This is a genomic window from Sphingopyxis sp. LC363, assembly GCF_000756385.1.
Lineage (GTDB): Bacteria > Pseudomonadota > Alphaproteobacteria > Sphingomonadales > Sphingomonadaceae > Sphingopyxis.
In genome coordinates this window covers 1-50,768 of the sequence record NZ_JNFC01000027.1, presented here as the reverse complement: position 1 = coordinate 50,768, position 50,768 = coordinate 1, and the positions used below count along the sequence as shown (strand labels likewise).

Sequence of the window (50,768 nt, the reverse complement as noted above, 5' to 3'; positions counted from 1 at the left end):
TCCCCCTCCCCATCGCTGCGCGACACTCCTCGTCATCCCGGCGAAGGCCGGGATCTCGTCCTATCGGTTTACCGCACCGGCGAGATCCCGGCCTTCGCCGGGATGACGGTCAAACTGATGACAGCTCACCACCCCGAAACCGCCCTTCTACTCCCCCTCCCCATCCATCCGCGCGCACAGCGCATCGATCTTCGCCGCCAGTTCGGCGATCCGCATCTGGTCCAGCTTTTCGTGCAGCCGCATGATCTCCAGCTCGGCGCGCAGGTTGATCTCGTAATCGACGCTCGCGGTCAGCCGGTCCTTCGCCGCCTGCCGGTTCTGGCTCATCATGATGATCGGCGCCTGCACCGCGGCGAGCGTCGAGAGCATCAGGTTCAGGAAAATGAACGGATAGGGATCGAACGCCAGCCCGAAATGTTCGAGCACTTCCGAGTTGAGCAGCATCCAGCCGAGCAGCACCAGCGAAAAAACGATGATGAAGCCCCACGAGCCGCCCACGGCAGCGACCTTGTCGGCGAGCCGATCGCCCATGCTCGCCTGCGCATCCCCGATATCGGCGGCGTCGCGGCTGCTCGGCGCGCGCTTCGCGATCGCCTGCACGACGCGGTTTTCCTCGGAATCGAGTTCGTCGAAGGCGCGGCCGAGCAATCGCAGCGACAGATCGTTGAGATGCGTGTCCGCGTTCACATCGCTCCTATCCGACCCAGCGCCACATCCCGGCGACCATATAGCCGAGCGCACCATGCGCCCATGTCGCGACGATCCAAAGCACTATTCCGCCCAGCAGCGCGTGCGGCCGCGGAACCGCTTCGCCCCATGAGGCCTTGCCCGCAAACTGTCCCGCATAAGGCACAAAGCTCGTCCGCGCCGCCCAGCCGCGCCACGCATCGCCCATCAGCCGCGCCTTCTTCGCATCCTGCCCCGCCGACCCGACGAGCGCGAGAAAGGCGATCGTCGCGGAGAGTATGATCTGCCCCGGCGTCGGCATAACCATGATATGCGCGGCCGCCCATAGCGCGAACCCCCACATCATCGGGTGCCGCGTGATCGCGAACACCCCGCGCGGGGCGGCGGCCGCGTCCCTGGCGGCGTGCGGCGCGGGCAGCGCCGGATTGCCGATCAGCGACCCCATGAAGAGGATGCTGGCGAACAGCACGATCAGCGAGGCTGCCGCCCACAGCGCATCGCCGACCGCCCACAGCGGCGGCTCGGGCGGCATCCCGCGCCAGGCCTGCACGACCATGATCAGCGTCGCGATCGCGACGATCGAATAGACGATCTGGAACCCCCGCTCGCCGAGCCGCCCCGCGAGCCCATCCCGAAGCGGATGCGACAGAACAAGATGCGATCCGACGAACAAAATGCAGGTGACGATCAAAAGCGAGATGGGTTGCATGGCCAAATCCTCATCGAGCAATGCCGCTGCTCCGACGTCCCCCTCGTCGGGCGACTCGGAACATTGTCATCGCCACCATCCGCGACAAAGATAACAGTGTCAACATAGAGGATGGGAAAGCGGTGCGAAGGTTCGACCTCCGCGCCGCATCCCTACCAGTCGTATGCGTTGGGCAGCGCCCCTTCCTGCGGCGTCGCATAGCGCTCGCGCAGGCGGTCCTGCCGCGTCGTCAGCGACTGCGCCTTGCCGTCGATCCACACCATCGTCGGACGACTGCCCAGCTCGAGCGGGTCATTGTCCCAGATCACGACGTCGCCGGCGCGCCCCGGGCGCAGCGACCCGATGCTGCCTTCCATGCCGACCGCGCGCGCGGGCACGCTGCTGATCGACGCGAAAGCCTGGTCCCAGCTCAGCCCGCTCGCACCCGGCACGCGCGTCAGACCGACAAGGTTGCCGGCATATTGCGTCGCATAGCCCATCTTGTGCGCGTCATCGTCGTCGAACACCCCGACCGACACGTCGACGCCGGCAGCCTTGAGCCGTCCCGCGTTCGACTGCGTCGCCCCGAGTTGTTCGAAGCTCGACGGCAGGTCGGTGAGCGGCGAGACGAGCACCGGCACCTTCGCCGCGGCGATCTCGCGCGCGACGATCCAACCCTCGGTGGCGCCGACGAGCACCAGCTTCAGCGCGGGAAATTCGCCCTTCAGCTTCAGCACATTGACGATGTCGACCGCACGGTCGACGCGCACGAACAGCGGCGTCGTGCCGTCGATCACGCGCACGAGCGCGTCGGCGTCGGCGCGCTGGATCATCGCGTCATTGCCCCACTCGGCAAGCGCCGCGGGGTTGCGCGCATAGCTGCGCGCCGCGAGCAATTGTTCGCGGAACAGGAGGAAGGTCGCCGCACGGCTGCCGCCGGCCTTCGACGCGCCATCCTCGCCGAACGCGACATATTGGAGGGCGCGTGGGCGCGTCACCATGTCCATGTCGTCGGCCAGGTCGACCACCGCGCCCTGCCCGGCGAACAAATTGCTGCTGCCGCCCGGTGCGACGATCGCGCGCGTGACGCCCGACGCACGATTGACCGCGACGGGCGACCCCATCGGGTTCAATGCGGGCGCGATGTCGAGCCCCGCCGAAAAGCGCGTGCGCGGCGCCGAGCGGTCGTTGGTGCCGCTGACCGCATCGACCTCGACCAGCCCGACGCGGCTGAACGCCGCGACGATGCCAGGCGTCACATAACGGCCCTCGGCATCGACGCGCTCGATGCCGGCGGGGACCGCGACGCCCGCGCCTGCCGCGACGACCTTGCCGCCGCGCACGACGACGGTGCCGCGCTCGATCGGCGCACTGCCGTCACCGATGACGAGCTTTGCGTTGGTGATGGCGACGTCCTGCGCTGCGGCGGGAAGCGCGACCAGCGCAGCGGCAGACAGAAGGAGCGAACGGATCATTTCACATCTCCTTCACCCGGCTGGCCGAGCTCGAAATCGCTCACCGGCCGCCGCTTGGGGTCCATCGCGTCGAACATCAACGCGCCGTCGATCCACACTTTTTCGGGGCGCGTATAGGCGCTGAATGGATTGCCGTTCCACAGCACGACGTCGGCCATCTTGCCGGGCTTCAGGCTGCCCGTGCGGTCGGCGATCCCGAGCGCCTTCGCCGGATTATACGACAGCCAGGTCCAAGCCACCTCGTCGCTGACGTCGATGCCGATGCGGCGCCCGGCGGCGCGTGCCTTCGCGGCTTCCTGGTTCAGCCGCTGGATCTGGTTCGCGTCGTCCGAGTGGACGATCGTGCACGCACCGGCCTTGTAGACGAGCGGGATATTCTCCGGCACCGAGTCATAGGCTTCCATCTTGAAGCCCCACCAGTCGGCCCACATCGCCGAACAAATGCCTTCCTTCGCGAGGATGTCGGCGATCTTATAGCTTTCGACCGCGTGGTGAAAGGTCGACACCTTGTAGCCGAACTCCTTCGACATATCGATGACGAGCGCCATCTCGTCGGCGCGGTAGCAATGATTGTGGACGAGAATCTCGCCCGCGAGCACGCCCGCGAGCGTTTCCATCGCGAGATCGCGGTCGACCGCCTTGCCGTCGTCCATCTTCTTCTTGTACGCGGCCGCCTTGGCCCAGGTCGCGCGGTTCACCGCGAAATTGCCCATCCGCGTCGAGGGGGCACGCCCCTTGCCACCGTAAACGCGCTTCGGATTTTCGCCGCACGCCATTTTCAGGCCATAGGGCGCGCCGGGGAATTTCATCCCCTGTACCGTGCGCGAGGGCACATTCTTGAGCGTGATGGAGCGCCCGCCCATCAAATTCGCGCTGCCCGGCAGGATTTGCAGGCTCGTCACGCCGCCGTTGGCGAGCGCGCGGCTGAACCCCGGATCCTGCGGCCAGACGCTATGTTCGGACCAGACTTCGGGCGTCGTCGGCGACGTCGCCTCATTGCCGTCCGAATGCGCATCGACACTCGGGCTTGGATAGTCGCCAAGATGGCTGTGGATGTCGATAACGCCCGGGGTCAGGAACTTGCCGGTTCCGTCAAAGACCGCGATGTCGGCGGGAATCGGCGTATCGGGACCGCCGATCGCCTCGACCTTGCCTTCCGCCAGCAGCACGGTGCCATTTTCGATCCGCCCGCCCTCGCCGTCGAAGATGGTGACGTTGCGCACGGCGGTGACCTGCCCCGGATAAGGTTTATAGGTCGACGGGTAAGGATCCTTGTTGAACTTCGCCGGCTTTTCGGCGGGCTTGTCGCTCGCCGAGGCCGTGTCCTTTCCGGTCGCCGCACAACCAACGAGCGCCAGCGACACCGCAGCCAGCAGGCTGCCCTTCACACCCTTGATCATCGATTACGCCCCTTTGGGATGGGTACCGGCCGCCTGCGGCTCGCCCAGTTCGCCGCTGCCCGGAACGGCCGGTTCGCGGTCGGCGAGCGTGTCGAGGTGCATCCACTTCTTCACGATCGGCGACAGCGCCAGCACGACGATGCTGACCCCGATGGTGATCAGGCCGATTTCCCAATAGATGCCGAGCGTGGCGTCCTTGGTCATCGCGCCGTCATGCCCGCCGGTCGCCTCGCCGATCTTGCCGGCAACGAAATTTCCGACCGCGGTCATGTAGAACCAGGCGCCCATGATGAGCGAGGCGAGGAAGCTCGGCGCGAGGCGGTTCATCGCGCTCAGCCCGACCGGCGACAGGCAAAGCTCGCCGGTCGTATGGAGGAGATAGAGCAGGAAGACGAAGAGCACCGGCGTCGCGACCTCGGGCCCGACGCTGCTCGCGCCCCACACGAAGACGAGGAAGCCGAGACCGACTTGCGCCAGCGCCAGCGCGAATTTCGCGGGCGCCGACGGCTCGAGGCCCTTTTTGCCCAGCCATTGCCACAGCGCGGCGAAGACCGGCGCGAACAGGATGATATAGATGGGGTTGATCGACTGGAACACCGACGCCGGCACGCCGCCCTTGTCGACATATCGGTCGGTGTAGAGGTTGAAGCTGCCGCCGGCCTGTTCGAACAGGCCCCAGAACAGCGGGTTCAATGCGATCAGGAACAGGATCGCGAACATGCGCTCGCGCGGCTCCTTGTCGAGCTTGAACGATTCGTAAAGCACATAGCCGAGCAGCGCGAGGCCCGAGATGATCAGCAGGTTCTGGATGATGTCCTGATACTGGACCAGCGCCCACATCACCGCGACGGCGCCGAGGCCGACGGCATAGATGGTCATTTCCTTGTTGCGCGGGAGCGGCGCCGGCGCTTCGCCCGCGCCGAGCAGCACATTCTTGCCGAGAACGAAGACGATCAGGCCGGCGACCATGCCGATGCCCGCAAGGCCGAAGCCATAGGCCCAGCCGATCTTCTGCCCCAGATATCCGACGAGGATCGTGCCGAGCGCGGCACCGACGTTAATCCCCATGTAGAAGATGGTATAGGCGGCGTCGCGGCGCATGTCGGTCAGGCGGTAAAGCTGGCCGACCATCACCGAGATATTGGCCTTGAGGAAACCCGAACCGACAATGATCAGCGCGAGCGCGAGCCAGAAGACGTTGATCGTCGGGTCTTCCTGCCCGCCGACGCCCTCGAACGCCATGAACAGATGCCCGAGCGCGAGCAGAACGCCGCCGAACAGCACCGCCTTGCGCTGCCCCAGATAGCGGTCGGCCAGATAACCGCCGAGCACCGGGGTAATATAGACGAGGCTGGTGTAGGCGCCGTAGATCAGGTTCGATTTGCCGTCCGAAAACAGCCAGTGCTGCGTCAGGTAGAAGATCAGCAGCGCGCGCATGCCGTAATAGGAGAAACGCTCCCACATCTCGGCGAAGAAGAGCATATAGAGGCCCTTGGGATGGCCGGCGAATTCGGGCTTCTTGCTGCCGGCGATCAATCCGCCGACGGTCAGGAATACCCCGAGAACGACCAGCGCGATTACCGCGATCCAGTCGCCTTCGTCCCAAAGGCCTATATCTTTCATCAAAACGTCCCTTTTATCGATTATCTTGGACGCGGCCTCCCGCCGCGCGAATGGGGCAACCTAGCGCGAAAATTGCGTATGGGAAGAATCTAATTGCGCCTGAAACCGGTTCAGCCGGGCCAAAATCCGTTGCGAATCATTCGCAACACTTGCGCGGCGGCGCGGAAAAGCCCACATGGCGCCCCATGTTCAACGACACCTCCTCGCTCCTCGCCCACCTTGCCACCCGCCGCTCGGGCAAGGCGCGCGACATGGTCGCCCCCGGCCCCGACGCCGCGGCCTTGCGCGACATCGTCGCGCTCGCGCTGCGCACCCCCGACCATGGCAAGCTCGCACCCTGGCGCGTCGTTACGATCGCCGACGACCAGCGCGACGCCTTCGCGGCGCTGCTCAAAAAGGCGTGGGTGGCCGAAAATCCCGGCGCGGCGGGGCTGGACCTCTCGGCGCTCGACCAGTTCGCGCATCAGGCTCCGTCGCTGCTCGTGCTGATTTCCACCCCCGCCCCCGGCGCCAAGATTCCCGTGTGGGAGCAACAGATGTCGGCCGGCGCGGTCGGCATGAACCTCCTCCACGCCGCGCATGCGCACGGCTTCGTCGGCAGCTGGCTCACCGGCTGGGCGGCCTATAGCGCAGAGGTCGCGGCGGCATTCGGCGCCGGCGAAGACGACAAAATTGTCGGCTATTTCTTCATCGGCACCGCTTCGCGCGATCTCGACGAACGCCCGCGCCCCGAATATGACGACGTCGTTCGCGCCTGGGAAATTTAGTTTCAAATGCCGGACTGAATTTGTAATTAGCCGAATTTGACTGTGCTGCTGTCTTATGGCATTAAGGCGGCATGCTCGATCAGTCCAAACCCGTGTATCAGCGTCTGCGCGACGTCATCGCCAACGCCATCCTCGACGGCAGCTATCGTGACGGCGACATGCTTCCCTCGGTGCGTTCGCTCGCCGCGGAGGAAGGCGCAAACCCGCTGACGGTCGCCAAGGCCTATCAGACGTTCCAGGACGAAGGGCTGGTCACGGTCAAGCGCGGGGTCGGCATGTTCGTCGCCGAGGGCGCCACCGAACGCCTCCGCGACCTGATGCGCGCCGATTTCCTCGCCAACGTCTGGCCTCCGGTCGCGCAGCAGATGCGCCGCATCGGCCTCGACGCGCGGACCTTGCTCGATCTGACCGAGGCCTGACGGCTACCGCCCGATCTGCGCCGCCTTGTCGCGCAAATCCGCCGCCGCCTGCGCCTTCCCGCGCTTTTCCAGCAGCCCGGCGTAAAATTCCATGATCCCCGCATTGAGCGGCTGCAACCGATAGGCGCGGTCGATCAGCACCAGCGCGCGCGCATCATCGCCCTTCGCCGCCCAGGCGCGCGCCAGTTCGCGCAGGATCACCACGTCGCGATCGCCGATCCGCCGCCGCACCCGCTCGAAATGCCCGATCGCCTGGTCCCAATGTTCGAGGTCCATCGCGAGGTGCCCGGCGAGCCGGTCGGCGGCGATGCTCGACGGCTGCCCGTCGCGCAGCGCGAGGATCGCCGCGCCCGATCCGGCGGCATCGCCCGCGCGGTAAAGTGCGTTGGCGAGGCGCAGCGTGGTGCGCTCGCCCGCGTCGATCGCGCGCGCGGCGCGATAGGCTTCGACCGCAAGGGCGAACCGCCCGCCCGCGAGCGCGGCGTCACCGAGCAGGATATGCGCATCGGCGACGCCGCGGTTCGCGTCGCGCAGCCGCACGGCGCGGTCGATCGCGCGCGCGCCGTTGCCGCTCGCAAGGTCGGCGGCGATCGCCGGGATCGCCTTGGCCGGGTCGAGCGGCGCGGCGTCGGCCGCCATCGCCACCAGCCCGTAATCATCGTCGATCGCGAACGGCACGGCTTCGCCCGGGCTGAGCGCCGTCGCGCGCCCCATATAATCCGCCGATTCCATGTCGCGTCCCAGCTCGGCGGCCGTACGCGCCGCAAGGATCAGCGACCAGCTGTCGGCGTCGGGGCGGCGGACGAGCGGCAGCAGCGCCTCGCGCGCGGCGTCGGGATCGCCATCGGCCCATTCGGCGGCAGCAAGAATACGCCGCGCGGTGAAATTATGCGGCTGTTCGGCAAGCAGCCGGTCCGCCCACGTCGCCGCGACCGCCTCGCCGCCGAGCTCGAGCTCGACGACCGCGCTCAGCAGCATGAACGACGGCTGTTCGTCGAGTTCGCCCCGCGTGCGCTGGAGCAGGCTGCGCGCCAGCGCATATCGGCCCGCGCGCGCTGCGAGCACCGCCTGCAGATAATAGAGGCGCGGGTCGCGCGGCACGATCGTCGCCGCATGGCGAAGCGCCGCCAGCATGTCGCGATACCGCCCGAGGTCGCCGAGCGTCGCGGCCTGGTCGATCAGCGCGTCGGCATTGTCGGGGTCGGCTTTGAGCGCATCGGCATACCAGCTTAGCGACGCCTCCAGCCCCTCCCCGCTCCGCACGAGATTGGCCTTGAACGCCAGCGCCGCGCTGTTCGCCTTGTCGAGTTCGATCGCATAATCGACCGCGTCGCGCGCGCCGAGCGCGTCGGCATTGGCCTCACGAAAGCGCGCAACATCGACCCATAGCGCCGAATTGCGCGGCAGTTCGTGCACCGCGCGGTCATAGGCTTCGCGCGCGGCGAAGAGATCGCCGTTCGCCAGATGGACGTCGCCCGCGACCCATGCCGCCTCACCCATCATCTCGGGGATGACCGGCCCACCCTCCAGCGTCTCGAGCGCGCGCGCGCCTTCGCCTTGCATCGCATAAGCCCGGGCGAGCAGCGGCCGCAGCGCCGCATCCTTGGCGCCGGCGCCGAGCGCGCCCTTGACCGCCGCCTCGGCGCCGACTCCGTCGCCGAGGCGGATCGCGACGCGCGCCAGCATGACGCGCCTTGCGATGTCGCCCGGATCGTCGGCGATCGCCGCCTGCAACGCCGCGCGCTGTTGCTCATAAGCCCGGCGCGGCGTGTCCGGTCCGCCGCCGCCGCACGCCGCGAGCAGCAGCGCCGCCACCAGCGGCGCGGCGGTCCAGACGCGGCGCAAGGTCATTCAGCCCTGCATCCGATATTGTTTGAGCAGGTCGTAGAGCGTCGGCCGGCTGATCCCGAGCAATTTCGCCGCGAGCGAGATATTGCCCTCGCTCTGCGTCATCGCGCGGCGGATCGCGACGCGGTCGGCGGCCTCGCGCGCGCTGCGCAGGTTGAGCCACGCCTCTTCGCCCTCTTCGCCGCCGCCCGCCATATCGAGATCCTCGCGCATCACCAGCTTGCCGTCGGCCATGATAACGGCGCGCTTGATGCGGTTTTCAAGTTCGCGGACATTGCCCGGCCAGCGCGCCTCGTCGATCGCCTGCAGCGCGTCGGGCGCAAAGCCGCGCACCCCGGGATTCATCTCGGGCGCATATTGGTGGAGGAAATGGCGCGCGAGCAGCACCGCATCGCCCGGCCGCTCGGCGAGCGACGGGATCTTCACCACCATCTCGGCGAGCCGGTAATAAAGATCGTCGCGAAAGCTCTGCTCGGCGATCATCGCATCGAGGTCGCGGTGCGTCGCGCAGACGATCCGCGTATCGACCGGAATCGCCTTGCGCCCGCCGATCCGCTCGATCGTGCGTTCCTGCAAAAATCGCAGCAGCTTGACCTGCAACGGCAACGGGATGTCGCCGACCTCGTCGAGGAAGAGCGTCCCGCCGTGCGCCAGCTCGATCTTGCCCTCGGTCGTCTTCACCGCGCCCGTAAAGGCGCCCTTTTCATGCCCGAACAGCTCGCTTTCGAGCAGATTCTCGGGGATCGCGGCGCAGTTGATCGCGACGAACGCGCCGTCGCGCCGCCCGCTCGCCTCGTGCAGCCCGCGCGCGAGCAATTCCTTGCCGGTGCCACTCGCGCCGAGCAGCATCACCGACACGTCGAGGTTCGCGACGCGCTCGATCGTGCGCGCGACCTTCAGCATCTCGGGCGCGCCGGTAATCATCCCGCCGAGCACGCGATTATCGCCCGCACCCTGGCTCGCCAGCCGCGCATTTTCGACTTCGAGTCCGCGAACGTGAAACGCACGCGCGACGATCAGCCCCAGTTCGTCGATGTCGATCGGCTTCTGATAGAAATCCCACGCCCCGCTCGCGATCGCGGTCAGCGCGCTCGCGCGTTCGCCATGCCCCGACACGACGATCACCTTGGTATCGGGCTTGGCCTCGAGGATCGCCTTCAGCGTCCGGAACCCCTCGCGCGTTCCGTCGGGATCGGGCGGCAGGCCGAGGTCGAGCGTCACCACCTCGGGTTCCTCGGCGCGCAGCAGTTCGATCGCGGCGTCATGGTCGCCCGCGACAAACACGCGATAATCGTCATAGGCCCATTTGAGCTGCGTCTGCAGCCCGGCGTCGTCTTCGACCACCAGCAATTTAGGCAATCCGGTCCCGCCCTCGCTCATTTCATTCCCGCCTTCATCACCCGCGCATCGCCCCCGGCGGCGGCGCGCGCGTCGGCTAGCGGCAACCACAGGGTGAAATTGCTTCCCTTGCCCGGTTCGCTCGTCACCTCGATCGCCCCGCCCATCCCTTGCGCGAGCTGCAGCGCCTCGAACGCGCCGAGCCCGAAGCCCGATTCCTTCGTCGACACGAACGGCTTGAACAACTCGTCGCGGATGAACTCGCGCGTCATGCCGCATCCCTGGTCGATCACGTCGATGCGCGCGCGCCCCTGTTCGGCGACCGCGACGACCTGAACCGGCGTGTCCGGCGCCGACGCGTCGATCGCGTTGGCGACCAGATGCTGGACGATCTGGCGGACCGCGCCCGCCTCGGCCCACGCCGACAGGCCGGCCTGGCAGCCGACGAACAGCGCGCGGCGCGGCCGCATTTCCGCGGCAACCTCGTTCAGCAGCGGCTCGACCAGCGTGCGGCCGGGCTCGGCCGCCGGCCCGCGCTCGCGCGGCGACAGGCGGACGAGCAGGTCGCTGAGCCGCCCCGCCGAAATCTTCAGCGTCTGCGTCATGTCGGCGCGGAATTCGGGCTTGTCGGCGTGGCGCTCGGCATTGCGCGCGAGCAGCGACAATTGGCTCGCCAGATTCTTGATGTCGTGCATGATGAAGGCAAAGCGGCGGTTGAATTCATCGAAGCGCCGCGCCTCCGACAGCGCCTGCTGGCTCTGCGATTCGGCGAGATAGCTCGCCGCCTGCTGCCCCGCGATGCGCAGCACGTCGAGATCTTCCCAGTCGAGCGCGCGCGAGACCGCCGGGCGGTGCAGCACCGCGATCGCGATCATCCGCTGGAAATGGAGGACCGGCACGACCACCCACGCGCGCGTGTCGGCGATCAGCCAGTCGGGGATCGCCAGATCCACACCCGCCGGATGCTTGCCCGGAGCGCCGCGCCGCTCGGCGTCGAGGTCGACGATATGTTGCGTTTCCTGCAGCATGAAGGCCGAACGCAGCGACAGTCCGGCCTCTTCGCCCACGCCGCCAGGCCAATGCCATTGTTCCGCGACGCGAAAGCCGCCCGACGCGGCGGGCAGCATCAGCAAGGCACCCGGACTGCCGGTCAATTGCGCGAGCGCCTTGGCAACGCGCCGATAGAGGTTGCGATCGTCATCGCTCCCATCCCCCTTGGCGCCCTGCGCCAGCGTCGCGGTGAATCGCATCCACTCGGCGCGATAGTCGTAACGATGCTCGAAGAAATGCTTGGAGATGATCACGGCGAGCCACGCGCGCGAACGCGCGGACGCCAGCATGAGTCCTCCCGCGCCCAGCGCGACAGCCAGCGAGATCGCCTGCGCCAGCTCGGCATAATCGCTCCCGACCGCGCGCGCGACCGCACCGGTCAGCGCGATCAGGATCAGATAGACGGCGGCGCCCAGCAGGATCAGCGATCGCGTCGCCGCGGTGCGCGACAGCCGCATCCGCTCGCGCCCGATGTCCATCGCCGCGACGATATGGATCGGCACGGTGAGCAGCGCGACGGCAGGCAACAACGCGATCAGCGTCGAGGCCTTCGCTCCCGTCAGCGCGCCGATCAGCTGGACGTTGAGTTCATAGGCCCACAGCATGGCGAAACCGCCAGCGACCGCCAGCACCGGCATCCGCAGCCCGCCGCTCGCGCGCCGGACGGCGCCGTCGATGATCAGCAGCCCGCCGATCGCGACGATCATCGCGGTGAAGGTCAGCGTCGGCTTCATCCATGGCGCCGCGGCGGCGCCCGCGCGCCAATGCGCCGCCGCGCCGAGCAGGAAGGCGAGCAGGCAGATCGTCGCCAGCATCCGCAGGATCAGACGCAGCGGCCGCGGCATCGGCGCGCGCGGCGACCAGAATGTCGCGCCGAGCCAGCCGAGCATCGCGCCGTCGCGGACCATCTGCGCCACCAGCGCCTCCGACGATCCCGGCGAAAAGATCGTCAGCGCCGCGCACCACAGCGCGGTCGCCGCCGCCACCAGCACCTGCCAACGCGGCGCGGGCATCAACGCCGCCATGCGCGCGCGCGGCCGCATCAGCAGCCACAGGGTCGCGCCCGAAAAACTTGCGAGCGCCGCGACGCACAGGATGTACGACAGGGTCGCGAGCACGCTAGCGCGCTCCCTCCGGCCACAGCACGACGCGCACCGTCTGGAGCAGGATCAGGAGGTCGAGGAAGGGCGAGTAGTTTTTGGCGTAATAAAGATCATATTCCAGCTTCACGCGCGCGTCCTCGACCGAGGCGCCATAGGGATAGTTGATCTGCGCCCAGCCGGTCAGGCCGGGTTTCACCATGTGGCGTTCGGCATAATAGGGCAGCTTTTTCTCCAGCTCCTCGACGAAGCTCGGCCGTTCGGGGCGCGGCCCGACGAAGCTCATGTCGCCCTTCAGCACGCACCAGGTCTGCGGCAGTTCGTCGATGCGCAGCTTGCGGATCACGCGGCCGACGCGCGTGACGCGGGGATCATTCTCGCTCGCCCACACCGCCTTGCCCGACGCTTCGGCATCGATACGCATCGAACGAATCTTGAAGATGTCATAGGTCTCGCCGAACAGGCCGACGCGCGGCTGGCGATAGAAGACCGGCCCGCGGCTGTCGAGCACCACCGCGATGCCGGCGAGAAAGATCAGCGGCAGTCCGACGATCAGCACGATCAGGCTGGCGAGGATGTCGAACAGGCGTTTGCCCACTTTGGAAATCCGCTGCCCCGCCGAAAAGCCGTCGGAAAAGATAAGGCCGCTCGGGTTGGTGGTCGCAAGGTCGACGCGCCCCGTCTCGCGCTCGATGAAGCTTGCGATGTCGTTGACATGCACCCCCGTCGTCTTGACGCGGAGCAGGTCATTCAGCGGCAGCGCGTTGCGTCGCTCCTCGAGCGCGAGCACGACTTCGCCCGCGCGCAGCATCACGACATGCTCCGACAGATTGGCGATCGCCTCGCGCGGGATCGCCCCCGGCACCGTCTTCTCGTTCGCGCTCATCGCGACGAAACCGACCATCTCAAGCCCGCTCCCCGGCGCATCGGCGAGCGCCGCGAGCCGCGCCGCACGCGGCCCGGCGCCGAGCACCAAAATGCGCCGGCGAAAGGCTTCGGTGCCCGCCGACTGCGTCAGCGCGACGCGGATCACGAACAGCACGCCGATGGCGAAAATCATCGCATAGAGGCTGTTCGCACGCCACAGCGTCGCCGTTGGCAGCAGGAACCCCAGTACCGACAGAAAAATCACCCCGAGCGAAATCGCGGCGAGCAGGCGCGCGGTCGCAAAGCGCATCGAGCGCAGCCCCTCGTTCCCGTACATCCCGGTCGCCATCATCGCGAGCGAATTGGAAACGCCGAAGGTCAGGAGCGGCAGCCAGCGGCTCGCGAGCGGCCCCGCATCGAACCCCGCCTGATGCGCGTAGAGATGCCACGCCCCCTCGGCCGAGCCGAGCAGCGCGAAAAATTCGATCAGCGCCAGCCAGACGACGGCGTGCGGGACATAATGTTTGAACAGCCGGAACATGTTGGCGAAGTCCTACAGCCGAGGCGTCAACTGTCGGTTAATTTTACACTTGCTATATCGGCAATGACAAGGTGACCCGCTGCTTCGAAAGCGATAGACCGAATTCATGACGCTGATGATCCAGCCCCTCATCCTGTGCGGCGGTGCAGGCACCCGCCTGTGGCCCGAATCGCGCGGCACCCGCGCGAAGCAGTTCCTGCTGCTGCACGGCCAGCGCAGCCTGTTCCGCCAGACCGTCGAGCGCACGCCCGCGGGCCCCGATTTCCTGCCACCCATTGTCCTCTGCGGCGACGGCCATGTCGCGATGGTGCGCGAACAAATGGGCGATCGCGAAGAGACGCTGCTCGTCGAGCCGATGCCGCGCAACACCGCCGCCGCGATCGCGCTCGCCGTCGCGCAGGCCGACGCCGACACGCTGCTGCTCGTGATGCCGAGCGATCATGTCATCGCCGACGTCCCCGCCTTTCACGCCGCGATCGCCAAGGGAGTGCGCCTTGCGCAACGGGACTGGATCGTCACCTTCGGCATCACCCCCGACCGCCCCGAAACCGGCTTCGGCTACATCGCCGCCGGCAAGGCGCTCGGCGAGGACGGGTTTGCGGTCGACCGCTTCGTCGAGAAGCCCCCGCTCGCCGATGCCGAGGCGATGCTCGCGGCGGGCGGTTACAGCTGGAACGCCGGTATCTTCCTGTTCCGCGCCGCGCGGATGCGCGACGCGATGCTCACCCATTGCCGCGCGATCTTCGAAGCGGCGGACAATGCGGTTGCCGCCGGGATGCGCGACGGCGACGCGCTCTATGCCGACGCGATCGAGTTCGCCAAGGCGCCGTCGGACTCGATCGATTATGCCGTGATGGAAAAGGACGATCGCGTCGCGGTCGTCCCCGTCGCGATGGGCTGGTCCGACCTCGGCTGCTGGCACACGATCCACGCCCTCGCCGAAAAGGATGCCGCCGACAATGCCGTCACCGGCGACGCCTTTCTCCACGACAGCCGCGGCAACCTCGTCCGCGCCGGCGACAAGCGCGTGTCGATCCTCGGCATGGACAATATTGCGGTGATCGTCGACGGCGACGACATTTTGGTCATTCCGCTCGAACGCTCGCAGGAAGTCCGCGCCGCCGCCAAGGCGCGCGAATAGGCCTGTGCGATCGCCCAATTTCGCCGACGCCCCGCTCGGGCTGCTCGATCATCATCCGAACGAGCTGCGCGCGCGCCACTGCCACGACGACGCCTTCGTCGCCGTGGTGCTCGAGGGCGGCTATCAGGAAGCGGGCGACGAGGGCCGTTTCGACGTTCGCCCCGGCGACGCGCTGATCCACCACCCGTTCGAATCGCACCTCGACCGCGTCGAGGCGAAGGGCGCGCGCGTCCTCGTGCTGGGCCTGCCCGCCGAACTGGCGGCGACCTCGCATGTTCGCGGCCGCGTCGGCGACCCCGACGCGCTCGTCCGGATCGCCGCGCGCGACCCGCGCGCCGCCGCGGCCGCCTTCGCCGAGCAATTTGTCGCCACCCCCGACGCCGCGCTCGACTGGCCCGATTTGCTCGCCCGCGACCTCTGCGGCCACGCGCCCGTCCGGCTCGGCGAATGGGCCGAGCGCACGGGCGTGCGCGCCGAAACATTGAGCCGCGGCTTTCGCGCCGCCTATGGCTGCACCCCCAAGGCGTTTCGCGCCGACGCCCGCGCCCGCGCCGCGCTCGCGGCGATCCGCGTAGGCGGCGAGCCGCTCTCCGACATCGCGCACCGCCTCCATTTTACCGACCAGGCGCACATGACGCATGCGGTCGCGCGGCTCAGCGGCGCGACGCCGGGCGCGTGGCGCCGCATGGTGCCCGACGTCAAATCGATACAAGACATGGCCGACCTTGGCGTGTAGCAACCGGACAACACACCTGTTGGAGACGATCATGCTCGACCGCCGCACCCTCATCGCCACCCTCGCCGCGACCTCCGCGCTCGCGGGCGTCCGAAATCCCGCCGCCGCGCTGACGGCCCAGACCGCAAGCGGCGAAGGCGCGAAGCTCACCGCGATCTACGATCGCTTCTACGACCGGATGGTCGATGAAAGTCCCGAATTCGCGACCGCGCTCGGGCTCGACAAGGACGCCCGCCTGCCGCTCAAGGCCAAACTCGACGACCGCTCGCCCGCGGGAATCAAGCAAAGCCACCAGCTCTATCGCGACGGTCTCGCCGAACTGAAAAAAATCGATGCCTCAAAGCTTTCGGGCATGGACCTCGTCAACTACGAAACCTTCCGCGGCCCGTGGGAGCATTCCGTCAAGGCGTATGACACGTTCGGCTATGGTCTCCACAGCTGGCCCGAACCGCATCCGGTCACGCAATTGAGCGGCACCTACCGCTCGATTCCCGATTTCCTGATCAACCAGCACAGCATCGCGAACGCCGCCGATGCCGTGGCCTATCTCGCGCGCTGCGCCGATTTCGCGGTGCAGATGGACAACGAGACGGGGCGGATCAAGGCCGACCATGCGAACGACATCATCCCGCCCGATTTCGTCATCGACCGCACACTCGGCCAGTTCGACCGCATCTGGGCCCCCGCCGCCGACGCCAACGGGCTGACGAAAAATCTCGCCGCCAAGACGAAAGACATCCCCGGCGACTGGGCGAAACGCTGCGCCGCCATCGTCGAGGGCAAAATCTATCCCGCGATGCGCCGTCAGGCCGACGAGCTTCGCGCCGCCCGCCCCCGCGCGACCCACGACGCCGGCGTGTGGCGCCTGCCCAAGGGCGACGAATATTATGCCTATGCGCTCCGCTATGCGACGACGACGGGCATGTCGGCCGAGGAAGTGCACAAGCTCGGGCTCGACCGCGTCGCGGATCTCAGCGCGCGCGCCGACGCGATCTTCAAGACGCAGGGGATGACCAAGGGGACGGTCGCCGAACGGATGCGCGCGCTCGGCAAGGACCCGCGCTTCCTCTATCCCAACACCGACGAGGGCAAGGCGAAGCTGATCGCCGAACTCAACGCCCAGATGCAGGCGATTCAGGCGCGCCTTCCCGAAGCCTTCGGCCGCCTGCCCAAGGCCAAGGTCGAGATTCGCCGCGTCCCCGCCGATATCGAGGATGGCGCGACCGGCGGCTATTACCAGATCCCCGCACTCGACGGCTCGCGCCCCGGCGCTTATTACATCAACCTGCGCGACACCGCCGAAAATCCGTCGTGGACGCTGCCGACGCTCACCTATCACGAGGCCTCGCCGGGCCATCACCACCAGATCGCGCTGGCGCAGGAGGCCGAGGGCATCCCGCGCCTCCGCCGCCTCCCCGCTTACTCGGTCTATACCGAGGGCTGGGGCCTCTACGCCGAACAGCTCGCCGACGAGATGGGGGTCTATGAAAACGACCCGTGGGGCCGCCTCGGCTATCTGCAATCCTATATGTTCCGCGCCGCGCGGCTCGTCGCCGACACCGGCCTCCACCACTATAAATGGACGCGCGAGAAGGCGATCCAATATTATAACGAGACGCTCGGCACCCCCGAACCGTCGAACATCACCGAGATCGAGCGTTATTGCGTGTGGCCGGGACAAGCGACGAGCTACATGGTCGGCCAGACGAGCTGGGTCCGCATCCGCGAACAGGCGAAGGCCGCGCTCGGCGACAAGTTCGACCTGCGCGCTTTCCACGACACCGCGCTCGCGGCGGGCGCAATGCCGATCGAAGTGCTCGAATCGGTGATCGCCCGCTGGACCGCGGCGCAAAAGGGCTGACGATAGCGTCAGGAAAAACTCTGAAGCGTGCCCATCCTTATTTGGTCGTCATCCCGGCGCAGGCCGGGATCTCACCGATGCGTTTCGATGCAAGGTCGAGATCCCGGCCTGCGCCGGGATGACAAAGAAGAGACCGCGCTTCAGCCTGAGATACGCTCGCCCTAATTCTGGAAAATCGCCGGAGTTCCGGGTTTGACCATCTGCGCGACGCGCGCGGCGTCCCAGTTGGTCAGCCGGACGCAGCCATGGCTCTCCGCGCGGCCGATCGTGTGCGGCTCGCTCGTTCCGTGAATGCCGTAATGCGGCTTGCTGAGATCGATCCACACGACGCCGACCGGGCTGTTCGGGCCGGGCTGGAGCAATTTCGCCTCCTTGTTGTCGCTCACGTCCCAGAACAGCTTGGGATTATAGTGAAAGTCCGGGTTGCGGCTGACGCCCTTTATCTCCCACGTCCCGATCGGCAGCGGGTCGTGGCGGCTGCCCATCGTCGCGGGGAATTGCCCGACGAGCCGGTCGGCGTCGTCATAGACTTTCAGCACGCCTTCCGATTTGTCGACGACGATCTTCGCGGCGGCAAGCTGCTCGGGCGCGACGCCCAGCCGTTCGAGCGTGCCGTTCCAGCCGCGCGGGTCGTCCCCCGTCTTCGGGACAGCGACATCGGGGATGTTCGGAACGCGAAAGGACCGCCCCGCGCCGACCAGCGTCGACGGGCTGTTCAGCGCGACCAGCGTCTCGGGCGTCGTATGAAACCGCTCGGCAAGCGCTTCGGTCAGGTTGCGATAGCCGAGCGCGGGCAATTTGGCCTGATCGGCGGCGTCTTTCGGAAAGGCCGGAACGAACGGCCCCTTCGCGAAGCCCGCGGGGATGATGACCATCCGCGTCGCGGGGATGTCGCGCCCCTGTTGCAGCGCCTGTTCGGTCGCCGTGTCGAGCTTCCCATTTTCTTCGAGCCCGCGCGCTTTCTGGAAGCCGCGCAGCGCGGCGACATAGGACGCCCCTTCCTTCCCGTCGATCACGCCGGGCGAGAAGCCGAGATGGTCGAGCAGAACCTGCGCGCGAAGCGTCGGCGGCGCGGCGAAGGGCGCCGCCTCGGTCTCGGCATCCTCGAATCGCAAGCTGTCGGCGTCGGCCGCGACTGCCTCTTTCTGGTCGGTATCCGTATCTTGGGGGGCTGAATCGCAGCCGGCGATCAACAACAGGCACGGCAGAATGGATAAACGTTTCAAAAATTGTCCTCCCGGGTTCGAGGAGGATCAACGGTCCGGCGCACCAAAGGATGCGGGGACGGCGAACCGCCCAGCGCCGAGCTGCCCCAGGACATCGTGCGCTCAATTTGCACCGTCCTGCGCCCGACAAGCTCAGGGCGAACGGTTCATATTAGCGCATGCCGCTTTAGGGCGCGGGCGGGACGCTCGCCGCCCGCTTCGGCCGCGAGACGCGCGGCAGCGACCTGCGCGACCTCGATCCCGACGGCCATGTGTTCGACAAATCGGGGCTGTGATCCGTCCGGTTCAATCGGCCGGCGGGACGGCGATCGCCATGCCCGCTTTCACCCGGTCCATCACGACGAAGGATTCGAAGCGCTTGATGTCGGGGTCGTCGAAGAAGTGCGCGGCGATAAAGGTTTCGTAAGCAGCCATGTCGGGGACGACGACGATCAGCAGAAAGTCGGTGCGGCCCGTGACATAATAGCATTGCTGCACCTCGGGCGCCGCGCGCAGCCTGCTTTTCAGCGCCGCCATCTGCGCCGTATGCTCACGCTCCAGCTCAACCTCGACGATCACGCTGATCGCGCCGCCGCAGCGGGCGGGATCGACAATCGCGACATTGGCCTCGATCACGCCCAGCCGCTCCATGCGCCGCAACCGGCGCTGCACCGCCGCCGCCGAGAGATTCACGCTGTGGCCGATGTCGCGCAACGGCGTCCGGTTGTCGGCCTGCACCGCGCGCAATATCGCCCGGTCGAAACGATCCAATTCGACAGTCATGCAAAATTGTTGCGTAGCTTGCGGTAAAATCAAGCAGATTTTTCGGCAACGGCGCAATAGAATCTCGCCATGCCCCGGATTCGTCCCCTCTCCCGCCGCCGCATCCTTGCCCACATTCCGCTGATCGCCGCTGCCGGCTTTGCCTCGTCGCTGCGGGCCGCGGAACCGCCGGAACAAGACATCGCCGACATGGCCGCCGATGCCGTCGCCACCGGCGTTCCACCGGCGCTGGGAATGATCGCGATCGAGAACGGCCGCCTCGGAACGCCGAGCGCCTTCGGCGTCGAGGCGCGCGGCCGGCCCAGCGCAGCGTCCGCAACGGGGCGCTGGCATATCGGATCGAACGCCAAGTCGATGACCGCGACGATGGTCGCGCGGCTCGTCGAACAAGGCCTCCTCGACTGGAAGGCTTCGCTCGCCGACCTGCTGCCCGACGTGCCAATGCGCGAAGACTATCGCGCCGTCAGCTTGCCCGACCTTCTCTCGCATCGCGCAGGCCTCGCGCGCAACAGCGCCGCCGGGCTCGCGGCCATGCCCGACGACGATCCGCGCAGCGAGCAGGAGCGGCGCCGCGCATATGCCGCCGCGGCCCTGACCGAACCGCCGGTCGGCCCGATCGCCGTCGGGGCGGGAAGTTACAGCAATACAGGATTCTTTCTCGCCGGCCTCATCGCTGAACGCGCCACCGGACTGCCGTTCGAAGCGCTAATGCGCCGCGAGCTTTTCGTCCCGCTCGGGATGACGAGCGTCGGCTTCGGCGGCACGCCGCCCGGCGAAATCGCGGGCCATTCAAAGGGGGGGCCGGTCTATGGCGCGGCCGGCGACAATCCCGACTTTCTGCGACCTGCCGGCGGCCTTCATCTGTCGCTCGCCGACTGGGGCAGCTATATTCTCGACCAGATGCGCGGCCAGCGCGGCGAAGGGCGGCTCCTGCGAGCCGAATCCTATCATTTCCTTCATCGACCGCAGCCCGGCAGCAACAACGGCCTCGGCTGGGGGCTGGAAGCCGCTCCCGGCGGCAAGCCGATGTGGAGCCACGACGGCTCCAACGGCCGCTGGTTCGGCATCGTCGCCGTGCTGCCCGACGAACAGCGCGCCGCGATGGTCGTTGCCAATGCCGCCGGCGCCGAGGTCGAAGCCGTCGTCAACCGCATGGTCGTCAGGACGCTCGGGCTCGCCTGATCGAAGCTCGGCCGGGAATCGACACGGACTCTAATCCCCCGCGAAATCGAAGGCGCTGACGCCGCGCTCGCCCTCGCGGAACCGCAGCGGGCGGCCCAGCGGCGGCATCGACCGCTGGACGCAGCCGGTGCGTGTGCAGCGGCGACAGCCAAGCCCGATCGGCGTCGCGGGCGATCGCATCAGGTCGATCCCGCGCGCGGCGATCAACGGCGCGGCGACCTTGGCATCGACCCCGACGCATACGGCAAAGCGCGCGGGCGTCCCGCTGCCCGTCGCGCCGGGTGCCGCGACCGAGCGCGACTGGGTGAACCAGCGCGACCCGTCCTCCAGTTCGACCAGATCGGCGATCACCTCGCCGGGCCGCGCGAATGCCTCATGAACGCTCCACAAAGGGCAACGCGCATCGCCATCGACCAGCGGCGACTGGCTCGCCCCGGCATAGCGCTTGCTCCCCTGCCCCGCGCGGTCGATGCGCAGCATGAAGAAGGGCAGCCCGCGCGCGCCCACGCGCTGCAACGTCGTCAGCCGGTGCGCGACCTGCTCGTAACCCGCGCCGAAGCGCCGCTGGAGCAGCAGCAGGTCGTACCCCGTCGCGTCGCAGGCGCGCAGGAACCGGCCATAGGGCATCATCAGCGCCGCGGCGAAATAGTGGATCAGATGCCGCTCGAACAGCCGCGCCGCCGCGCTCTCGGCAAATTCCGCCCCCGCGACGAGCGCGTCGATCTCGTCCTTCGCCTCGATCTGCGCCAGCGTCGCCGCCGCCTGAAATGTCCGCGAGGCCGGACGCAGCAGCTCGTTCAGCATCAATTGGCGCGCGTGCCAGTCGAGCCAGCGCAGCCGGTCGGGCATGACGTCCGACGGCAAGATGCGGATGCCGAGCTGGTGCCGCATGCGCAGCCGCTCCGAAATCGTCCCGTACAGGTCGCCTCCCGCCAGCCGCAACTCGTCGGCCAGTTCCTCGGCGCGCGCGTCGAGGTCGGGAAAATGATTGCGCCATTTCTCGATCGCGCGGCGCACCGCGGCAACTTCGGGCGCGTCGCCGTCGCCTTCCGAACGCCCTTCGGGCACCGCATCGAACAATCTTGCGAAAGCCGCCGCGGTTGCCGGTGCGGTCTGCAACCATTCCTCGACCTCCTGCGCCCCGATCCCCAGATCGGCAAAGCGCGGATCGGCGAGCCGGCGCCGCAGCCCCGCGAGCCCGCCAGGCACTTCCTCCGCCCCCAGCTTCGCCGCATCGAACCCGAACCGCTCTGCCAGCCGCACGATCACCGTCGCGCTCAGCGGCCGCTGGCCATGCTCGATCAGGTTGAGATAGCTCGGCGAAATGTCGAGCGCCTCGGCCATCGCCGCCTGCGTCATCGCCGCCTCGCGCCGCACCTTGCGCACCGCCGGCCCCGCAAACACTCGCCGCTCCGCCATTTTGTAACTTTCTTTACTAATTTACACGCAAATTTACACCTTATTGGCATATTTCACAAATAATATTGACAAAGCTTTTCACTTTCCGCGGCACCTTCGCCAACATCCACCCCATCACCTCCTCTCAAGGACAAAGACGATGGGTTATCAGGAAGACATGGCACAGGCCGGCCGCCTCATCCGCGACTATGACGGCACCTGGGACGGCATCAGCGGCGAAAGCATCGCCCGCATGCGCGCCCAGAACAAGTTCCGCACCGGTCTCGACATCGCCCGCTACACCGCGCGCATCATGCGCGCGGACATGGCCGCTTATGACGCCGACCCCGCCAACTACACCCAGTCGCTGGGCTGCTGGCACGGCTTCATCGCGCAGCAGAAGATGATCTCGATCAAGAAGCATTTCGGTACCGTCAAGGGCCGCTACATCTATCTCTCGGGCTGGATGATCGCCGCGCTGCGCAGCGAGTTCGGTCCGCTGCCCGACCAGTCGATGCACGAAAAGACCAGCGTTCCGGCGCTGATCGAGGAAATCTACACCTTCCTGCGTCAGGCCGACGCCCGCGAACTCGGCATGCTCTTCCGCGACCTCGACGCCGCGCGCGCCGAGGGCGACGAACTCAAGGCCAAGCAGGTTCAGGCCGCGATCGACAATCATGAAACGCACGTCGTGCCCATCATCGCCGACATCGACGCGGGCTTCGGCAACGCCGAGGCGACGTACCTCCTCGCCAAGAAGATGATCGAGGCCGGCGCCTGCGCGCTCCAGATCGAAAATCAGGTCTCGGACGAAAAGCAGTGCGGCCATCAGGACGGCAAGGTCACCGTGCCGCACGAGGATTTCATCGCGAAGATCCGCGCCTGCCGCTACGCCTTCATGGAACTCGGCGTCGAGGACGGCATCATCGTGACGCGCACCGACAGCCTCGGCGCGGGCCTCACCAAGCAGATCGCCTTCTCGAAGGAGCCCGGCGACCTCGGCGACCGGTATAACAGCTTCCTCGACTGCGAAGAGGTCGAGGGCGCGGGCAACCCCGGCGACGTCCTGATCAACCGCAACGGCAAGCTGATGCGTCCGAAGCGCCTGCCCTCGAACCTCTATCAGTTCCGTCCCGGAACCGGCGAGGATCGCTGCGTGATGGACTGTATCGCCTCGCTTCAGAACGGCGCCGACCTCTTGTGGATCGAGACCGAGAAGCCGCACATCGAACAGATTGCCGGCATGGTCGACCGCATCCGCGAAGTCGTCCCCAACGCGAAGCTCGCTTATAACAATTCGCCGAGCTTCAACTGGACGCTCAACTTCCGCCAGCAGGTGTTCGACGCGTGGGAGAAGGAAGGCAAGGACGTCGGCGCCTATGACCGCGCCAAGCTGATGAGCGCCGATTATGACGCGACACCGCTCGGCGAAGAGGCCGACAACCGCATCCGCACCTTCCAGCGCGACGCGGCGAAGCGCGCGGGCATCTTCCACCACCTGATCACGCTGCCGACCTATCACACCGCGGCGCTGTCGACCGACAATCTCGCCAAGGAATATTTCGGCGACGAAGCGATGCTCGGCTACGTCAAGGGCGTCCAGCGCGCGGAGATCCGTCAGGGCATCGCCTGCGTGAAGCACCAGAATATGAGCGGAAGCGACATCGGCGACGACCACAAGGAATATTTCGCCGGCGAAGCGGCTCTCAAGGCCGCGGGCAAAGACAATACGATGAACCAGTTCGCCGCTTGAACGAGTTAGACGCGGGGGCCCGTTGCAACCCCCGCGTCGCCCATCTTGGCGCGGGACTCGCGGCCCGCCCCGCGCCTACCGAGCTTTCCTGGGGAGGAAAGCCTGTCCGTCGGAAGCTTATACGGGCTTCCGGCGGACATTTTTATCGCGGCAGCACCGCCGCCTCGCCGCGCGTCTTGACGAGCGACCAGATGATCCCGCCCGCGATCAGCGCAACCGTCACGCCAAGGCTGACCAGCGGCGGGAATTTATCGCCGCCGAGGACGAAATCGGCGACGAAGATCTTCGACCCGATGAAGACGAGCACCAGCGCGAGCGCATATTTGAGGTAGTGGAAACGGTGCACCATCGCCGATAGCGCGAAGTAGAGCGCGCGCAGACCAAGGATCGCCATGATGTTCGACGTATAGACGATGAAGGTGTCGGTCGTGATCGCGAAGATCGCCGGCACGCTGTCGACCGCAAACACCAGGTCGGCAAGGTTGATCACGACGAGCGCAAGGAACAAGGGCGTCGCTGCGAGCACGATCTTGCCCGTCTTCGTATCGGGGACACGCACGAAGAATTTCTCGCCGTGCAGCTCGTTGGTGATCGGGATGTGCCGCGATAGCCATTTGACGACCGGATTGCCCTTCACATCCATCGGCGTGTCGCTCGCGAACAGCATCTTCACGCCGGTAAAGACGAGGAAGGCCGCGAAGATATAGAGCACCCAACCATATTCGGTGACCAGCGCCGCGCCGCCCGCGATCATGATCCCGCGCAGCACGATCACCGCGACGATGCCCCAGAGGAGCGCGCGATACTGGTAGCGCGGCGGGATCGCGAAGGTCGCGAAGATCAGCGAAATCACGAAAATATTGTCGATCGACAGCGCCTTCTCGATGAAGAAGCCGGTATAATATTGCAGCCCCGCCTCGCCGCCCTTCGCAGCCCATACCCACGCGCCGAACGCCATCGCGATGCCGATGTAGAGCGCCGAGAGCTTCAAACTCTCGCCGATCCCCATTTCCTTGTTCTCCTTGTTCAGGACGCCGAGGTCGAAGGCGGTGAGCGCAATGACGAGCGCGATGAAGGCGAGCCAGAACCACGCCGGGGTGCCCAGCCAGTCGGCAAAAAGAAATTCCATGATGTCTTTCCCTGGATGCGCCGAAAGCGCCGCCTTTCGGCAGCGCTCCAGTCGTCAATTGTCGGTGATCAGCGGGCGAGCGCCGGGCGCAACGCGGGCGAACGCAAAGTCAGCGCCACAAGCCGCTCCTTGACCACGAGCTTCAACGTCTTCAGCCGCAGCAGACGGAATGGATCCACGCTACGCCGACGCGCCTCGCGCCGCTCGGCATCGTCGAGCTGGCGATGGAGCTGGGTCAGGCGATAGAAACTGGGATGGAAAATCATCGAAAAAGGGCCTCCTGATTGCAAGATCAAGCAGGTGACGCCGATGCCAAAACCCTCAAAACAGGGGGGAGAAAGGGCCGCAAGCATCGGTGTCACCCGATGCGGTCCGACATCACGTGGCGGGATATATCCCGCCACGTGATGTCGGACCGCATCGGGTGACACCGATGCTTGCGGCCCTTTCTCCCCCCTGTTTTGAGGGTTTTGGCATCGGCGTCACCTGCTTGATCTTGCAATCAGGAGGCCCTTTTTCGATGATTTTCCATCCCAGTTTCTATCGCCTGACCCAGCTCCATCGCCAGCTCGACGATGCCGAGCGGCGCGAGGCGCGTCGGCGTAGCGTGGATCCATTCCGTCTGCTGCGGCTGAAGACGTTGAAGCTCGTGGTCAAGGAGCGGCTTGTGGCGCTGACTTTGCGTTCGCCCGCGTTGCGCCCGGCGCTCGCCCGCTGATCACCGACAATTGACGACTGGAGCGCTGCCGAAAGGCGGCGCTTTCGGCGCATCCAGGGAAAGACATCATGGAATTTCTTTTTGCCGACTGGCTGGGCACCCCGGCGTGGTTCTGGCTCGCCTTCATCGCGCTCGTCATTGCGCTCACCGCCTTCGACCTCGGCGTCCTGAACAAGGAGAACAAGGAAATGGGGATCGGCGAGAGTTTGAAGCTCTCGGCGCTCTACATCGGCATCGCGATGGCGTTCGGCGCGTGGGTATGGGCTGCGAAGGGCGGCGAGGCGGGGCTGCAATATTATACCGGCTTCTTCATCGAGAAGGCGCTGTCGATCGACAATATTTTCGTGATTTCGCTGATCTTCGCGACCTTCGCGATCCCGCCGCGCTACCAGTATCGCGCGCTCCTCTGGGGCATCGTCGCGGTGATCGTGCTGCGCGGGATCATGATCGCGGGCGGCGCGGCGCTGGTCACCGAATATGGTTGGGTGCTCTATATCTTCGCGGCCTTCCTCGTCTTTACCGGCGTGAAGATGCTGTTCGCGAGCGACACGCCGATGGATGTGAAGGGCAATCCGGTCGTCAAATGGCTATCGCGGCACATCCCGATCACCAACGAGCTGCACGGCGAGAAATTCTTCGTGCGTGTCCCCGATACGAAGACGGGCAAGATCGTGCTCGCAGCGACGCCCTTGTTCCTTGCGCTCGTCGTGATCAACCTTGCCGACCTGGTGTTTGCGGTCGACAGCGTGCCGGCGATCTTCGCGATCACGACCGACACCTTCATCGTCTATACGTCGAACATCATGGCGATCCTTGGTCTGCGCGCGCTCTACTTCGCGCTATCGGCGATGGTGCACCGTTTCCACTACCTCAAATATGCGCTCGCGCTGGTGCTCGTCTTCATCGGGTCGAAGATCTTCGTCGCCGATTTCGTCCTCGGCGGCGATAAATTCCCGCCGCTGGTCAGCCTTGGCGTGACGGTTGCGCTGATCGCGGGCGGGATCATCTGGTCGCTCGTCAAGACGCGCGGCGAGGCGGCGGTGCTGCCGCGATAAAAATGTCCGCCGGAAGCCCGTATAAGCTTCCGACGGACAGGCTTTCCTCCCCAGGAAAGCTCGGTAGGCGCGGGGCGGGCCGCGAGTCCCGCGCCAAGATGGGCGACGCGGGGGTTGCAACGGGCCCCCGCGTCTAACTCGTTCAAGCGGCGAACTGGTTCATCGTATTGTCTTTGCCCGCGGCCTTGAGAGCCGCTTCGCCGGCGAAATATTCCTTGTGGTCGTCGCCGATGTCGCTTCCGCTCATATTCTGGTGCTTCACGCAGGCGATGCCCTGACGGATCTCCGCGCGCTGGACGCCCTTGACGTAGCCGAGCATCGCTTCGTCGCCGAAATATTCCTTGGCGAGATTGTCGGTCGACAGCGCCGCGGTGTGATAGGTCGGCAGCGTGATCAGGTGGTGGAAGATGCCCGCGCGCTTCGCCGCGTCGCGCTGGAAGGTGCGGATGCGGTTGTCGGCCTCTTCGCCGAGCGGTGTCGCGTCATAATCGGCGCTCATCAGCTTGGCGCGGTCATAGGCGCCGACGTCCTTGCCTTCCTTCTCCCACGCGTCGAACACCTGCTGGCGGAAGTTGAGCGTCCAGTTGAAGCTCGGCGAATTGTTATAAGCGAGCTTCGCGTTGGGGACGACTTCGCGGATGCGGTCGACCATGCCGGCAATCTGTTCGATGTGCGGCTTCTCGGTCTCGATCCACAAGAGGTCGGCGCCGTTCTGAAGCGAGGCGATACAGTCCATCACGCAGCGATCCTCGCCGGTTCCGGGACGGAACTGATAGAGGTTCGAGGGCAGGCGCTTCGGACGCATCAGCTTGCCGTTGCGGTTGATCAGGACGTCGCCGGGGTTGCCCGCGCCCTCGACCTCTTCGCAGTCGAGGAAGCTGTTATACCGGTCGCCGAGGTCGCCGGGCTCCTTCGAGAAGGCGATCTGCTTGGTGAGGCCCGCGCCGAGGCTGTCGGTGCGCGTCACGATGATGCCGTCCTCGACGCCGAGTTCCATGAAGGCGTAGCGGCAGGCGCGGATCTTCGCGATGAAATCCTCGTGCGGCACGGTGACCTTGCCGTCCTGATGGCCGCACTGCTTTTCGTCCGAGACCTGATTTTCGATCTGGAGCGCGCAGGCGCCGGCCTCGATCATCTTCTTGGCGAGGAGGTACGTCGCCTCGGCGTTGCCGAAGCCCGCGTCGATGTCGGCGATGATGGGCACGACGTGCGTTTCATGATTGTCGATCGCGGCCTGAACCTGCTTGGCCTTGAGTTCGTCGCCCTCGGCGCGCGCGGCGTCGAGGTCGCGGAAGAGCATGCCGAGTTCGCGGGCGTCGGCCTGACGCAGGAAGGTGTAGATTTCCTCGATCAGCGCCGGAACGCTGGTCTTTTCGTGCATCGACTGGTCGGGCAGCGGACCGAACTCGCTGCGCAGCGCGGCGATCATCCAGCCCGAGAGATAGATGTAGCGGCCCTTGACGGTACCGAAATGCTTCTTGATCGAGATCATCTTCTGCTGCGCGATGAAGCCGTGCCAGCAGCCCAGCGACTGGGTGTAGTTGGCGGGGTCGGCGTCATAAGCGGCCATGTCCGCGCGCATGATGCGCGCGGTGTAGCGGGCGATGTCGAGACCGGTGCGGAACTTGTTCTGGGCGCGCATGCGGGCGATGCTTTCGCCGCTGATGCCGTCCCAGGTGCCGTCATAGTCGCGGATGAGGCGGCCGGCCTGTGCCATGTCTTCCTGATAACCCATCGTCTTTGTCCTTGAGAGGAGGTGATGGGGTGGATGTTGGCGAAGGTGCCGCGGAAAGTGAAAAGCTTTGTCAATATTATTTGTGAAATATGCCAATAAGGTGTAAATTTGCGTGTAAATTAGTAAAGAAAGTTACAAAATGGCGGAGCGGCGAGTGTTTGCGGGGCCGGCGGTGCGCAAGGTGCGGCGCGAGGCGGCGATGACGCAGGCGGCGATGGCCGAGGCGCTCGACATTTCGCCGAGCTATCTCAACCTGATCGAGCATGGCCAGCGGCCGCTGAGCGCGACGGTGATCGTGCGGCTGGCAGAGCGGTTCGGGTTCGATGCGGCGAAGCTGGGGGCGGAGGAAGTGCCTGGCGGGCTCGCGGTGCTGCGGCGCCGGCTCGCCGATCCGCGCTTTGCCGATCTGGGGATCGGGGCGCAGGAGGTCGAGGAATGGTTGCAGACCGCACCGGCAACCGCGGCGGCTTTCGCAAGATTGTTCGATGCGGTGCCCGAAGGGCGTTCGGAAGGCGACGGCGACGCGCCCGAAGTTGCCGCGGTGCGCCGCGCGATCGAGAAATGGCGCAATCATTTTCCCGACCTCGACGCGCGCGCCGAGGAACTGGCCGACGAGTTGCGGCTGGCGGGAGGCGACCTGTACGGGACGATTTCGGAGCGGCTGCGCATGCGGCACCAGCTCGGCATCCGCATCTTGCCGTCGGACGTCATGCCCGACCGGCTGCGCTGGCTCGACTGGCACGCGCGCCAATTGATGCTGAACGAGCTGCTGCGTCCGGCCTCGCGGACATTTCAGGCGGCGGCGACGCTGGCGCAGATCGAGGCGAAGGACGAGATCGACGCGCTCGTCGCGGGGGCGGAATTTGCCGAGAGCGCGGCGGCGCGGCTGTTCGAGCGGCATCTGATCCACTATTTCGCCGCGGCGCTGATGATGCCCTATGGCCGGTTCCTGCGCGCCTGCGACGCGACGGGGTACGACCTGCTGCTGCTCCAGCGGCGCTTCGGCGCGGGTTACGAGCAGGTCGCGCACCGGCTGACGACGTTGCAGCGCGTGGGCGCGCGCGGGCTGCCCTTCTTCATGCTGCGCATCGACCGCGCGGGGCAGGGGAGCAAGCGCTATGCCGGGGCGAGCCAGTCGCCGCTGGTCGATGGCGATGCGCGTTGCCCTTTGTGGAGCGTTCATGAGGCATTCGCGCGGCCCGGCGAGGTGATCGCCGATCTGGTCGAACTGGAGGACGGGTCGCGCTGGTTCACCCAGTCGCGCTCGGTCGCGGCACCCGGCGCGACGGGCAGCGGGACGCCCGCGCGCTTTGCCGTATGCGTCGGGGTCGATGCCAAGGTCGCCGCGCCGTTGATCGCCGCGCGCGGGATCGACCTGATGCGATCGCCCGCGACGCCGATCGGGCTTGGCTGTCGCCGCTGCACACGCACCGGCTGCGTCCAGCGGTCGATGCCGCCGCTGGGCCGCCCGCTGCGGTTCCGCGAGGGCGAGCGCGGCGTCAGCGCCTTCGATTTCGCGGGGGATTAGAGTCCGTGTCGATTCCCGGCCGAGCTTCGATCAGGCGAGCCCGAGCGTCCTGACGACCATGCGGTTGACGACGGCTTCGACCTCGGCGCCGGCGGCATTGGCAACGACCATCGCGGCGCGCTGTTCGTCGGGCAGCACGGCGACGATGCCGAACCAGCGGCCGTTGGAGCCGTCGTGGCTCCACATCGGCTTGCCGCCGGGAGCGGCTTCCAGCCCCCAGCCGAGGCCGTTGTTGCTGCCGGGCTGCGGTCGATGAAGGAAATGATAGGATTCGGCTCGCAGGAGCCGCCCTTCGCCGCGCTGGCCGCGCATCTGGTCGAGAATATAGCTGCCCCAGTCGGCGAGCGACAGATGAAGGCCGCCGGCAGGTCGCAGAAAGTCGGGATTGTCGCCGGCCGCGCCATAGACCGGCCCCCCCTTTGAATGGCCCGCGATTTCGCCGGGCGGCGTGCCGCCGAAGCCGACGCTCGTCATCCCGAGCGGGACGAAAAGCTCGCGGCGCATTAGCGCTTCGAACGGCAGTCCGGTGGCGCGTTCAGCGATGAGGCCGGCGAGAAAGAATCCTGTATTGCTGTAACTTCCCGCCCCGACGGCGATCGGGCCGACCGGCGGTTCGGTCAGGGCCGCGGCGGCATATGCGCGGCGCCGCTCCTGCTCGCTGCGCGGATCGTCGTCGGGCATGGCCGCGAGCCCGGCGGCGCTGTTGCGCGCGAGGCCTGCGCGATGCGAGAGAAGGTCGGGCAAGCTGACGGCGCGATAGTCTTCGCGCATTGGCACGTCGGGCAGCAGGTCGGCGAGCGAAGCCTTCCAGTCGAGGAGGCCTTGTTCGACGAGCCGCGCGACCATCGTCGCGGTCATCGACTTGGCGTTCGATCCGATATGCCAGCGCCCCGTTGCGGACGCTGCGCTGGGCCGGCCGCGCGCCTCGACGCCGAAGGCGCTCGGCGTTCCGAGGCGGCCGTTCTCGATCGCGATCATTCCCAGCGCCGGTGGAACGCCGGTGGCGACGGCATCGGCGGCCATGTCGGCGATGTCTTGTTCCGGCGGTTCCGCGGCCCGCAGCGACGAGGCAAAGCCGGCAGCGGCGATCAGCGGAATGTGGGCAAGGATGCGGCGGCGGGAGAGGGGACGAATCCGGGGCATGGCGAGATTCTATTGCGCCGTTGCCGAAAAATCTGCTTGATTTTACCGCAAGCTACGCAACAATTTTGCATGACTGTCGAATTGGATCGTTTCGACCGGGCGATATTGCGCGCGGTGCAGGCCGACAACCGGACGCCGTTGCGCGACATCGGCCACAGCGTGAATCTCTCGGCGGCGGCGGTGCAGCGCCGGTTGCGGCGCATGGAGCGGCTGGGCGTGATCGAGGCCAATGTCGCGATTGTCGATCCCGCCCGCTGCGGCGGCGCGATCAGCGTGATCGTCGAGGTTGAGCTGGAGCGTGAGCATACGGCGCAGATGGCGGCGCTGAAAAGCAGGCTGCGCGCGGCGCCCGAGGTGCAGCAATGCTATTATGTCACGGGCCGCACCGACTTTCTGCTGATCGTCGTCGTCCCCGACATGGCTGCTTACGAAACCTTTATCGCCGCGCACTTCTTCGACGACCCCGACATCAAGCGCTTCGAATCCTTCGTCGTGATGGACCGGGTGAAAGCGGGCATGGCGATCGCCGTCCCGCCGGCCGATTGAACCGGACGGATCACAGCCCCGATTTGTCGAACACATGGCCGTCGGGATCGAGGTCGCGCAGGTCGCTGCCGCGCGTCTCGCGGCCGAAGCGGGCGGCGAGCGTCCCGCCCGCGCCCTAAAGCGGCATGCGCTAATATGAACCGTTCGCCCTGAGCTTGTCGGGCGCAGGACGGTGCAAATTGAGCGCACGATGTCCTGGGGCAGCTCGGCGCTGGGCGGTTCGCCGTCCCCGCATCCTTTGGTGCGCCGGACCGTTGATCCTCCTCGAACCCGGGAGGACAATTTTTGAAACGTTTATCCATTCTGCCGTGCCTGTTGTTGATCGCCGGCTGCGATTCAGCCCCCCAAGATACGGATACCGACCAGAAAGAGGCAGTCGCGGCCGACGCCGACAGCTTGCGATTCGAGGATGCCGAGACCGAGGCGGCGCCCTTCGCCGCGCCGCCGACGCTTCGCGCGCAGGTTCTGCTCGACCATCTCGGCTTCTCGCCCGGCGTGATCGACGGGAAGGAAGGGGCGTCCTATGTCGCCGCGCTGCGCGGCTTCCAGAAAGCGCGCGGGCTCGAAGAAAATGGGAAGCTCGACACGGCGACCGAACAGGCGCTGCAACAGGGGCGCGACATCCCCGCGACGCGGATGGTCATCATCCCCGCGGGCTTCGCGAAGGGGCCGTTCGTTCCGGCCTTTCCGAAAGACGCCGCCGATCAGGCCAAATTGCCCGCGCTCGGCTATCGCAACCTGACCGAAGCGCTTGCCGAGCGGTTTCATACGACGCCCGAGACGCTGGTCGCGCTGAACAGCCCGTCGACGCTGGTCGGCGCGGGGCGGTCCTTTCGCGTTCCGAACATCCCCGATGTCGCTGTCCCGAAGACGGGGGACGACCCGCGCGGCTGGAACGGCACGCTCGAACGGCTGGGCGTCGCGCCCGAGCAGCTTGCCGCCGCGAAGATCGTCGTCGACAAATCGGAAGGCGTGCTGAAAGTCTATGACGACGCCGACCGGCTCGTCGGGCAATTCCCCGCGACGATGGGCAGCCGCCACGACCCGCTGCCGATCGGGACGTGGGAGATAAAGGGCGTCAGCCGCAACCCGGACTTTCACTATAATCCCAAGCTGTTCTGGGACGTGAGCGACAACAAGGAGGCGAAATTGCTCCAGCCCGGCCCGAACAGCCCGGTCGGCGTCGTGTGGATCGATCTCAGCAAGCCGCATTACGGCATTCACGGAACGAGCGAGCCGCACACGATCGGCCGCGCGGAGAGCCATGGCTGCGTCCGGCTGACCAACTGGGACGCCGCGCGCGTCGCGCAGATGGTCAAACCCGGAACTCCGGCGATTTTCCAGAATTAGGGCGAGCGTATCTCAGGCTGAAGCGCGGTCTCTTCTTTGTCATCCCGGCGCAGGCCGGGATCTCGACCTTGCATCGAAACGCATCGGTGAGATCCCGGCCTGCGCCGGGATGACGACCAAATAAGGATGGGCACGCTTCAGAGTTTTTCCTGACGCTATCGTCAGCCCTTTTGCGCCGCGGTCCAGCGGGCGATCACCGATTCGAGCACTTCGATCGGCATTGCGCCCGCCGCGAGCGCGGTGTCGTGGAAAGCGCGCAGGTCGAACTTGTCGCCGAGCGCGGCCTTCGCCTGTTCGCGGATGCGGACCCAGCTCGTCTGGCCGACCATGTAGCTCGTCGCTTGTCCCGGCCACACGCAATAACGCTCGATCTCGGTGATGTTCGACGGTTCGGGGGTGCCGAGCGTCTCGTTATAATATTGGATCGCCTTCTCGCGCGTCCATTTATAGTGGTGGAGGCCGGTGTCGGCGACGAGCCGCGCGGCGCGGAACATATAGGATTGCAGATAGCCGAGGCGGCCCCACGGGTCGTTTTCATAGACCCCCATCTCGTCGGCGAGCTGTTCGGCGTAGAGGCCCCAGCCCTCGGTATAGACCGAGTAAGCGGGGAGGCGGCGGAGGCGCGGGATGCCCTCGGCCTCCTGCGCCAGCGCGATCTGGTGGTGATGGCCCGGCGAGGCCTCGTGATAGGTGAGCGTCGGCAGCGTCCACGACGGATTTTCGGCGGTGTCGCGCAGGTTGATGTAATAAGCGCCGGGGCGCGAGCCGTCGAGTGCGGGGATCTGGTAATAGCCGCCGGTCGCGCCATCCTCGATATCGGCGGGGACGCGGCGAATCTCGACCTTGGCCTTGGGCAGGCGGCCGAAGGCTTCGGGAAGGCGCGCCTGAATCGCCTGCATCTGGGCGTTGAGTTCGGCGATCAGCTTCGCCTTGCCCTCGTCGGTGTTGGGATAGAGGAAGCGCGGGTCCTTGCCGAGCGCGCGCATCCGTTCGGCGACCGTCCCCTTGGTCATCCCCTGCGTCTTGAAGATCGCGTCGGCGCGCGCGCTGAGATCCGCGACGCGGTCGAGCCCGAGCTTGTGCACTTCCTCGGCCGACATGCCCGTCGTCGTCGCATAGCGGAGCGCATAGGCATAATATTCGTCGCCCTTGGGCAGGCGCCACACGCCGGCGTCGTGGGTCGCGCGGGGGCGGGCGGCGCGAAGCTCGTCGGCCTGACGGCGCATCGCGGGATAGATTTTGCCCTCGACGATGGCGGCGCAGCGTTTCGCCCAGTCGCCGGGGATGTCTTTCGTCTTGGCGGCGAGATTTTTCGTCAGCCCGTTGGCGTCGGCGGCGGGGGCCCAGATGCGGTCGAACTGGCCGAGTGTGCGGTCGATGACGAAATCGGGCGGGATGATGTCGTTCGCATGGTCGGCCTTGATCCGCCCCGTCTCGTTGTCCATCTGCACCGCGAAATCGGCGCAGCGCGCGAGATAGGCCTCGGCATCGGCGGCGTTCGCGATGCTGTGCTGGTTGATCAGGAAATCGGGAATCGAGCGGTAGGTGCCGCTCAATTGCGTGACCGGATGCGGTTCGGGCCAGCTGTGGAGACCATAGCCGAACGTGTCATACGCCTTGACGGAATGCTCCCACGGGCCGCGGAAGGTTTCGTAGTTGACGAGGTCCATGCCCGAAAGCTTTGAGGCATCGATTTTTTTCAGTTCGGCGAGACCGTCGCGATAGAGCTGGTGGCTTTGCTTGATTCCCGCGGGCGAGCGGTCGTCGAGTTTGGCCTTGAGCGGCAGGCGGGCGTCCTTGTCGAGCCCGAGCGCGGTCGCGAATTCGGGACTTTCATCGACCATCCGGTCGTAGAAGCGATCGTAGATCGCGGTGAGCTTCGCGCCTTCGCCGCTTGCGGTCTGGGCCGTCAGCGCGGCGGCGGGATTTCGGACGCCCGCGAGCGCGGAGGTCGCGGCGAGGGTGGCGATGAGGGTGCGGCGGTCGAGCATGATCGTCTCCAACAGGTGTGTTGTCCGGTTGCTACACGCCAAGGTCGGCCATGTCTTGTATCGATTTGACGTCGGGCACCATGCGGCGCCACGCGCCCGGCGTCGCGCCGCTGAGCCGCGCGACCGCATGCGTCATGTGCGCCTGGTCGGTAAAATGGAGGCGGTGCGCGATGTCGGAGAGCGGCTCGCCGCCTACGCGGATCGCCGCGAGCGCGGCGCGGGCGCGGGCGTCGGCGCGAAACGCCTTGGGGGTGCAGCCATAGGCGGCGCGAAAGCCGCGGCTCAATGTTTCGGCGCGCACGCCCGTGCGCTCGGCCCATTCGCCGAGCCGGACGGGCGCGTGGCCGCAGAGGTCGCGGGCGAGCAAATCGGGCCAGTCGAGCGCGGCGACGGGGGTGGCGACAAATTGCTCGGCGAAGGCGGCCGCGGCGGCGCGCGGGTCGCGCGCGGCGATCCGGACGAGCGCGTCGGGGTCGCCGACGCGGCCGCGAACATGCGAGGTCGCCGCCAGTTCGGCGGGCAGGCCCAGCACGAGGACGCGCGCGCCCTTCGCCTCGACGCGGTCGAGGTGCGATTCGAACGGGTGGTGGATCAGCGCGTCGCCGGGGCGAACGTCGAAACGGCCCTCGTCGCCCGCTTCCTGATAGCCGCCCTCGAGCACCACGGCGACGAAGGCGTCGTCGTGGCAGTGGCGCGCGCGCAGCTCGTTCGGATGATGATCGAGCAGCCCGAGCGGGGCGTCGGCGAAATTGGGCGATCGCACAGGCCTATTCGCGCGCCTTGGCGGCGGCGCGGACTTCCTGCGAGCGTTCGAGCGGAATGACCAAAATGTCGTCGCCGTCGACGATCACCGCAATATTGTCCATGCCGAGGATCGACACGCGCTTGTCGCCGGCGCGGACGAGGTTGCCGCGGCTGTCGTGGAGAAAGGCGTCGCCGGTGACGGCATTGTCGGCGGCATCCTTTTCGGCGAGGGCGTGGATCGTGTGCCAGCAGCCGAGGTCGGACCAGCCCATCGCGACGGGGACGACCGCGACGCGATCGTCCTTTTCCATCACGGCATAATCGATCGAGTCCGACGGCGCCTTGGCGAACTCGATCGCGTCGGCATAGAGCGCGTCGCCGTCGCGCATCCCGGCGGCAACCGCATTGTCCGCCGCTTCGAAGATCGCGCGGCAATGGGTGAGCATCGCGTCGCGCATCCGCGCGGCGCGGAACAGGAAGATACCGGCGTTCCAGCTGTAACCGCCCGCCGCGAGCATCGCCTCGGCATCGGCGAGCGGGGGCTTCTCGACGAAGCGGTCGACCGCAAACCCGTCCTCGCCGAGCGCCTTGCCGGCGGCGATGTAGCCGAAGCCGGTTTCGGGGCGGTCGGGGGTGATGCCGAAGGTGACGATCCAGTCCCGTTGCGCAAGGCGCACTCCCTTGGCGATCGCGGCGTGAAAGGCGGGGACGTCGGCGATGACATGATCGCTCGGCATCACGAGCAGCAGCGTGTCGGCGTCGGCCTGCGCGACGGCGAGCGCGATCGCGGCGGCGGTGTTGCGCGGCATCGGCTCGACGAGCAGCGTCTCTTCGCGATCGCCCATTTGTTCGCGCACCATCGCGACATGGCCGTCGCCGCAGAGGACAATGGGTGGCAGGAAATCGGGGCCCGCGGGCGTGCGCTCGACGGTCTGGCGGAACAGGCTGCGCTGGCCGTGCAGCAGCAGGAACTGCTTCGCGCGGGTGCCGCGCGATTCGGGCCACAGGCGGGTGCCTGCACCGCCGCACAGGATGAGGGGCTGGATCATCAGCGTCATGAATTCGGTCTATCGCTTTCGAAGCAGCGGGTCACCTTGTCATTGCCGATATAGCAAGTGTAAAATTAACCGACAGTTGACGCCTCGGCTGTAGGACTTCGCCAACATGTTCCGGCTGTTCAAACATTATGTCCCGCACGCCGTCGTCTGGCTGGCGCTGATCGAATTTTTCGCGCTGCTCGGCTCGGCCGAGGGGGCGTGGCATCTCTACGCGCATCAGGCGGGGTTCGATGCGGGGCCGCTCGCGAGCCGCTGGCTGCCGCTCCTGACCTTCGGCGTTTCCAATTCGCTCGCGATGATGGCGACCGGGATGTACGGGAACGAGGGGCTGCGCTCGATGCGCTTTGCGACCGCGCGCCTGCTCGCCGCGATTTCGCTCGGGGTGATTTTTCTGTCGGTACTGGGGTTCCTGCTGCCAACGGCGACGCTGTGGCGTGCGAACAGCCTCTATGCGATGATTTTCGCCATCGGCGTGCTGTTCGTGATCCGCGTCGCGCTGACGCAGTCGGCGGGCACCGAAGCCTTTCGCCGGCGCATTTTGGTGCTCGGCGCCGGGCCGCGTGCGGCGCGGCTCGCGGCGCTCGCCGATGCGCCGGGGAGCGGGCTTGAGATGGTCGGTTTCGTCGCGATGAGCGCGAACGAGAAGACGGTGCCGGGGGCGATCCCGCGCGAGGCGATCGCCAATCTGTCGGAGCATGTCGTGATGCTGCGCGCGGGCGAAGTCGTGCTCGCGCTCGAGGAGCGACGCAACGCGCTGCCGCTGAATGACCTGCTCCGCGTCAAGACGACGGGGGTGCATGTCAACGACATCGCAAGCTTCATCGAGCGCGAGACGGGGCGCGTCGACCTTGCGACCACCAACCCGAGCGGCCTTATCTTTTCCGACGGCTTTTCGGCGGGGCAGCGGATTTCCAAAGTGGGCAAACGCCTGTTCGACATCCTCGCCAGCCTGATCGTGCTGATCGTCGGACTGCCGCTGATCTTTCTCGCCGGCATCGCGGTGGTGCTCGACAGCCGCGGGCCGGTCTTCTATCGCCAGCCGCGCGTCGGCCTGTTCGGCGAGACCTATGACATCTTCAAGATTCGTTCGATGCGTATCGATGCCGAAGCGTCGGGCAAGGCGGTGTGGGCGAGCGAGAATGATCCCCGCGTCACGCGCGTCGGCCGCGTGATCCGCAAGCTGCGCATCGACGAACTGCCGCAGACCTGGTGCGTGCTGAAGGGCGACATGAGCTTCGTCGGGCCGCGCCCCGAACGGCCGAGCTTCGTCGAGGAGCTGGAGAAAAAGCTGCCCTATTATGCCGAACGCCACATGGTGAAACCCGGCCTGACCGGCTGGGCGCAGATCAACTATCCCTATGGCGCCTCGGTCGAGGACGCGCGCGTGAAGCTGGAATATGATCTTTATTACGCCAAAAACTACTCGCCCTTCCTCGACCTCCTGATCCTGCTCCAGACGGTGCGCGTCGTGCTGTGGCCGGAGGGAGCGCGCTAGCGTGCTCGCGACCCTGTCGTACATCCTGTGCGTCGCGGCGCTCGCAAGTTTTTCGGGCGCGACCCTGTGGCTGCTGATGCGGCCGCGCGCGCGCATGGCGGCGTTGATGCCCGCGCCGCGTTGGCAGGTGCTGGTGGCGGCGGCGACCGCGCTGTGGTGCGCGGCGCTGACGATCTTTTCGCCGGGATCGTCGGAGGCGCTGGTGGCGCAGATGGTCCGCGACGGCGCGATGCTCGGCTGGCTCGGCGCGACATTCTGGTCGCCGCGCGCGCCGATGCCGCGGCCGCTGCGTCTGATCCTGCGGATGCTGGCGACGATCTGCCTGCTCGCCTTCCTGCTCGGCGCGGCGGCGCATTGGCGCGCGGGCGCCGCCGCGGCGCCATGGATGAAGCCGACGCTGACCTTCACCGCGATGATCGTCGCGATCGGCGGGCTGCTGATCATCGACGGCGCCGTCCGGCGCGCGAGCGGCGGGCTGCGGATGCCGGTGCTGGCGGTCGCTGGCGGTTTCGCCATGCTGTGGGCCTATGAACTCAACGTCCAGCTGATCGGCGCGCTGACGGGAGCGAAGGCCTCGACGCTGATCGCGTTGTTGCCTGCCGTCGCGCTGCTCACCGTGCCGATCCATATCGTCGCGGCGATGGACATCGGGCGCGAGCGGATGCGGCTGTCGCGCACCGCGGCGACGCGATCGCTGATCCTGCTGGGCGCCGCCGTCTATCTGATCCTGATCGCGCTGACCGGTGCGGTCGCGCGCGCGGTCGGGAGCGATTATGCCGAGCTGGCGCAGGCGATCTCGCTGGCTGTCGCGCTGGGCGCGGGAGGACTCATGCTGGCGTCCGCGCGTTCGCGCGCGTGGCTCGCCGTGATCATCTCCAAGCATTTCTTCGAGCATCGTTACGACTATCGCGCCGAGTGGATGCGATTCACCGCGACGCTGGCGCAGGGCGCCAAGGGGGATGGGAGCGATGACGATCGCAACCTCTATCGGCGCGTTGCCAAGGCGCTCGCGCAATTGACCGGCAGTCCGGGTGCCTTGCTGATGCTGCCCGCCGCGTCGGGCGGCTTTCGCGTCGCGGAACAATGGCATTGGCCTGGCGGCGTGGGCGAAGAGGCCGGACTGTCGCTGCGTTCGGCCTTCATGCTGCAGGAAACGCAACATATCGTCGACCTCGACGCCGAGCGGCGCGGCGCTCCGGGCAAGCATCCGGCGGGTGTGGATCTGGCGATCCCCGACTGGCTGATCGCCGACACGCGCGCGTGGGTGGTCGTGCCGGTCCTCCATTTCCAGCGGATGATCGCGATCGCGGTGCTGCACCGCCCGGCGGTCTCGCGCGCGCTCGACTGGGAAGATCTCGACGTGCTGCGCATCGCGGGGCAGCAGGCGGCGAGCTATCTCGCCGAATCGCAGAGCCAGCAGGCGCTGTCGGAGGCGCGGCGCTTCGATGAATTCAACCGCCGCTTTGCCTTCATCATGCACGACATCAAGAATCTGGCGAGCCAATTGTCGCTGCTCGCGCGCAATGCCGAGCGCCACGCCGACAAGCCCGAATTCCGCGCCGACATGACGCAGACGCTGAAGATTTCGGCGGGGCGGCTCAGCGACCTGCTCGTCCGCCTGTCGCCGCGCGAGCGCGGGCCGGCGGCCGAGCCCGGCCGCACGCTGGTCGAGCCGCTGCTGAACGAGGTTGCCGCGGAAATGCGGCCGCGCCGCGCGCTGTTCGTCGGCTGCCAGGCCGGCCTGTCGGCGTGGGCCGAGGCGGGCGCGGTCCGCCAGATCGTCCAGCATCTGGTCGCCAACGCGATCGACGCGTCGGCGCCGGACACGCCGGTTCAGGTCGTCGCGGTCGCCGAACAGGGGCGCGCGCGCATCGACGTGATCGACCAGGGATGCGGCATGACGCGCGAGTTCATCCGCGACGAGTTGTTCAAGCCGTTCGTGTCGACGAAGGAATCGGGCTTCGGGCTCGGCGCGTTCGAGGCGCTGCAGCTCGCGCAAGGGATGGGCGGGGCGATCGAGGTGACGAGCGAACCGGGCAAGGGAAGCAATTTCACCCTGTGGTTGCCGCTAGCCGACGCGCGCGCCGCCGCCGGGGGCGATGCGCGGGTGATGAAGGCGGGAATGAAATGAGCGAGGGCGGGACCGGATTGCCTAAATTGCTGGTGGTCGAAGACGACGCCGGGCTGCAGACGCAGCTCAAATGGGCCTATGACGATTATCGCGTGTTTGTCGCGGGCGACCATGACGCCGCGATCGAACTGCTGCGCGCCGAGGAACCCGAGGTGGTGACGCTCGACCTCGGCCTGCCGCCCGATCCCGACGGAACGCGCGAGGGGTTCCGGACGCTGAAGGCGATCCTCGAGGCCAAGCCCGATACCAAGGTGATCGTCGTGTCGGGGCATGGCGAACGCGCGAGCGCGCTGACCGCGATCGCGAGCGGGGCGTGGGATTTCTATCAGAAGCCGATCGACATCGACGAACTGGGGCTGATCGTCGCGCGTGCGTTTCACGTTCGCGGACTCGAAGTCGAAAATGCGCGGCTGGCGAGCCAGGGTGCGGGCGATAATCGCGTGCTCGGCGGGATGATTACCGGCGCGCCCGAGATGCTGAAGGTCGCGCGCACGATCGAGCGCGTCGCGAACCTCGACGTGTCGGTGATGCTGCTCGGCGCGAGTGGCACCGGCAAGGAATTGCTCGCGCGCGGGCTGCACGAGGCGAGCGGGCGGCGCGACGGCGCGTTCGTCGCGATCAACTGCGCCGCGATCCCCGAGAATCTGCTCGAAAGCGAGCTGTTCGGGCATGAAAAGGGCGCCTTTACGGGCGCGGTGAAGACGACCGAGGGCAAGATCGAGCTGGCGCACGGCGGGACGCTCTTCCTCGACGAGGTCGGCGACATCCCGTTGCCGTTGCAGGTCAAGCTGCTGCGATTTTTGCAGGAACGCACGATCGAGCGGATCGGCGGGCGCAAGGCGATTCCGGTCGATACGCGGATCGTCTGCGCGACGCACCGCGACCTCGATGCGATGATCGCCGAGCAGAGCTTTCGCGACGATCTTTATTACCGGCTCGCCGAGATGGTGGTGAAGATCCCGTCGCTCGCCGAGCGGCCGGGCGATGCGGTGCTGCTCGCGCGCCATTTCCTCCACCAATATGCGCCCGAGATGAATCCCGGGGTGCGCGGCTTTGCGCCCGACGCGCTGCAGGCGATCGACGAGGCGCGCTGGCCGGGCAATGTCCGCGAACTTGAAAACCGCATCAAGCGCGCCGTTATCATGGCCGACGGCAAGCTGGTGATGCGCGAGGATCTCGATATGGCGGGCGGCGGCGAAGAGGGCGAAGAGGCGTGGCTCAACCTGCGCAGCGCGCGCGAGGCCGCCGACCGCGTCGCGATCCGCCGCGCGATGACGCAGAGCGAGGGCAATATCTCGCTCGCGGCGAAATTGCTCGGGATCAGCCGGCCGACGCTCTACGACCTGCTCAAACAATATCGGATGCAGGGCTGAATGACCTTGCGCCGCGTCTGGACCGCCGCGCCGCTGGTGGCGGCGCTGCTGCTCGCGGCGTGCGGCGGCGGCGGACCGGACACGCCGCGCCGGGCTTATGAGCAACAGCGCGCGGCGTTGCAGGCGGCGATCGCCGACGATCCGGGCGACATCGCAAGGCGCGTCATGCTGGCGCGCGTCGCGATCCGCCTCGGCGACGGAGTCGGCGCCGAGGCGGCGGTCAAGGGCGCGCTCGGCGCCGGCGCCAAGGATGCGGCGCTGCGGCCGCTGCTCGCCCGGGCTTATGCGATGCAAGGCGAAGGCGCGCGCGCGCTCGAGACGCTGGAGGGTGGGCCGGTCATCCCCGAGATGATGGGTGAGGCGGCATGGGTCGCGGGCGACGTCCATCTGGCGAACGGCGATCTCTTCGCCGCGCGCGAAGCCTATGACCGCGCGGTGCACGAACTGCCGCGCAATTCGGCGCTATGGGTCGATGTTGCGCGCTTTCGTGAGGCCAATGCCGACGCGCTCGGCGCGCGCGACGCGGTCGATTATGCGATCGAACTCGACAAGGCGAACAGCGCGGCGCTGGCGTTCAAGGCCAATCTCGTGCGGAGCGGGGAGGGGCTGGAGGCGTCGCTAAGCTGGTATGCCGATGCGCTCAAAGCCGACCCCGACAATGCCGACGCGCTGATCGACCAGGCCGCGACGCTCGGCGACCTCGGGCGGTATCGCGACATGCTGGCGGCGCTTCGCCATGCGGCGACGATCGTGCCGCGCGACCCGCGCCTCTATTATCTGCAGGCGGTGCTCGCAGCGCGCGCGGGCCGATATGCGCTGGCGCGCAGCCTGCTCCAGCGCACGCGGGGCGAACTCGACGAACAGCCGTCGTTCATGCTGCTGAGCGCGGTCGTCGAGCTCGAGCTCGGCGGCGAGGCGGTCGCGGCGACGTGGGCGGACCGGCTGCTTGCCGAACAGCCGCATAATTTCACCGCGCGGCGTATTCTTGCTGCCGCCGAATGGGCCGATGGCGATCCCGACGCCGCGCGCGAGGCGCTGCTGCCGCTCGTCCGCCGCCCCGACGCCGACAGCTGGTCGCTGATCCTTGCGGCGCGTACGGCCGCCGAGCTGGGACGCGACATGGAATCGGCGGATTATATGGGGCGCGCGACGGCGCTCAGCCCGGGCGAAGCCGTGCCGTTCGCGATCGACGATGATTACGGGCTGGTGGCGATGGCGGCCGACGCCGCGCCGCTCGACCCGGCCAAGGCGATCCCGGCGATCGCCGCCGACCTTGCGAGCGGCAACGGCGCGCGCGCGATCGACCGCGCCGTGCGGCTGCGCGACGCGAACCGCGGCGTCGCCGATGCGCATATCCTGCTCGGTGACGCCGCGCTCGCGGGCGGGCGGTTCGCCCTTGCGGTCGAAGCCTATCGCGCCGCGCGCGCGATCGACGCGGGCGAGCGCACCACGCTGCGCCTCGCCAACGCACTTTACCGCGCGGGCGATGCCGCCGGATCGGGCGCGGCGATCCTCGCGCTGCGCGACGGGCAGCCGTCGAGCATCGCCGCCGACCGGCTCGCCGGGCACCTCGCGATGGACCTCGAACATTGGGACCAGGCGATCGGGCATTTCGAGCGGGTGCGGCGGCGGATCGGCGATCGCGACGTGGTGATCCTGCGCGAACTGGCGCGCGCCTGGGCGGCGAAGGGCGATGATGCGCGCGCGCTGGTGCTGATCGACCGCGCCTATCGGTTGCAGCCGCTCAATGCGGGGATCATGGAATTTTACGCCGGGCTGCTGGAAAAGCGCGGGAAGGCGCAGGCGGCGGCGGATTTGCGCGACAAGGCGGCGCAGATCGGGCGGTAGCCGTCAGGCCTCGGTCAGATCGAGCAAGGTCCGCGCGTCGAGGCCGATGCGGCGCATCTGCTGCGCGACCGGAGGCCAGACGTTGGCGAGGAAATCGGCGCGCATCAGGTCGCGGAGGCGTTCGGTGGCGCCCTCGGCGACGAACATGCCGACCCCGCGCTTGACCGTGACCAGCCCTTCGTCCTGGAACGTCTGATAGGCCTTGGCGACCGTCAGCGGGTTTGCGCCTTCCTCCGCGGCGAGCGAACGCACCGAGGGAAGCATGTCGCCGTCACGATAGCTGCCGTCGAGGATGGCGTTGGCGATGACGTCGCGCAGACGCTGATACACGGGTTTGGACTGATCGAGCATGCCGCCTTAATGCCATAAGACAGCAGCACAGTCAAATTCGGCTAATTACAAATTCAGTCCGGCATTTGAAACTAAATTTCCCAGGCGCGAACGACGTCGTCATATTCGGGGCGCGGGCGTTCGTCGAGATCGCGCGAAGCGGTGCCGATGAAGAAATAGCCGACAATTTTGTCGTCTTCGCCGGCGCCGAAGGCCGCCGCGACCTCTGCGCTATAGGCCGCCCAGCCGGTGAGCCAGCTGCCGACGAAGCCGTGCGCATGCGCGGCGTGGAGGAGGTTCATGCCGACCGCGCCGGCCGACATCTGTTGCTCCCACACGGGAATCTTGGCGCCGGGGGCGGGGGTGGAAATCAGCACGAGCAGCGACGGAGCCTGATGCGCGAACTGGTCGAGCGCCGAGAGGTCCAGCCCCGCCGCGCCGGGATTTTCGGCCACCCACGCCTTTTTGAGCAGCGCCGCGAAGGCGTCGCGCTGGTCGTCGGCGATCGTAACGACGCGCCAGGGTGCGAGCTTGCCATGGTCGGGGGTGCGCAGCGCGAGCGCGACGATGTCGCGCAAGGCCGCGGCGTCGGGGCCGGGGGCGACCATGTCGCGCGCCTTGCCCGAGCGGCGGGTGGCAAGGTGGGCGAGGAGCGAGGAGGTGTCGTTGAACATGGGGCGCCATGTGGGCTTTTCCGCGCCGCCGCGCAAGTGTTGCGAATGATTCGCAACGGATTTTGGCCCGGCTGAACCGGTTTCAGGCGCAATTAGATTCTTCCCATACGCAATTTTCGCGCTAGGTTGCCCCATTCGCGCGGCGGGAGGCCGCGTCCAAGATAATCGATAAAAGGGACGTTTTGATGAAAGATATAGGCCTTTGGGACGAAGGCGACTGGATCGCGGTAATCGCGCTGGTCGTTCTCGGGGTATTCCTGACCGTCGGCGGATTGATCGCCGGCAGCAAGAAGCCCGAATTCGCCGGCCATCCCAAGGGCCTCTATATGCTCTTCTTCGCCGAGATGTGGGAGCGTTTCTCCTATTACGGCATGCGCGCGCTGCTGATCTTCTACCTGACGCAGCACTGGCTGTTTTCGGACGGCAAATCGAACCTGATCTACGGCGCCTACACCAGCCTCGTCTATATTACCCCGGTGCTCGGCGGTTATCTGGCCGACCGCTATCTGGGGCAGCGCAAGGCGGTGCTGTTCGGCGGCGTTCTGCTCGCGCTCGGGCATCTGTTCATGGCGTTCGAGGGCGTCGGCGGGCAGGAAGACCCGACGATCAACGTCTTCTGGCTCGCGCTCGCGCTGATCATTGTCGGTTCGGGTTTCCTCAAGGCCAATATCTCGGTGATGGTCGGCCAGCTTTACCGCCTGACCGACATGCGCCGCGACGCCGCCTATACCATCTTCTACATGGGGATTAACGTCGGTGCCGCGCTCGGCACGATCCTCGTCGGATATCTGGGGCAGAAGATCGGCTGGGCCTATGGCTTCGGCCTTGCGGGCATCGGCATGGTCGCCGGCCTGATCGTCTTCGTTCTCGGCAAGAATGTGCTGCTCGGCGCGGGCGAAGCGCCGGCGCCGCTCCCGCGCAACAAGGAAATGACCATCTATGCCGTCGGCCTCGGCGCCGTCGCGGTGATGTGGGCGCTGGTCCAGTATCAGGACATCATCCAGAACCTGCTGATCATCTCGGGCCTCGCGCTGCTCGGCTATGTGCTTTACGAATCGTTCAAGCTCGACAAGGAGCCGCGCGAGCGCATGTTCGCGATCCTGTTCCTGATCGCATTGAACCCGCTGTTCTGGGGCCTGTTCGAACAGGCCGGCGGCAGCTTCAACCTCTACACCGACCGATATGTCGACAAGGGCGGCGTGCCGGCGTCGGTGTTCCAGTCGATCAACCCCATCTATATCATCCTGTTCGCGCCGGTCTTCGCCGCGCTGTGGCAATGGCTGGGCAAAAAGGGCCTCGAGCCGTCGGCGCCCGCGAAATTCGCGCTGGCGCTGGCGCAAGTCGGTCTCGGCTTCCTCGTCTTCGTGTGGGGCGCGAGCAGCGTCGGGCCCGAGGTCGCGACGCCGGTGCTCTTCGTCTTCCTGCTCTATCTCCTCCATACGACCGGCGAGCTTTGCCTGTCGCCGGTCGGGCTGAGCGCGATGAACCGCCTCGCGCCGAGCTTCCTCGCCTCGCTCATCATGGGCGCCTGGTTCTACATGACCGCGGTCGGAAATTTCGTTGCCGGCAAGATCGGCGAGGCGACCGGCGGGCATGACGGCGCGATGACCAAGGACGCCACGCTCGGCATCTATTGGGAAATCGGCCTGATCACCATCGGGGTCAGCATCGTCGTGCTGGCGCTGTCGCCGATCGTGAAGAAGTGGATGCACCTCGACACGCTCGCCGACCGCGAACCGGCCGTTCCGGGCAGCGGCGAACTGGGCGAGCCGCAGGCGGCCGGTACCCATCCCAAAGGGGCGTAATCGATGATCAAGGGTGTGAAGGGCAGCCTGCTGGCTGCGGTGTCGCTGGCGCTCGTTGGTTGTGCGGCGACCGGAAAGGACACGGCCTCGGCGAGCGACAAGCCCGCCGAAAAGCCGGCGAAGTTCAACAAGGATCCTTACCCGTCGACCTATAAACCTTATCCGGGGCAGGTCACCGCCGTGCGCAACGTCACCATCTTCGACGGCGAGGGCGGGCGGATCGAAAATGGCACCGTGCTGCTGGCGGAAGGCAAGGTCGAGGCGATCGGCGGTCCCGATACGCCGATTCCCGCCGACATCGCGGTCTTTGACGGAACCGGCAAGTTCCTGACCCCGGGCGTTATCGACATCCACAGCCATCTTGGCGACTATCCAAGCCCGAGTGTCGATGCGCATTCGGACGGCAATGAGGCGACGTCGCCGACGACGCCCGAAGTCTGGTCCGAACATAGCGTCTGGCCGCAGGATCCGGGGTTCAGCCGCGCGCTCGCCAACGGCGGCGTGACGAGCCTGCAAATCCTGCCGGGCAGCGCGAATTTGATGGGCGGGCGCTCCATCACGCTCAAGAATGTGCCCTCGCGCACGGTACAGGGGATGAAATTCCCCGGCGCGCCCTATGGCCTGAAAATGGCGTGCGGCGAAAATCCGAAGCGCGTTTACGGTGGCAAGGGGCGTGCCCCCTCGACGCGGATGGGCAATTTCGCGGTGAACCGCGCGACCTGGGCCAAGGCGGCCGCGTACAAGAAGAAGATGGACGACGGCAAGGCGGTCGACCGCGATCTCGCGATGGAAACGCTCGCGGGCGTGCTCGCGGGCGAGATTCTCGTCCACAATCATTGCTACCGCGCCGACGAGATGGCGCTCGTCATCGATATGTCGAAGGAGTTCGGCTACAAGGTGTCGACCTTTCACCACGCGGTCGAAAGCTATAAGATCGCCGACATCCTCGCGAAGGAAGGCATTTGTTCGGCGATGTGGGCCGACTGGTGGGGCTTCAAGATGGAAGCCTATGACTCGGTGCCGGAGAATATCCCGCTCGTCTACAAGGCCGGTGCGTGCACGATCGTCCACTCGGACGACGCGAACCAGATCCAGCGGCTGAACCAGGAAGCCGCGAAGGCACGCGCCGCCGGGCGCCGCATCGGCATCGACGTCAGCGACGAGGTGGCTTGGACCTGGCTGTCGTATAATCCGGCGAAGGCGCTCGGGATCGCCGACCGCACGGGCAGCCTGAAGCCCGGCAAGATGGCCGACGTCGTGCTGTGGAACGGCAATCCATTCAGCGCCTATACGCGCCCCGAAAAAGTGTGGATCGACGGCGCGTTGATGTTCGACGCGATGGACCCCAAGCGGCGGCCGGTGAGCGATTTCGAGCTCGGCCAGCCGGGTGAAGGAGATGTGAAATGATCCGTTCGCTCCTTCTGTCTGCCGCTGCGCTGGTCGCGCTTCCCGCCGCAGCGCAGGACGTCGCCATCACCAACGCAAAGCTCGTCATCGGTGACGGCAGTGCGCCGATCGAGCGCGGCACCGTCGTCGTGCGCGGCGGCAAGGTCGTCGCGGCAGGCGCGGGCGTCGCGGTCCCCGCCGGCATCGAGCGCGTCGATGCCGAGGGCCGTTATGTGACGCCTGGCATCGTCGCGGCGTTCAGCCGCGTCGGGCTGGTCGAGGTCGATGCGGTCAGCGGCACCAACGACCGCTCGGCGCCGCGCACGCGCTTTTCGGCGGGGCTCGACATCGCGCCCGCATTGAACCCGATGGGGTCGCCCGTCGCGGTCAATCGTGCGTCGGGCGTCACGCGCGCGATCGTCGCACCGGGCGGCAGCAGCAATTTGTTCGCCGGGCAGGGCGCGGTGGTCGACCTGGCCGACGACATGGACATGGTGACGCGCCCACGCGCCCTCCAATATGTCGCGTTCGGCGAGGATGGCGCGTCGAAGGCCGGCGGCAGCCGTGCGGCGACCTTCCTCCTGTTCCGCGAACAATTGCTCGCGGCGCGCAGCTATGCGCGCAACCCCGCGGCGCTTGCCGAGTGGGGCAATGACGCGATGATCCAGCGCGCCGACGCCGACGCGCTCGTGCGCGTGATCGACGGCACGACGCCGCTGTTCGTGCGCGTCGACCGTGCGGTCGACATCGTCAATGTGCTGAAGCTGAAGGGCGAATTTCCCGCGCTGAAGCTGGTGCTCGTCGGCGCCACCGAGGGTTGGATCGTCGCGCGCGAGATCGCCGCGGCGAAGGTGCCGGTGCTCGTCTCGCCGCTCACCGACCTGCCGTCGAGCTTCGAACAACTCGGGGCGACGCAGTCGAACGCGGGACGGCTCAAGGCTGCCGGCGTCGACGTGTCGGTCGGGGTGTTCGACGACGATGACGCGCACAAGATGGGCTATGCGACGCAATATGCCGGCAACCTTGTCGGTCTGACGCGCGTGCCGGGTGCGAGCGGGCTGAGCTGGGACCAGGCTTTCGCGTCGATCAGCAGCGTGCCCGCGCGCGCGGTCGGCATGGAAGGCAGCATCGGGTCGCTGCGCCCGGGGCGCGCCGGCGACGTCGTGATCTGGGACAATGACCCGCTCGAGCTGGGCAGTCGTCCGACGATGGTGTGGATCGACGGCAAGGCGCAGTCGCTGACGACGCGGCAGGACCGCCTGCGCGAGCGCTATGCGACGCCGCAGGAAGGGGCGCTGCCCAACGCATACGACTGGTAGGGATGCGGCGCGGAGGTCGAACCTTCGCACCGCTTTCCCATCCTCTATGTTGACACTGTTATCTTTGTCGCGGATGGTGGCGATGACAATGTTCCGAGTCGCCCGACGAGGGGGACGTCGGAGCAGCGGCATTGCTCGATGAGGATTTGGCCATGCAACCCATCTCGCTTTTGATCGTCACCTGCATTTTGTTCGTCGGATCGCATCTTGTTCTGTCGCATCCGCTTCGGGATGGGCTCGCGGGGCGGCTCGGCGAGCGGGGGTTCCAGATCGTCTATTCGATCGTCGCGATCGCGACGCTGATCATGGTCGTGCAGGCCTGGCGCGGGATGCCGCCCGAGCCGCCGCTGTGGGCGGTCGGCGATGCGCTGTGGGCGGCAGCCTCGCTGATCGTGCTGTTCGCCAGCATCCTCTTCATGGGGTCGCTGATCGGCAATCCGGCGCTGCCCGCGCCGCACGCCGCCAGGGACGCGGCCGCCGCCCCGCGCGGGGTGTTCGCGATCACGCGGCACCCGATGATGTGGGGGTTCGCGCTATGGGCGGCCGCGCATATCATGGTTATGCCGACGCCGGGGCAGATCATACTCTCCGCGACGATCGCCTTTCTCGCGCTCGTCGGGTCGGCGGGGCAGGATGCGAAGAAGGCGCGGCTGATGGGCGATGCGTGGCGCGGCTGGGCGGCGCGGACGAGCTTTGTGCCTTATGCGGGACAGTTTGCGGGCAAGGCCTCATGGGGCGAAGCGGTTCCGCGGCCGCACGCGCTGCTGGGCGGAATAGTGCTTTGGATCGTCGCGACATGGGCGCATGGTGCGCTCGGCTATATGGTCGCCGGGATGTGGCGCTGGGTCGGATAGGAGCGATGTGAACGCGGACACGCATCTCAACGATCTGTCGCTGCGATTGCTCGGCCGCGCCTTCGACGAACTCGATTCCGAGGAAAACCGCGTCGTGCAGGCGATCGCGAAGCGCGCGCCGAGCAGCCGCGACGCCGCCGATATCGGGGATGCGCAGGCGAGCATGGGCGATCGGCTCGCCGACAAGGTCGCTGCCGTGGGCGGCTCGTGGGGCTTCATCATCGTTTTTTCGCTGGTGCTGCTCGGCTGGATGCTGCTCAACTCGGAAGTGCTCGAACATTTCGGGCTGGCGTTCGATCCCTATCCGTTCATTTTCCTGAACCTGATGCTCTCGACGCTCGCCGCGGTGCAGGCGCCGATCATCATGATGAGCCAGAACCGGCAGGCGGCGAAGGACCGGCTGACCGCGAGCGTCGATTACGAGATCAACCTGCGCGCCGAGCTGGAGATCATGCGGCTGCACGAAAAGCTGGACCAGATGCGGATCGCCGAACTGGCGGCGAAGATCGATGCGCTGTGCGCGCGGATGGATGGGGAGGGGGAGTAGAAGGGCGGTTTCGGGGTGGTGAGCTGTCATCAGTTTGACCGTCATCCCGGCGAAGGCCGGGATCTCGCCGGTGCGGTAAACCGATAGGACGAGATCCCGGCCTTCGCCGGGATGACGAGGAGTGTCGCGCAGCGATGGGGAGGGGGA

The 50,768-nt window shown here is 66.7% G+C and carries 42 protein-coding genes; 21 read left to right on the top strand and 21 right to left on the bottom strand.

Translation table 11 applies throughout. The annotated features are described in order from the left end of the window. Positions 1 to 147: 147 nt before the first annotated feature. From FG95_RS11690 to FG95_RS11670, 5 genes are all read right to left on the bottom strand, one after another. Positions 148 to 687 carry a DUF1003 domain-containing protein gene (locus tag FG95_RS11690; protein WP_037556021.1) on the bottom strand — a complete coding sequence of 180 codons (540 nt, stop codon included), beginning with the start codon at positions 685 to 687 and terminating at the stop codon, positions 148 to 150. Between the two features lie 7 nt (positions 688 to 694). Then, positions 695 to 1,396, bottom strand: coding sequence for an NnrU family protein (locus tag FG95_RS11685; RefSeq protein ID WP_037556023.1), 702 nt, complete (start codon positions 1,394 to 1,396; stop codon positions 695 to 697). A gap of 152 nt (positions 1,397 to 1,548) precedes the next feature. After that, positions 1,549 to 2,850 (bottom strand): amidohydrolase family protein, encoded by a 1,302-nt coding sequence (locus tag FG95_RS11680; protein WP_052182305.1) that lies wholly within the window; start codon positions 2,848 to 2,850, stop codon positions 1,549 to 1,551. After that, a complete protein-coding gene (locus tag FG95_RS11675) occupies positions 2,847 to 4,250 on the bottom strand; it encodes an amidohydrolase (protein ID WP_081933116.1) in 1,404 nt (467 codons plus the stop codon). Before FG95_RS11675 ends, FG95_RS11680 begins: the two co-directional genes overlap by 4 nt. A 3-nt stretch (positions 4,251 to 4,253) precedes the next feature. Beyond that, on the bottom strand, positions 4,254 to 5,873 hold the full coding sequence (locus tag FG95_RS11670) for a peptide MFS transporter (protein WP_037556024.1): 1,620 nt from the start codon (positions 5,871 to 5,873) through the stop codon (positions 4,254 to 4,256). 185 nt (positions 5,874 to 6,058) lie between these two features. Between FG95_RS11670 and FG95_RS11665 the strand changes: the two genes are divergently transcribed. Then, positions 6,059 to 6,640 carry a nitroreductase family protein gene (locus tag FG95_RS11665; protein ID WP_037556025.1) on the top strand — a complete coding sequence of 194 codons (582 nt, stop codon included), beginning with the start codon at positions 6,059 to 6,061 and terminating at the stop codon, positions 6,638 to 6,640. Between the two features lie 71 nt (positions 6,641 to 6,711). Next, on the top strand, positions 6,712 to 7,059 hold the full coding sequence (locus tag FG95_RS11660; RefSeq protein ID WP_037556026.1) for a GntR family transcriptional regulator: 348 nt from the start codon (positions 6,712 to 6,714) through the stop codon (positions 7,057 to 7,059). 3 nt (positions 7,060 to 7,062) lie between these two features. Here FG95_RS11660 and FG95_RS11655 read toward each other — a convergent pair whose 3' ends face one another. Genes FG95_RS11655 through FG95_RS11640 form a run of 4 tightly spaced genes read right to left on the bottom strand, consistent with a single transcriptional unit; the run spans position 7,063 to position 13,803 of the window. Continuing rightward, complete coding sequence (locus tag FG95_RS11655; RefSeq protein WP_037556027.1) at positions 7,063 to 8,910, bottom strand: tetratricopeptide repeat protein; 1,848 nt, start codon at positions 8,908 to 8,910, stop codon at positions 7,063 to 7,065. Further along, positions 8,911 to 10,287 (bottom strand): PEP-CTERM-box response regulator transcription factor, encoded by a 1,377-nt coding sequence (prsR, locus tag FG95_RS11650; protein ID WP_037556028.1) that lies wholly within the window; start codon positions 10,285 to 10,287, stop codon positions 8,911 to 8,913. Then, positions 10,284 to 12,413: an XrtA/PEP-CTERM system histidine kinase PrsK gene (gene prsK, locus FG95_RS11645; protein WP_037556029.1), complete on the bottom strand. Its 2,130-nt coding sequence runs from the start codon at positions 12,411 to 12,413 to the stop codon at positions 10,284 to 10,286. The genes prsR (FG95_RS11650) and prsK (FG95_RS11645) overlap by 4 nt, the downstream gene beginning before the upstream one ends. 1 nt (position 12,414) lies before the next feature. Beyond that, positions 12,415 to 13,803: a TIGR03013 family XrtA/PEP-CTERM system glycosyltransferase gene (locus tag FG95_RS11640; RefSeq protein ID WP_037556030.1), complete on the bottom strand. Its 1,389-nt coding sequence runs from the start codon at positions 13,801 to 13,803 to the stop codon at positions 12,415 to 12,417. Positions 13,804 to 13,918: 115 nt separating this feature from the next. Here FG95_RS11640 and FG95_RS11635 point away from each other — a divergent pair, with 115 nt between their 5' ends. The 3 genes from FG95_RS11635 to FG95_RS11625 are packed head-to-tail and all read left to right on the top strand — an operon-like array spanning position 13,919 to position 17,541. Further along, on the top strand, positions 13,919 to 14,944 hold the full coding sequence (locus FG95_RS11635; protein ID WP_235211546.1) for a mannose-1-phosphate guanylyltransferase: 1,026 nt from the start codon (positions 13,919 to 13,921) through the stop codon (positions 14,942 to 14,944). A 4-nt stretch (positions 14,945 to 14,948) separates the two neighbouring features. Beyond that, positions 14,949 to 15,680, top strand: a complete 732-nt coding sequence (locus FG95_RS11630; protein ID WP_052182309.1) for a helix-turn-helix transcriptional regulator — start codon at positions 14,949 to 14,951, stop codon at positions 15,678 to 15,680. A 31-nt stretch (positions 15,681 to 15,711) separates the two neighbouring features. Further along, positions 15,712 to 17,541 (top strand): DUF885 domain-containing protein, encoded by a 1,830-nt coding sequence (locus FG95_RS11625; RefSeq protein ID WP_037556044.1) that lies wholly within the window; start codon positions 15,712 to 15,714, stop codon positions 17,539 to 17,541. 161 nt (positions 17,542 to 17,702) lie between these two features. On the opposite strand, the gene FG95_RS11620 is transcribed toward FG95_RS11625, so the two are convergent. Next, a complete protein-coding gene (locus FG95_RS11620; protein ID WP_235211547.1) occupies positions 17,703 to 18,767 on the bottom strand; it encodes a L,D-transpeptidase family protein in 1,065 nt (354 codons plus the stop codon). A gap of 285 nt (positions 18,768 to 19,052) precedes the next feature. After that, a complete protein-coding gene (locus FG95_RS11615) occupies positions 19,053 to 19,529 on the bottom strand; it encodes an Lrp/AsnC family transcriptional regulator (RefSeq protein ID WP_037556032.1) in 477 nt (158 codons plus the stop codon). Between the two features lie 69 nt (positions 19,530 to 19,598). On the opposite strand from FG95_RS11615, the gene FG95_RS11610 reads away from it, so the two are divergent. Then, a complete protein-coding gene (locus FG95_RS11610; protein WP_052182308.1) occupies positions 19,599 to 20,711 on the top strand; it encodes a serine hydrolase domain-containing protein in 1,113 nt (370 codons plus the stop codon). A 30-nt stretch (positions 20,712 to 20,741) separates the two neighbouring features. Here FG95_RS11610 and FG95_RS11605 read toward each other — a convergent pair whose 3' ends face one another. Continuing rightward, complete coding sequence (locus tag FG95_RS11605; protein WP_037556037.1) at positions 20,742 to 22,130, bottom strand: helix-turn-helix domain-containing protein; 1,389 nt, start codon at positions 22,128 to 22,130, stop codon at positions 20,742 to 20,744. Between the two features lie 139 nt (positions 22,131 to 22,269). Here FG95_RS11605 and FG95_RS11600 point away from each other — a divergent pair, with 139 nt between their 5' ends. Then, positions 22,270 to 23,862 carry an isocitrate lyase gene (locus FG95_RS11600; protein ID WP_037556034.1) on the top strand — a complete coding sequence of 531 codons (1,593 nt, stop codon included), beginning with the start codon at positions 22,270 to 22,272 and terminating at the stop codon, positions 23,860 to 23,862. 142 nt (positions 23,863 to 24,004) lie between these two features. Here the strand turns inward: FG95_RS11600 and FG95_RS11595 are convergent, their stop codons facing one another. Both FG95_RS11595 and FG95_RS11590 read right to left on the bottom strand, forming a co-directional pair. Continuing rightward, positions 24,005 to 24,991, bottom strand: coding sequence for a TerC family protein (locus tag FG95_RS11595; protein WP_037556035.1), 987 nt, complete (start codon positions 24,989 to 24,991; stop codon positions 24,005 to 24,007). Between the two features lie 68 nt (positions 24,992 to 25,059). Beyond that, positions 25,060 to 25,257: a DUF465 domain-containing protein gene (locus tag FG95_RS11590; RefSeq protein WP_037556036.1), complete on the bottom strand. Its 198-nt coding sequence runs from the start codon at positions 25,255 to 25,257 to the stop codon at positions 25,060 to 25,062. 254 nt (positions 25,258 to 25,511) lie between these two features. On the opposite strand from FG95_RS11590, the gene FG95_RS11585 reads away from it, so the two are divergent. Beyond that, positions 25,512 to 25,709: a DUF465 domain-containing protein gene (locus FG95_RS11585; RefSeq protein WP_037556036.1), complete on the top strand. Its 198-nt coding sequence runs from the start codon at positions 25,512 to 25,514 to the stop codon at positions 25,707 to 25,709. A gap of 68 nt (positions 25,710 to 25,777) precedes the next feature. Beyond that, on the top strand, positions 25,778 to 26,764 hold the full coding sequence (locus FG95_RS11580) for a TerC family protein (protein ID WP_037556035.1): 987 nt from the start codon (positions 25,778 to 25,780) through the stop codon (positions 26,762 to 26,764). A 142-nt stretch (positions 26,765 to 26,906) separates the two neighbouring features. On the opposite strand, the gene FG95_RS11575 is transcribed toward FG95_RS11580, so the two are convergent. After that, on the bottom strand, positions 26,907 to 28,499 hold the full coding sequence (locus FG95_RS11575; RefSeq protein ID WP_037556034.1) for an isocitrate lyase: 1,593 nt from the start codon (positions 28,497 to 28,499) through the stop codon (positions 26,907 to 26,909). 139 nt (positions 28,500 to 28,638) lie between these two features. Here FG95_RS11575 and FG95_RS11570 point away from each other — a divergent pair, with 139 nt between their 5' ends. Further along, a complete protein-coding gene (locus FG95_RS11570) occupies positions 28,639 to 30,027 on the top strand; it encodes a helix-turn-helix domain-containing protein (RefSeq protein ID WP_037556033.1) in 1,389 nt (462 codons plus the stop codon). A gap of 30 nt (positions 30,028 to 30,057) precedes the next feature. On the opposite strand, the gene FG95_RS11565 is transcribed toward FG95_RS11570, so the two are convergent. Next, positions 30,058 to 31,170 (bottom strand): serine hydrolase domain-containing protein, encoded by a 1,113-nt coding sequence (locus FG95_RS11565; protein WP_052182308.1) that lies wholly within the window; start codon positions 31,168 to 31,170, stop codon positions 30,058 to 30,060. 69 nt (positions 31,171 to 31,239) lie between these two features. Between FG95_RS11565 and FG95_RS11560 the strand changes: the two genes are divergently transcribed. After that, positions 31,240 to 31,716, top strand: coding sequence for an Lrp/AsnC family transcriptional regulator (locus FG95_RS11560; protein WP_037556032.1), 477 nt, complete (start codon positions 31,240 to 31,242; stop codon positions 31,714 to 31,716). A 285-nt stretch (positions 31,717 to 32,001) separates the two neighbouring features. Then, a complete protein-coding gene (locus FG95_RS11555) occupies positions 32,002 to 33,066 on the top strand; it encodes a L,D-transpeptidase family protein (protein ID WP_235211547.1) in 1,065 nt (354 codons plus the stop codon). 161 nt (positions 33,067 to 33,227) lie between these two features. Here the strand turns inward: FG95_RS11555 and FG95_RS11550 are convergent, their stop codons facing one another. From FG95_RS11550 to FG95_RS11540, 3 genes are read right to left on the bottom strand one after another with little or no spacing between them, the layout of a single operon-like run. Continuing rightward, positions 33,228 to 35,057, bottom strand: a complete 1,830-nt coding sequence (locus tag FG95_RS11550; RefSeq protein WP_037556041.1) for a DUF885 domain-containing protein — start codon at positions 35,055 to 35,057, stop codon at positions 33,228 to 33,230. Between the two features lie 31 nt (positions 35,058 to 35,088). After that, a complete protein-coding gene (locus FG95_RS11545) occupies positions 35,089 to 35,820 on the bottom strand; it encodes a helix-turn-helix transcriptional regulator (protein WP_052182306.1) in 732 nt (243 codons plus the stop codon). Positions 35,821 to 35,824: 4 nt separating this feature from the next. Then, positions 35,825 to 36,850 carry a mannose-1-phosphate guanylyltransferase gene (locus tag FG95_RS11540; RefSeq protein WP_235211546.1) on the bottom strand — a complete coding sequence of 342 codons (1,026 nt, stop codon included), beginning with the start codon at positions 36,848 to 36,850 and terminating at the stop codon, positions 35,825 to 35,827. Positions 36,851 to 36,965: 115 nt separating this feature from the next. Here FG95_RS11540 and FG95_RS11535 point away from each other — a divergent pair, with 115 nt between their 5' ends. The 4 genes from FG95_RS11535 to FG95_RS11520 are packed head-to-tail and all read left to right on the top strand — an operon-like array spanning position 36,966 to position 43,706. Then, positions 36,966 to 38,354, top strand: a complete 1,389-nt coding sequence (locus tag FG95_RS11535; protein WP_037556030.1) for a TIGR03013 family XrtA/PEP-CTERM system glycosyltransferase — start codon at positions 36,966 to 36,968, stop codon at positions 38,352 to 38,354. A 1-nt stretch (position 38,355) separates the two neighbouring features. Continuing rightward, on the top strand, positions 38,356 to 40,485 hold the full coding sequence (gene prsK, locus FG95_RS11530) for an XrtA/PEP-CTERM system histidine kinase PrsK (protein ID WP_037556029.1): 2,130 nt from the start codon (positions 38,356 to 38,358) through the stop codon (positions 40,483 to 40,485). Continuing rightward, a complete protein-coding gene (prsR, locus tag FG95_RS11525) occupies positions 40,482 to 41,858 on the top strand; it encodes a PEP-CTERM-box response regulator transcription factor (RefSeq protein WP_037556028.1) in 1,377 nt (458 codons plus the stop codon). The genes prsK (FG95_RS11530) and prsR (FG95_RS11525) overlap by 4 nt, the downstream gene beginning before the upstream one ends. Then, a complete protein-coding gene (locus tag FG95_RS11520; protein ID WP_037556027.1) occupies positions 41,859 to 43,706 on the top strand; it encodes a tetratricopeptide repeat protein in 1,848 nt (615 codons plus the stop codon). Between the two features lie 3 nt (positions 43,707 to 43,709). Here the strand turns inward: FG95_RS11520 and FG95_RS11515 are convergent, their stop codons facing one another. Continuing rightward, the gene (locus FG95_RS11515) at positions 43,710 to 44,057 is read right to left on the bottom strand and encodes a GntR family transcriptional regulator (RefSeq protein WP_037556026.1); all 348 of its coding nucleotides are present in this window, start codon (positions 44,055 to 44,057) and stop codon (positions 43,710 to 43,712) included. 71 nt (positions 44,058 to 44,128) lie between these two features. Next, entirely contained in the window at positions 44,129 to 44,710 is a 582-nt protein-coding gene (locus tag FG95_RS11510; protein ID WP_037556025.1) for a nitroreductase family protein, read from the bottom strand. Between the two features lie 185 nt (positions 44,711 to 44,895). Here FG95_RS11510 and FG95_RS11505 point away from each other — a divergent pair, with 185 nt between their 5' ends. The 5 genes from FG95_RS11505 (at position 44,896) to FG95_RS11485 (ending at position 50,621) form a co-directional block, all read left to right on the top strand. Next, on the top strand, positions 44,896 to 46,515 hold the full coding sequence (locus FG95_RS11505) for a peptide MFS transporter (RefSeq protein ID WP_037556024.1): 1,620 nt from the start codon (positions 44,896 to 44,898) through the stop codon (positions 46,513 to 46,515). 3 nt (positions 46,516 to 46,518) lie between these two features. Further along, complete coding sequence (locus tag FG95_RS11500; RefSeq protein WP_081933116.1) at positions 46,519 to 47,922, top strand: amidohydrolase; 1,404 nt, start codon at positions 46,519 to 46,521, stop codon at positions 47,920 to 47,922. Continuing rightward, on the top strand, positions 47,919 to 49,220 hold the full coding sequence (locus tag FG95_RS11495; RefSeq protein WP_052182305.1) for an amidohydrolase family protein: 1,302 nt from the start codon (positions 47,919 to 47,921) through the stop codon (positions 49,218 to 49,220). The genes FG95_RS11500 and FG95_RS11495 overlap by 4 nt, the downstream gene beginning before the upstream one ends. 152 nt (positions 49,221 to 49,372) lie before the next feature. Then, a complete protein-coding gene (locus tag FG95_RS11490) occupies positions 49,373 to 50,074 on the top strand; it encodes an NnrU family protein (protein ID WP_037556023.1) in 702 nt (233 codons plus the stop codon). Between the two features lie 7 nt (positions 50,075 to 50,081). After that, a complete protein-coding gene (locus tag FG95_RS11485) occupies positions 50,082 to 50,621 on the top strand; it encodes a DUF1003 domain-containing protein (protein WP_037556021.1) in 540 nt (179 codons plus the stop codon). The last annotated feature ends 147 nt before the right edge of the window (positions 50,622 to 50,768 follow it).

What these genes read in the sequence shown, in the direction of transcription:
- FG95_RS11635 (WP_235211546.1), top strand. Translation starts at nt 13,919, where the DNA reads ATGATCCAGCCCCTCATCCTGTGCGGCGGTGCAGGCACCCGCCTGTGG.
- FG95_RS11490 (WP_037556023.1), top strand. Translation starts at nt 49,373, where the DNA reads ATGCAACCCATCTCGCTTTTGATCGTCACCTGCATTTTGTTCGTCGGA.
- FG95_RS11595 (WP_037556035.1), bottom strand. Translation starts at nt 24,991, where the DNA reads ATGGAATTTCTTTTTGCCGACTGGCTGGGCACCCCGGCGTGGTTCTGG.
- FG95_RS11520 (WP_037556027.1), top strand. Translation starts at nt 41,859, where the DNA reads ATGACCTTGCGCCGCGTCTGGACCGCCGCGCCGCTGGTGGCGGCGCTG.
- FG95_RS11675 (WP_081933116.1), bottom strand. Translation starts at nt 4,250, where the DNA reads ATGATCAAGGGTGTGAAGGGCAGCCTGCTGGCTGCGGTGTCGCTGGCG.
- FG95_RS11510 (WP_037556025.1), bottom strand. Translation starts at nt 44,710, where the DNA reads ATGTTCAACGACACCTCCTCGCTCCTCGCCCACCTTGCCACCCGCCGC.
- FG95_RS11660 (WP_037556026.1), top strand. Translation starts at nt 6,712, where the DNA reads ATGCTCGATCAGTCCAAACCCGTGTATCAGCGTCTGCGCGACGTCATC.
- prsR (WP_037556028.1), bottom strand. Translation starts at nt 10,287, where the DNA reads ATGAGCGAGGGCGGGACCGGATTGCCTAAATTGCTGGTGGTCGAAGAC.
- FG95_RS11625 (WP_037556044.1), top strand. Translation starts at nt 15,712, where the DNA reads ATGCTCGACCGCCGCACCCTCATCGCCACCCTCGCCGCGACCTCCGCG.
- FG95_RS11670 (WP_037556024.1), bottom strand. Translation starts at nt 5,873, where the DNA reads ATGAAAGATATAGGCCTTTGGGACGAAGGCGACTGGATCGCGGTAATC.
- FG95_RS11590 (WP_037556036.1), bottom strand. Translation starts at nt 25,257, where the DNA reads ATGATTTTCCATCCCAGTTTCTATCGCCTGACCCAGCTCCATCGCCAG.
- FG95_RS11570 (WP_037556033.1), top strand. Translation starts at nt 28,639, where the DNA reads ATGGCGGAGCGGCGAGTGTTTGCGGGGCCGGCGGTGCGCAAGGTGCGG.
- FG95_RS11655 (WP_037556027.1), bottom strand. Translation starts at nt 8,910, where the DNA reads ATGACCTTGCGCCGCGTCTGGACCGCCGCGCCGCTGGTGGCGGCGCTG.
- FG95_RS11685 (WP_037556023.1), bottom strand. Translation starts at nt 1,396, where the DNA reads ATGCAACCCATCTCGCTTTTGATCGTCACCTGCATTTTGTTCGTCGGA.
- FG95_RS11665 (WP_037556025.1), top strand. Translation starts at nt 6,059, where the DNA reads ATGTTCAACGACACCTCCTCGCTCCTCGCCCACCTTGCCACCCGCCGC.
- FG95_RS11575 (WP_037556034.1), bottom strand. Translation starts at nt 28,499, where the DNA reads ATGGGTTATCAGGAAGACATGGCACAGGCCGGCCGCCTCATCCGCGAC.
- FG95_RS11495 (WP_052182305.1), top strand. Translation starts at nt 47,919, where the DNA reads ATGATCCGTTCGCTCCTTCTGTCTGCCGCTGCGCTGGTCGCGCTTCCC.
- FG95_RS11515 (WP_037556026.1), bottom strand. Translation starts at nt 44,057, where the DNA reads ATGCTCGATCAGTCCAAACCCGTGTATCAGCGTCTGCGCGACGTCATC.
- FG95_RS11500 (WP_081933116.1), top strand. Translation starts at nt 46,519, where the DNA reads ATGATCAAGGGTGTGAAGGGCAGCCTGCTGGCTGCGGTGTCGCTGGCG.
- FG95_RS11565 (WP_052182308.1), bottom strand. Translation starts at nt 31,170, where the DNA reads ATGCCCCGGATTCGTCCCCTCTCCCGCCGCCGCATCCTTGCCCACATT.
- FG95_RS11640 (WP_037556030.1), bottom strand. Translation starts at nt 13,803, where the DNA reads ATGTTCCGGCTGTTCAAACATTATGTCCCGCACGCCGTCGTCTGGCTG.
- FG95_RS11505 (WP_037556024.1), top strand. Translation starts at nt 44,896, where the DNA reads ATGAAAGATATAGGCCTTTGGGACGAAGGCGACTGGATCGCGGTAATC.
- prsR (WP_037556028.1), top strand. Translation starts at nt 40,482, where the DNA reads ATGAGCGAGGGCGGGACCGGATTGCCTAAATTGCTGGTGGTCGAAGAC.
- FG95_RS11600 (WP_037556034.1), top strand. Translation starts at nt 22,270, where the DNA reads ATGGGTTATCAGGAAGACATGGCACAGGCCGGCCGCCTCATCCGCGAC.
- FG95_RS11610 (WP_052182308.1), top strand. Translation starts at nt 19,599, where the DNA reads ATGCCCCGGATTCGTCCCCTCTCCCGCCGCCGCATCCTTGCCCACATT.
- FG95_RS11560 (WP_037556032.1), top strand. Translation starts at nt 31,240, where the DNA reads ATGACTGTCGAATTGGATCGTTTCGACCGGGCGATATTGCGCGCGGTG.
- FG95_RS11605 (WP_037556037.1), bottom strand. Translation starts at nt 22,130, where the DNA reads ATGGCGGAGCGGCGAGTGTTTGCGGGGCCGGCGGTGCGCAAGGTGCGG.
- FG95_RS11580 (WP_037556035.1), top strand. Translation starts at nt 25,778, where the DNA reads ATGGAATTTCTTTTTGCCGACTGGCTGGGCACCCCGGCGTGGTTCTGG.
- FG95_RS11550 (WP_037556041.1), bottom strand. Translation starts at nt 35,057, where the DNA reads ATGCTCGACCGCCGCACCCTCATCGCCACCCTCGCCGCGACCTCCGCG.
- FG95_RS11540 (WP_235211546.1), bottom strand. Translation starts at nt 36,850, where the DNA reads ATGATCCAGCCCCTCATCCTGTGCGGCGGTGCAGGCACCCGCCTGTGG.
- FG95_RS11680 (WP_052182305.1), bottom strand. Translation starts at nt 2,850, where the DNA reads ATGATCCGTTCGCTCCTTCTGTCTGCCGCTGCGCTGGTCGCGCTTCCC.
- FG95_RS11585 (WP_037556036.1), top strand. Translation starts at nt 25,512, where the DNA reads ATGATTTTCCATCCCAGTTTCTATCGCCTGACCCAGCTCCATCGCCAG.
- FG95_RS11535 (WP_037556030.1), top strand. Translation starts at nt 36,966, where the DNA reads ATGTTCCGGCTGTTCAAACATTATGTCCCGCACGCCGTCGTCTGGCTG.
- FG95_RS11615 (WP_037556032.1), bottom strand. Translation starts at nt 19,529, where the DNA reads ATGACTGTCGAATTGGATCGTTTCGACCGGGCGATATTGCGCGCGGTG.